Origin of the sequence: Xanthomonas vasicola (assembly GCF_000772705.2) — a bacterium.
In the GTDB taxonomy this organism is placed as follows: Bacteria; Pseudomonadota; Gammaproteobacteria; order Xanthomonadales; family Xanthomonadaceae; genus Xanthomonas; species Xanthomonas vasicola.
In genome coordinates this window covers 1-56,612 of sequence record NZ_JSBW02000096.1, presented here as the reverse complement: position 1 = coordinate 56,612, position 56,612 = coordinate 1, and the positions used below count along the sequence as shown (strand labels likewise).

Here is a 56,612-nt window from a genome sequence, read left to right as displayed (position 1 = left end):
GCCCGGACCTCCGCCGCCGGGCCCGCCCATGGACGGCCCTGGCCCGCGCAGCCAGGGCCCGCGTGACGAAACCCCGATGCCTGAGTGGGACCAACTGACCCAGCAGCAGCGCCAGGTCATGATCGATGCGCTGCGCGAGCGCTGGAACGACGTGCCCGAAGAACGCCCAAAGATGTACCGGCATGCTCGCCGCTGGCTGGACATGACGCCCGAGCAGCGTAAGCAGGCTAAGGCCGGCATGGACCGCTTCCGCAACATGACACCTGATCAACGCCGCGAAGCCAAGGCCTTGTTCGACCGCATGCGCACGCTTAACCCGCAGCAGCGCAACGAACTGCAGCAACGCTGGCAGAAGATGAGCCCGGCCGAGCGCAGCACTTGGTTACGCGAGCATCCGCCGGTTGAGGACTGATGTTTGCCTGGAGCTCTGCAGCGGATACATAGGGCGATTGCGATCGATTAGGCGCCGTGCATTGCGTCTCATCGACCATCGCCATCCATCCGTTGCGGGGCATCCGCGATGTGCAGTGCCACCGCCGCTAACGGCAGCCGTGCGTACACCGTATGTTTCGTCGTACAACCGTGCGGCAAGTGGGACATGTAAGACCAGCTAACAGAGCGACTGCGCAGCCGCCAGGCGGGCGTGGCCGGTGCTCGGAATCGGCATGTAACTCGTACACTGCAGTTCCTGCGCGCCGCCCACGCCCACCCGACAGCTGCTCGCTATGTTTTGTTGCCGCTCTAAGTCGGGTAGCGCACAGCGCTGCAACGTGTGTTTGAGCACAGACGCTGGGCGACATCGACATTGTCGGCCCACGTGCGGCCCTGGCGCGGCTGCATCCACCACCACGACACTGCCCGGAACCACGAACGCGGCTCTGCAGATGATGACCAACGCCCAATTTTGGTTGGCGCAAATAGAGCCGCCACCTCTTTGCTCTAACTCGAACCGCAACAGATCTGCGCGCCACAAGATCAGATGACTTGCAGGTCATCCGCACCCGCCCGACCACTGCTCACGATGCGCTGCGCATCGCGCTTAGCGGATTGCCTGCGATGCGCTGCTGCGCCGCTTAGCTGGTGGCCGTCGCCTGCGCCGACCACCGCGTCTTCGCCAGCAACTCATCATTCCAATCGAAGACCAACGCACCTTCCTTGATCAACAAGGTGGCGAATGCGTACACGTTACGCGCGAACATCTCGCTGGCATGCACGGCGCCCTGGCTGGCCAGATTGAGCGGGCCCGCGATGACTACGCCTTCAAAATCATAGGTCTCGCCCGGGCGGGTGGCCGCACAGTTCCCACCGGTTTCCGCCGCAAGATCCACAATCACGCTGCCGGCGCGCATGCCGCGCGCCATCTCGATGGTCACGATCTTTGGCGCTGGTCGGCCTGGAAGCGCGGCGGTACATACCACTACATCCATGCCTTTGAGATGCTCAGCCAGACGGCGTTGCTGTTCGGCGCGTTCGTCATCGGTGAGCTGGCGCGCGTAACCGCCTTCGCCGGCCGCGCTCACGCCCAGGTCCAGAAACCGCGCGCCCAGCGAGGCGATCTGCTCACGCGTTTCTGGCCGCACATCGAAGCCTTCCACCTGTGCACCAAGTCGTTTTGCGGTAGCAATCGCCTGCAGGCCGGCCACACCTGCGCCGATCACCAGCACCTTGCACGGGCGCATGGTGCCAGCCGCAGTCGTCAGCATCGGGAAAAAGCGCGGCGCCAGTTGCGCGGCAATCAGCACGGCTTTGTAGCCGGCCATGCCAGCCTGCGAACTCAGCACGTCCATCGATTGCGCACGCGTGGTGCGCGGCAGGCGCTCCAGTGGAAATGCGATCAACTCGCGCGCGGCAAAGGCCTGCGCACGCGCCGGATCCGCGTCCGGCGCCAGCATGCCAATCATCACCGCCTGTGGCTTGCACTGAAGCAATATTTCAGTGGAGGGCGCCTGCACGCACAGCACCACATCGGCCTGCGCCACGGCATCGACGCCGGCAGGCTGCGCACCTGCTTGCAGATATGCCGCATCGTCCATGCTGCTGGCACGGCCGGCATCCGGTTCGATCCATACGCCGGCACCAAGCGCGACCAGTTTCTTGACCGTTTCCGGCGTCGCGGCAACGCGGCGTTCGCCATCGGCCCATTCTTTCAGCACCAGCACCTGCACAGCCATGCGTTGCTCCGGTCTTGCGCCCAGTCGCGGCGATGCTAGCAGAGCGCAGCGCCTACGCCGTTGCCAGTGACCACGCTTTCCGGCGCAACACGTGCTTGCCAACCGCAATGCGCAGCGTTCCGGCTGCACATGCGGGTTAGTCGCTCAATGCACCGTGTTGTTGTGCAGCGGGTCCAGCCGGTCGATCACGCCCTGCATCGCGCTGTCGAAGGCGCCGTCGTTGATGTGCTCGCGCAGCCGGCCCAGGCGCACCATCACTGCCAGCTCTTCCGGCGAAGCGACGCAGAAACGCACGCCGCGCCGATTGACGAACAGCAGACGCTGCGAGATCGGGCTCACCCACGACAGCTTGCCCGCCTGCACCTTGCCGTCCTTGTCGACGAAATCCAGCCAGGTGCCGATATCCATCGCACGGAAACGTTCGGAATCGGCGCTGCCGATGCTCTGCGCCACCGCTTCGGCGCCGAGCAACACGCTGACGCTTTCGGCAGCCGGCGGCGGCAGATTGACCTGCGGCAGTTCCGGCAGGGCTTTTTCCAGTTCCGGGCGCGCTTCGGCAATCGCCTGCAAGGTGTCGTGCAGCGCGGTGATGGCCACCACCACCGCATCGCCGTGCAGACCCACGCTGGCGAACACGCGGTGCAATGCCGGCTGCCAGACCTGCAGCCACGGCTTGCCGACGATATGCCGGCGCGCTTCAGCCAGTTCTTCCAGCACGCCATCGGCCACTGCCAGCGCCTCGATGGTGCCCGCACCTTCATCGCCGTCGCGCAGGATCGCCATGGTCAGATGGTGCAGCCACGGCTGGCGCAGGAAATCTTCCACGGCCTTGGGAAGGCCGGCATCTTCGGGCACGCGCTGCTCCAGCTCCGACAGCGCGCGGCTGCGGGCCAGTTCCAGCTTTTCCTGGCCACGTTGGGTTTCGGTGGCGCGACGTTCGGCAATTTCCACACGACGCCGGTGCTGTGACAGGAAGTCGCGGAATTCTTCTTCCAGCGTGAGGAAGATCGCGAGGTTCTCGTTGAACTCGGCGACCAGGCGGTCAACGATTTCTTCGACCTTGCCCATCAGCACGCGCTCGGCAGCGCTGTCGCCGTTGTTGCCTTCGCAGGCTTCCGCCAACGAGTTGAGCAGACGCCGTGCGGGGTGGGTCTTTTGCACGAACATCTTGCGGTCCAGCAGCGCGACCTTGACGAACGGCACCACCAGGCGGCCGATCATTTCGCGCGAACGATTTTCCAGATCGCGCTCGTCCAGCATCACGTCGAACAGCATGCCGACCAGGTCGATGGCATCTTCGTCCATCGGATCGAGTTTTGCCGTGGCCGGGTCCACGCCCAGCCGCGTGGCGCTGGACAGCACCTCGTTCTTCAACCGCTGCGCCAGCGATTCGTCGTCATCGCCGATGGCCGCCTGCAGCGTCGCGCTGGGCGTGGCCTGCAGCAGCGACAGCACCGACATCATTTCGCGCTGGCTCAACGGGCGCTGCTGGCCTACCGCGACCGTGGCAGCAGAAGCGGCGGTGTCGCGCACGCTGCGGGTTTGCTGCAGCAACTCGTGCAACGCTTCCAGCAGCATGCCCTGGCTACCGCCCGGATGATCGGCCTCGCCGTCCATGTCGCCCGCACTGCCGCCATCGGCATGGCCGCGCTGCGTTGCGGCCTGCATACGGCCGCGGCTATGCGCCCAGCGGTCAAGAAACCGGTTGGCCCAGGCCGGTGCGTACTGATCGCCCTGGTCGTCGCCGCCCATCTCAGCATGACCTCCCTGGGCCTGGGCCTGCGCGCGCTCTTCCGGCGTCTCGCCACGTGGCTGCATGCGTGGCGCACGCTTGGCATGCGAAATCTCCGGCATCACGCCGGCCTTGGCCAGGGTCTCGTCCAGGCGCACATACAACTTGCCGATCGGCTCGGCCAGATCGCGCTCGCACAGCTTGATCAGCACCAGCCGCACTTCCGGCGCCAGGTCGCAGGTGGCGAAGGCTTCGTGAATCGCCACGCCCAGATGTTCCGGGCCAATCGGATTGGTGTCGGCCATTAATTCCAGCCCACCGGCGATCCAGCCCAGGCGGCGGTCGACCCGCGCCAGCACCTGCTTGAAATCGCGCAACAGCACGGTAGCCAGATTGCGCACTGCTAGCCGCGATTCCAACACGTGCTCGGGCACCAGACTCAGCGGGCCGGTTCCCATGTCGCCGGCCAGCACCACTTCGGCCGACAACGGCGTGCCCAGCACCAGCGCCTGCCAGCCGTCTTCGAGCTGTTGGCGAAATTGGTTGGCAACTTCCTCGCGCTTGCGGCGCAATTCGCGCATGCCATCGAGAAACAGCAGCTGCGACGCGCCAGCAGATTCGGCACGGTCGAACAGCACATCGTCAAAATGCGCGACTGCAGCAGCAAAAACCTGCGCAAGCGCGGGCACGAACACGTCATGCGCCTTTTCGAGCAAGCGTTGGTCACGGCCCGGGTGTCCCGACGGACTGGGCTGAAAAGTCATGCGCAAAGGCTCCCCGCCTCTGCAGGCGTGAAAATTTTCAAACGAGTAAAAATAGATGCGGCCCCAGATTCCGCCTTCGCATGGTAGGCGGTTAGTTCGCTTATTGAGTGTGACTTATATCTCACTTTACTCGTGACCGCCCTGGGTTTGCGTGTCAGGCAGCCATCCTAGCGCGCTGTGCTGCGGTGCAGCTTGCCCGTGAGCATGATCCGCCTGCGCGGGTTAAGCCTTCCGCGTGGCGAGCTCCTCCGGAACATCCGCACACGTCGCATTACGCCATCGCCACGGACTGTTCGGACCGTGATGCGGCAAGCGTTAGGAAGGGGGCCGTCTATACTTCAATGCCTCGTTGCCCCGACCCGGATTTATGCACCCGCCATATTCACTCCAGGCGCTGGACGCGCGCCGTTCGGTTCCCTCCAAACAACTCGGTGCGCCCGGGCCGGATGAAGACAGCCTGCTGCGCATGCTCACCTCGGCAGTGCGCGTGCCCGACCACGGCAAACTGGTGCCGTTCCGCTTTTTGCGCATCAGTGGCGACGCGCGCGACGCGCTGGGCGATTTCCTCGCCGAGCGCACTCTGGCCGCCGACCCGCTGGCCTCGCCGGCCGCCATTGCCAAGGAACGGGGGCGCTTCGCCGACGCGCCGGTGGTGATCGTGGTGATTGCCTCGCTGCGCCCGGAACACAAGGTGCCCGTGCAGGAGCAACTGCTCACCGCCGGCTGCGTCTGTTTCGCGCTGCTGCAGGCGGCGCAGGCGCATGGCTTCGGCGCGCAGTGGTTGAGCGCGTGGATGGCCTACGACCCGGCGGTCACCGGCTATCTGGGGCTGGAAGACAACGAACGCATCGTCGGCTTCATCCATATCGGTACGCCACGCATGCAGGTACCCGAACGCGAGCGCCCGGACCCACGTGCGTTGCTGCGCGATTGGACACCGTGACCACACCGACCATTCCGCTCGACTCTGCACCCCCGGCGACCCCACGTCCAACTCCGCTGTATCTGGTGGATGCCAGCCTGTACGTGTTCCGTGCCTGGCATTCCATCCCGGACGAATTCCAGGATGCACAAGGCTGGCCGACCAATGCAGTACATGGGTTTGCGCGTTTTCTGCTGGACTTGCTCGAACGCGAAGACCCGCAGCACATCACCATCGCCTTCGACGAAGCGCTGGACAGCTGCTTTCGGCACGCGATCTACCCGGCCTACAAAGGCAACCGCACGCCTGCGCCGGATGCGTTGCGCCGCCAGTTCGCGCACTGCAAGGCGCTGTGCGCAGCGCTGGGGCTGAGCGTGCTGGCCCACCGCGATTACGAGGCCGACGACCTGATCGGCAGCGCACTGCACAGCGTGCGCGCGCATGGCGTGCGTGGGGTGATCGTATCGGCCGACAAGGACTTGTCGCAGCTATTGCTTGAGCACGACGAACAGTGGGATTACGCGCGCAACAAGCGCTGGGACATGCACGGGGTGAAGGCGCGCCATGGCGTGCATGCACACCAGATCGCCGACTACCTGGCGTTGTGCGGCGATGCCATCGACAACATCCCAGGCGTCACCGGCATCGGAGCCAAATCAGCGGCGGTGCTGCTGGCGCATTTCGGTAGCCTGAATGCGCTGCTGGAGCGCATCGACGAGATCCCCTTCCTGCGCCTGCGCGGCGCTGCGCAAATGGCAGTGCGGCTGCGCGAGCAACGCGAACACGCACTGCTGTGGCGGCAGCTCACCACCATTGCGCTCGATGCGCCGCTGGCGCTCACCGACACCGGCTTCACACGTGCGCACGCCGATGCAGACATGCTGACCGGCCTGTGCGAGAGCTTGCGCTTCGGCCCGCTCACCCGGCGCCGTCTGCTGGCTGCAAGCACCGGCGCGCACGCACCGTCCCTTCCCGCTTCCCTTGCACAAGGTCCGCACCCATGAACCGACACGACACACCGGCCACCGTGGTTTACGAAGGCAAGTATCAGCGCATGGTCGTGCGTGGCACCTGGGAGTATTCCGAGCGCGTGCATGCCGGCGGCCTGGCCGCGATCATCGTGGCAGTGACGCCGGAAGATGCGATGTTGTTCGTCGAACAGTTCCGCGTGCCGCTGCAGGCGCGCACCATCGAAATGCCGGCTGGGCTGGTGGGCGATGTACATGCCGATGAGTCAATCGAACTGTCGGCCATTCGCGAACTGGAAGAAGAAACCGGCTGGACTGCCGAACACGCCGAAGTGCTGATGATTGGCCCCACCTCGGCCGGTGCCAGCAGCGAGAAGATCGCCTTCGTGCGTGCTACCGGTCTGCGCAAGGTCGGCGAAGGCGGTGGCGATGCCAGCGAAGACATCACCGTGCACGAAATCCCACTTACGCAGGTCGGTGCCTGGCTGGTGCAGAAGATGGCCGAGGGCTATCAGATGGATCCCAAGCTGTGGGCAGGCCTGTATCTGGTCGATCACGCACTGGATGGCACCCCGCGTGATTGAAGCTGCAATCCAACCGTTGCTCAGCGCCGATGATCCGGTGCCCTTCACCGTGCACAACGCGCAGGCCGCATCACCGTGGTTGTTGATCGCCGACCATGCAGGTCAACGCGTGCCGGCGCGGCTGGCCAAGCTGGGCCTACCGCAGCATGAACTTGATCGCCATATCGGCTGGGATATCGGCATCGCTGACGTCACCCGTTTGTTGGCCGATGCGCTGGATGCCTTCGCCATCGCACAGACCTATTCGCGCCTAGTGATCGATTGCAACCGCCCGCACGAAGCACCCAGCCTGATGCCGACTGTGAGTGATGGCACATCGATTCCAGGCAACCAGCAGCTGACAGCCAGCGGCCGCCAGCAGCGCATCGATGCAATTTTCGCGCCGTATCACGCACGTATCGCTGCCGAACTGGATGCACGTGCACAGCGTAATCAGCCGACACTATTGGTGTCGATGCACAGCTTTACACCGGTCATGGCCGGCAATGCGCGCCCGTGGCACGCCGGCGTGCTGTATCACCGCGACACGCGGCTGGCACATTGCCTATTGCAGGCGTTGCGTGACGAACCCGACCTGGTGGTGGGCGACAACCAGCCTTATGCAGTCAGCGACGCCACCGATTATGCGATCCCGGTGTACGGGGAAGGCCGCGGCCTGCTGCATGTGGAACTGGAAATTCGCCAGGACCTGATTGCCGATGCGGCCGGACAACAGGCGTGGGCAGCGCGCTTGGCGCGCATCCTGCCGCCGCTGGCGGATGCACTGCTGGTGCATTGAATGGCGGCGATTGGCGGCGGCATCGCCAGCGCGTTGCACATCAGCAGTCTGTAGGAGCGCGCTTGCGCGCGATGAAGCGTTGCCGGTAATGCCGCATCGCGCGCAAGCGCGCTTCTACACGTCATGTGTATGTCATCGCGCCTGAGCGCGTCCCGCAGAGTGATCATGCACATCGACCAAAGCGAACTCTGGTCGATGTCAAAGCAATCACTTACGCAAACCCGTCGGTTGCACGCACCAGCGCATCCACATTCTCCGGTTCGAACGCCGAATGCCCGGACGCCGGGCTGATCTGCAACTGCGCCTTCGGCCACACCTTGTGCAGGTCCCAGGCGCTTTGCAGCGGGCAGACCACATCGTAGCGGCCGTGCACGATCACACCGGGAATGTCGGCGATGCGATGCGCGTCGCGCAGCAACTGATCTTCGACCTCGAAAAAACCACCGTTGACGAAGTAATGATTTTCGATGCGTGCGAACGCCAGGGCGAAATGCGCGTCCTCGTGCCCGGTGACAAAATCCTCGTCCACATGCAGAAAGCTGGTGGCGCCTTCCCACACGCTCCAGGCCTTGGCTGCCGCCAGACGGGTAGCTTCGTCATCGCTGGTGAGGCGGCGATGGAATGCGGACATCAGATCGGCACGTTCCACCGGCGGAATCGCGTTGATGTAGTGCTCCCACGCATCCGGAAAGAGACGGCTGGCGCCTTGCTGATAGAACCATTCCAGCTCGAAGCGCCGCAGCAGAAAAATGCCGCGCAGCACCAGCTCGGCAACCTGTTGCGGATGAGTCTGCGCGTAAGCCAGTGCGAGCGTGGAGCCCCAACTGCCGCCGAACACCTGCCAACGGTCGATGCCCAAATGCGTGCGTAGCCGTTCGATATCAGCCACCAGATCCCAGGTGGTGTTGTCGACCAGATCGGCATGCGGCGTGGAGCGGCCGGAACCGCGCTGATCGAACAATACGATGCGGTACTTGGCCGGGTCGTGGAAACGCCGCATCTTGTCGTTGCAGCCGCCGCCCGGGCCGCCATGCAACATCACCACCGGCTTGCCTTGCGGATTACCGCATTGCTCAAAATACAGCGTGTGGCGGTCGTCGACCTTCAGGCTGCCCTGTTCGTAGGGCGTGATCTCGGGATAGAGGGTGCGCATGGTGGCTCCGACTCAAAGACCTGGATTTTACCCAGGTTAGAGCACGCCGACCTGCTTGCGCAGGTTGCAATTACTTGCGGCGTCCGCGGCGCCGAAATGGCTAGACCATTGCCGGCGCGCCTCGGGCGCCGGCGCCATCCTGCTGGCGTTGCTGTGCATCCATCGCCACCTGCTGCTCACGTTGCTGATTGAGCGCCTGCGCTTGCTGCAACGTGGCATGCATCGGTGCTGGCTGCTGCGATAGATCCGTGGCGGCGCGAAAACCCTGGGTGGTGCCGGCCACTCACATGGTGTCGCCGACCATTGCCACGCGGTCAATCTTGCCGGCATCGGTGATGCCATTGCGTTTGGCGTCGAGCATTGCCTGCGCAACATGCGCGTCGCCTACGTTGGTGCGTCCTGACGGATGCGCGCAAACATGGCCTGATCTGACGCCGACAGCGCGGCGATGCCTTGTCCATGGGCTTGAGGCGCGCGATGCGCATCGGACAAAACCGTGGTCGCTCAGCCGCATCGCGAGCAATGCGTTGGGCGGCGCCGACCCGGCCGGCGCATCCAGATACCGGCCGGCACGCAGGCTATGGATATCCTCTTTGCTAGCCAGCGACACCACCTCGCCCAAGTGTGGGCTAGCCGCGCTCACCACGTCGCCGGCCATGCGGTAATTGGTGAGTTGGAAGCCCGGCCGCGGCTGGCCGTCAATCAGCTCGACCGCACCGAAAGCGTTGTACGTAGCACCGCGCAGGCTGTACTTGGCGGCCTCTATTTCCGCGACTGCGCCGCCCAGCGAGTGGCCGGTAGCGAATACCTGGCTCTTTGGAATACCCTGTGCGCCGCCTTGGCGATCATCTCCGCGGTGAATGCATCGGCTGCGGGCTTTTGCGTATTGAGCGTGTCGCGCACCATCTTGGCGTCGACTGCAATGTCCTGCAGCGTAGTAAGCGCATGGCCCGCTCTTTCTGACTTGGTTTCGCCAGAAAATAAACCTGGGTCGGTACCGCGGTAAGCAATTACAACCTCACCCGTTGCTACATTCTGATATGCGGTTGCGTGAAACCCACCCGCAGCATTATTCGCATAACCAAACAGCTGGTATTTCCAACCATCCAAGGAAACGTACTTATTATTTTTTTTTCGACATCACTTTGCAACCGATTAGCATATGAGTCATTGGCGGCATCGGCGAGGACCTGATCGTTTACTTTCATGGCTTAGCTTCCTTGATAGCGATGGTTACTGGAAAGAAATCATCCGGGCTGCTTTCGTACTCTGGTCGAAGAGGAGAATAACTAGGTGCTCCATCGCGAGAAAAAGCCCGGCCTCCGTACACATTCTTCTTGAAGTAACTGGTCTCAGGACTGCCACGTAGAAGCTCGTCTAGCAACCCGTCCCATGCAAACCTCACACCTTGCGCTATCGCGCTAACGCCCACGCTCGTTACATCCCAGTGGCACACGCTGTTCGCCAATTAAGGGAATCATCGGCACGCATTCAGTATTAATGACGTCATACCCGATATATGCACCTTCGAAAGAATCCCACGGCCCAGGAGCGTGAGACGTAGCGATGACCTCGTAGCGCTTCGCCGGATGCGGATTGAGGTGACCGGTTGCGCCATCGTTGCCGACATCGATACCTTTCGAACAGCCGGCGGTGGTCGCAGCAGCCAGGGGCATGATGGCAGCAGCGGCCAAATGGTGCAGTTTCATTCGATCGTCCTCAGGGGGATAAGCCGCAAGTGGTGCGGCAGGGCGTATGAGTGGGAATGGTGAACGAGCGGCCGCGGATGGGCACCACGGGACATCCATGTGCGGCACTGTTACGGGCGAGCTGTAGGCCAGCGCCGCAGACTTAGAGCGGCTGACAAAACGTAGCGAGCAGCTGTCAGGTGGGCGCGGACGGCGCACTCAGAACCGCAGCGTACGAGTGGTAGATGCCGATTCCGAGCACCGGCCACGCCCGTCTGGCGGCTGCGCAGTCCTTTTGCTAGCTGCTCTTAGGCCCGCGGTTTGCGCCCTAGTGTGACCCGGTCACGCGCCTCAAGGTCTCGATAGGTCGCTACCGTGTCGAAACCGGCTGCGGCGAGCAATGCCCGCACCACAGCCCCCTGGTCCCACCCATGTTCCAGCAGCAGCCAGCCGCCAGGCAGCAGATGCGCAGGCGCGTCGGCCACGATCAGGCGGATATCGTCCAGCCCGTCGCTGCCAGAAGCCAGCGCGCTGGCCGGTTCGTAACGCAGATCGCCCTGCTGCAGATGCGGGTCGTGCGCGGCGATATACGGCGGGTTGCTGGCGATCAGGTCGAAGGCCTCGCCAGCCAATGGCCAGAACCAGTGACCTAGGCGGAAATCGACATTGCGCAAGTCGTGCTTGTGGGCATTACGCCGGGCCATCGCCAACGCCGCTGCGCTGGCATCGGTGGCGATCACCTGCGCCTGCGGACGTTCGCTGGAGATGGCCAGCGCAATCGCGCCGCTGCCGGTGCCCAGATCGGCGGCTCGACGGCCGGGGCGAGTGTCGAAGCGCTCCAGTGCCAGCTCTACCAGCAGCTCGGTGTCAGCACGCGGGATCAGCGTGGCCGGCGAGACGGCCAGGTCCAGCGTCCAGAATCCGCGCGAGCCAGTCAGGTAGGCGACCGGCTCGCCCGCCTCGCGGCGCTGCACCGACGCCTCGAAAGCCTGCGCGACCGATAGAGGCACCGCATCGCGCCCGTGCATGAACAACCAGGCGCGATCACGCCCGAGCGCATGCAGCAGCAGCGCTTCGGCATCGCAGCGTTCAATCCGCTCAGCGGCGCGTCGCAGCACCTGATCGGCGGGAATGGCAGCGAAATCGTCGGACATACGGGCTGTTCACTTATGCGCAACATCGGCTGGCCATTATCGACGATGGCGTACGCCACGGTTGCGCTAGATGCCGTCTGAAAAGTTGATAGTCCAATCCTATCTATACAATTCCATTAATCGATTTGAGGAATCTATCGTTCCTCCCTACTATGGCCACTGTTCCATCACCCGCCCCCTTCATCGCTCGAGGAAACTCAATGTCTCTTATCAACACTCAGGTCCAGCCGTTCAAGGCGAATGCGTACCACAACGGCAACTTCATCGAAGTCACCGAGGCCAGCCTGAAGGGCAAGTGGTCCGTGCTGATCTTCATGCCGGCCGCGTTCACCTTTAACTGCCCGACCGAAGTGGAAGACGCCGCCGACAACTATGCTGCCTTCCAGAAGGCTGGCGCTGAGGTATACATCGTCACTACCGACACGCACTTCTCGCACAAGGTGTGGCACGAAACCTCACCGGCCGTGGGCAAGGCGAAGTTCCCGTTGATCGGCGACCCGACCCACAAGCTGACCCGCGCCTTTGGCGTGCACATTGAAGAAGAAGGTCTGGCGCTGCGCGGTACCTTCATCATCAATCCGGAAGGCGTGATCAAGACCCTGGAAATCCACGACAACTCCATCGCCCGCGACGTCACCGAGACGCTGCGCAAGCTGACCGCGGCACAGTTCGTGGCCAACAATCCTGGCCAGGTCTGCCCGGCCAAGTGGAAGGAAGGCGCCAAGACCCTGGCTCCGTCGCTGGACCTGGTCGGCAAGATCTAAGCCGGCTGTCACCTCCGACCTGTCGTCAGGTCGGAGCATCTCCGGCCCCGTACGGGCCGGGGGTGAACCGGAGCCGGTGCCGGGCTGCACGCCAGCCATCGCCAGCACGCATCCCGACCTTGCGCCGGCTGCGGTTCACTCCCTTCCTTCCCGGCGACTTGCCCCACGGCAGCGACGCCACGCTCCCCCCTTGCCCATTCCCAGGAGTTCTCCATGTTGGATGCCAATCTCAAGACCCAGCTGACCGCCTACCTGGAACGGGTAACGCGGCCGATTCAAATCAACGCCTCGATCGACGAAAGCCCCGGCTCGCGCGAAATGCTCGACCTGCTGGAAGAGCTGGTGCTGCTGTCGGATAAGATCAGCCTGGACATCCATCGCGACGACGACCAGCGCAAGCCGTCGTTCGCGCTGACCACACCGGGCCAGGACATCTCGCTGCGCTTTGCCGGGCTGCCGATGGGCCACGAGTTCACCTCGCTGGTGCTGGCGCTGCTACAGGTGGGCGGCCACCCGTCCAAGGCCGCTGCCGAGCTGATCGAGCAGGTGCAGCACCTGGATGGCGACTACCAGTTCGAAACCTATTTCTCGCTGTCGTGCCAGAATTGCCCGGACGTGGTGCAGGCGCTGAACCTGGCTGCCGTGCTCAACCCGCGCATCAAGCACGTGGCCATCGACGGTGCCTGGTTCCAGGACGAAGTGGAAACCCGCCAGATCATGTCGGTGCCCACCGTGTACTTGAATGGTGAGCTGTTCGACCAAGGCCGCATGACGCTGGAGCAGATCGTCGCCAAGCTCGACACCAACGCCGCCAAGCGCGACGCTGCGAAGATTGCCGCGAAAGAGGCGTTCGACGTGCTGGTGGTGGGCGGTGGCCCGGCCGGTTCTGCAGCGGCGGTGTACGCCGCACGCAAAGGCATCCGCACTGGTGTGGCCGCCGAACGTTTTGGTGGGCAGGTACTGGACACCATGTCGATCGAAAACTTCATCTCCGTGCCGGAAACCGAAGGCCCGAAGATGGCCGCCGCGCTCGAGCAGCACGTGCGCCAGTACGACGTGGACATCATGAATCTGCAGCGCGCCGAGCAGCTGATTCCGGCCGGTGCCGATGGTCTGATCGAGATCAAGCTGGCCAATGGCGCTTCGCTCAAGAGCAAGACCGTGATCCTCTCCACCGGTGCGCGCTGGAGGCAGATGAATGTACCCGGCGAAGATCAGTACAAGAACAAGGGCGTGGCGTATTGCCCGCATTGCGACGGCCCACTGTTCAAGGGCAAGCGTGTGGCGGTGATTGGCGGCGGCAACTCCGGCGTGGAAGCGGCGATCGACCTGGCCGGCATCGTGGCGCATGTCACGCTGGTGGAATTCGACGACAAGCTGCGCGCCGACGAGGTGCTGCAACGCAAGCTGCGCAGCCTGCACAACGTGCGCATCATCACCAGCGCGCAGACCACCGAAGTGCTCGGTGACGGGCAGAAGGTGACCGGCCTGGTCTACAAGGACCGCACCGGCGGCGATATCCAGCACATCGATCTGGAAGGTGTATTCGTGCAGATCGGCCTGCTGCCCAACACCGAGTTCCTGCGTGGCACGGTGGCGTTGTCGCCGCGCGGCGAGATCATCGTCGATGACCGTGGCCAGACCGATGTGCCGGGCGTGTTCGCCGCCGGCGATGCCACCACGGTGCCGTACAAGCAGATCGTGATCGCGATGGGTGAAGGTTCCAAAGCGGCCCTCAGCGCATTCGATCACCTGATCCGCTCCAGCGCACCGGCCAGCGCCGACAGCGTGGCGCAGGCCGCATAAGCGAACACGCCTGCTTAGCGTCCGGCCAACCCGGGCGCTAAGCTTGCAGCACGCTCCAGTCGTTCCCCGTCACCGCAATGAAGGCGGCTGCATATGAATCTGCGTGACCTGAAATATCTGGTAGCCCTGGCCGACCACAAGCACTTCGGCCGCGCTGCGACGGCGTGTTTCGTGAGCCAGCCAACGCTGTCCACCCAGATCAAGAAACTCGAAGAGGAGCTCGGCGTTTCGCTGGTGGAGCGCGCGCCGCGCAAGGTCATGCTGACCCCGGCCGGCCGCGAAGCCGCTGTGCGTGCGCGCAGCATCGTGGCCGAAGTGGAACAGATGAAGGAAGCTGCACGTCGCAGCCAGGATCCGGAAGCAGGGACCGTGCGTCTGGGCATCTTCCCCACCTTGGCGCCGTATCTGTTGCCGCATGTGGTGCCGGCCATCCGCCAGCGGTTTCCACGACTGGAACTGCTGCTGATCGAAGAAAAAAGCGACCAGCTCATGCACCAGTTACGCGAAGGCCGCCTGGATGCCGCATTGCTTGCGCTGCCATTGCAGGACGACCAGCTGCATGCCGAATTTCTGTTCGAAGAACCCTTCGTGCTGGCGGTGCCGGAAGGCCACCCGCTGTCGCGTCACGACAGCATGACGCTGGACGATCTGTCCGAGCAGCGCCTGTTGCTGCTGGAAGATGGTCACTGCCTGCGCGAACAGGCGCTGGATGTGTGCCACCTAGCCGGCGCGATGGAAAAATCCGAATTTCAGGCCACCAGTCTGGAGACCTTGCGGCAGATGGTGGCGGCAAATGTTGGCGTCACCTTGTTGCCGCTGCTGGCAGTCAAACCGCCGGTGGCACGTTCGGAAAACATCCGCCTGATTCGCTTCCGCGAAGACAAGCAGCCCAGCCGCCGTATCGCCATGGCCTGGCGGCGTAGCTCGGCGATGACCGCGTTTCTGGAGCAGCTATCGCAACTGTTCAAGGAACTGCCCGAGAGTCTGTTCACGCTGGATCAGGCTGCGACCGGCCCGAAGGCGGTTGCGGCTTAGGGATTCGGGATTCGGGATTCGGGATTCGGGCGCATCACAGCTGCGCTCGCTTGATGCAACACTGCTGGTATTGAACGAAGGCGACGCAAGTGTGTCGCCTTTTGTTTGTCTGGTGTTTACTGGTACGCCATGCACAACCTTTGTGTTGTGGAGCTGGCTTGAAACACTCGACAGCAAGCAAGCGGCGGACGTTGCGCCTGGCATGCATACGTTCTACCGCATCACCGCTCACTTGATCGAAGCGGCATCCTCATCTAGGTCGCCACGGCATCATTGGTTAGCGCGCGATACCTCGGGCTCGCTCGGACGCCGCGGAATTCCACAGCGCGGCCCAGTATTGCGATCCGCCCATGGCGCCCTCATCTCTCGTGTGCCGCTTGCCGTGTTGGCGAGCCGTATTCGTCAGGAGACTGCCATGACTTCGCAACACCACAGCGGCTTGCCGCCATCCATTCTGGTATCCAGCCACGACCTTGCCCGGCTTGAGGCATTGCTCGATTCGCCGAGCTTCAACAAGCATCCCGCCGCTACTGCGCTGAGCGACGAACTGGGCCGCGCCCGCGTGCTGCCGCCCGACCAGATTCCTGGCGATGTTGTCACCATGCACTCACGCATCGAATGCGAAGACCAACTGCATGGCGAACGGCATACGCTCACCCTCGTGTATCCGCATGAGGCCGATGTGCAGCACGGCCGCATCTCGGTGCTTGCGCCGGTCGGTAGTGCGCTGCTCGGCCTGTCGGTTGGCCAGAGCATCGATTGGCGCACCCCTGACGGGCGTGACCTGCGCCTGCGTGTGACTGCCGTGCACGACCAACCTGCAGCCGCGGGCGACTTCCGGCGCTGAGCGCGCTAACGTAGCGCGCTGCGTCCTATCCCCGACCCGTTCCACGATTCGAGAGAACCCGCATGACCGCATCCCCCTCCAAGCTCGCCCAGCTGCGTGAACTGTCCGTCGTCGTTGCCGACACCGGTGACTACGACGCCATCAAGCGCCTGCAGCCGGTCGACTGCACCACCAATCCCACCCTGGTCAAGAAAGCGCTGGATCTGCCTGTCTACTCGGACCTGCTCGAGCGTGAACTGGCCTGGGGTCGCGAACACGGCGGCGACGATCGCACCACCACCGTCAACGAAGTGGCCGACCGCCTCACCATCGGCGTGGGCGTCAAGTTGTCCGCACTGGTGCCCGGCCGCGTCTCCACCGAGGTCGATGCCGACCTGGCATACGACACCCAGGCCACCATCGCCAAGGCACGCAAGTTCGTTGCGATGTACGCCGAGCGCGGCGTGTCCAAAGACAAGATCCTGATCAAGATCGCAGCGACCTGGGAAGGCATCGAAGCTGCGCGTCAGCTGCAGCTGGACGGCATCGACTGCAACCTGACGCTGATCTTCAACCGTTCGCAGGCACTCGCCTGTGCGGAAGCCGGCGTGTTTCTGATCTCGCCGTTCGTGGGCCGCATTCTGGATTACTACGTGGCGCAGGGGCAGACACCGGCCAGCATCGACGAAGACCCGGGTGTGGTGTTCGTGCGTACCGTCTACAACGAGTTCAAGCAGCGCGGTTCGTCCACCGTGGTCATGGGCGCCTCGTTCCGCTCTACCGCGCAGATCGAAGCATTGGCCGGTTGCGACCGCCTGACCATTTCGCCGGACCTGCTGGAAAAGCTCGATGCCGAGCATGGCGAGTTGCCGCGCAAGCTCTCGCCGGCCAAGGCCGGCAACGCCCAGATCACTCCGATCGACAGCCACAGCTTCGCTTCTGGTCTGGCCGCCGACCCGATGGCCACCGAAAAACTGGCCAGCGGCATCGACACCTTCGCCAAGGACTTGCACGCACTGCGCAAGACCATCGCCGACAAGCTCGCCCGCTGATCGCAGCAAAGTGGTTCTGCAACATCGACGCCTGCAGCTTTCTGGCTGTGGGCGTTGTCGTTTGTGGGGTCTGGCGTTGGTGGGATTGACGGCAGAATTCACGTAGTTCGCAGAGATGTTGAAAGATCCTCGGCGGCACCAGCGCGCAATGCCTCGCCCACCCTCATCGGACCGTCTCGATATCGGCATCTGCTAGTGCGTCCATGCCTGCACCTACAGTTGTATCGAAACTTGCAGCTGGCGCCACAGCTGTACATGCCACGCACACAGACGGTCGACCACAAGACCCAGCATGGTGGCGACCGTGCCGAGCACCCGCCCGGACCGACCGCCGTCTGCAGCGATACATCTCTGCACATATCGCTTACACCAGGTGCGCGCGCACTGCCTAGAATCCGGGTTCCCTCAACTGGCGCAACGGACATGGCAAACATTGCAGTGGTGATGGTCGACGGCGTGGCCGATTGGGAAATCGGTGTGGTACTGCCGGCGGCACGCGAATGGTTCGGCGACCAGGTCGCCGTCGCCAGCATCGACGGACAGGCGGTGCAGTCCATCGGCGGCCTGCGCATCACGCCAGAATTTGCCCTTTCCGATCTGGCGCCGCTTGAGTCCGATCTATGGATTCTGCCTGGCAGTGAGCGCTGGCAGGCCGGCGAGATTCCTGGGCTGAGCGGCTTGCTGGTCGAGCGCGTGCAGCAGCAGCGCCCGGTTGCCGCGATCTGCGGCGCCACCCTCGCCTTCGCCTATGCAGGCCTGCTGGATGAGCGCGCGCACACCAGCAATGCATTGGCATTTTTGCAGGAGCATGTGGTGCCCTACGCGGGCGCGGCGCACTATCGCCACGAAAAAGTCGTCAGCGCCGATGGCGTCATCACCGCACCTGGCACCAGCCCGGTGGGCTTTGCGCTGGCTTGCATGCGGCAATTGCATCCCGAGCGCACTGACACGCTTGCGCAATTGCGTGGCATGTTTGCCGGTGAATTCGTGTAATCGAACCGATTCAGGCCAGAATCACCAAGCCGGTCTTTGCACCACGCGCCATCGCGACTCAATCGCACCGTTGATGTCGCACCGAGCAGCTGCGGGTTTGTACTGAACCGGTTTTCTGCATCACTTTCCGTGGCGACGCGTTAATTCTGATCGCTGCACAGCTTCACCGGGGTCGATTCGACTCATAGACGCATGATGACATCGCCCATGCCTGCCAACGCCGCTCAAAAAAAGATGGCCACGCCGTCTCCGACGTAGCCATTCAAGTTGCCTGGCATGCACTCCCATGCGCTGCCTGAGCGTGATAACGCTGCCTGTCACTGTTTGCCATCGGCGCGCTGCCACGCTCATGTGGATGACAGCGCTTCAATCCGGCCCGCCTTTCCGTCAGGCATCCAGCCCGATCGGGCAGCTCACTCCCGTGCCGCCAAGCCCGCAATAACCATTGGGGTGCTTGGCGAGATATTGCTGGTGAGCGTCTTCGGCGTAGTAGAACGTGGGCGCCGGGAAGAGGATCTCCGTGGTGATTGCGCCATATCCGGCTGCGGCCAGCTGTTGCTGATACGCATCGCGGCTGGCAAGCGCGGCGGCGTACTGCGCCTGTGTGGTGCAGTAAATCGCCGAGCGGTATTGCGTACCGACATCGTTCCCCTGCTGCATGCCCTGGGTGGGGTCGTGACTTTCCCAGAAAGTGCGCAGTAAGTGTTCGAACGACACTGCCTGTTCGTCGAACACCACCAGCACTGCTTCGGTGTGGCCGGTCTGGCCTGAACACACTTCCGAATACGTTGCGTTCGGGGTCTGCCCGCCGGCGTAACCCACTGCCGTGGTGTACACCCCTGACACGTTCCAGAACTTGCGTTCTGCGCCCCAGAAGCAGCCAAGCCCGAATTGCACCTGGGCCAGGCCGGTGAACTCACCACGCAGCGGATGACCGTTGATCAGGTGCGTGTTGTGTAGCGGCAGCGCTTGCTCGCGCCCGGGCAGTGCCTCGCCCGGACGTGGCATACGTTGTTTGAAGGCGCCGATTCCCAGCATGGTGCAACTCCGCAATCGTGAGGATTGCCTGCTGGATGGCGCCGGCCGGAGCCGCTTTCAAGCCTACCTGGCCAGCGCCTGTCGCCCACGCCGCATTACTTGGCCTTGGCAACCGCCGCGCGTGTATCCACTTCCGGCATCGCCGAGCTGTGGTGGTTGATGATCAGCCACTTGCCGTCGCGCTTTTCGTACACGAAGGTGTAGCGGGCCTGCACGTTGCTCTTCCTGCCGTCCTTGTCGGTCAGCGTGAAGGTGTACACGCCGGCATCCACGGCGCTGTCGTCATCGAGCAGGCGCACGGTGCGGTAATTGACCACGCCCTGCGGCTTCTTGGTCAGGAACATTTCGAAGTAATTTTCGATCTGCTCGCGCGAGGCGCGCACTTCGTTGGAGACGGTCGGCAGCAATACGCTGTCCGGGGCTTACAGATCGGCCACCTCGTGCGGGTTGCCGGTGGCCAGCGCCGCGTTCCAGGTGTCGAACAGCGCAGCCACTTCGCGCTCTTCGCCGCCGGCCGGCAGCATGGCCTTGTCGGTGTAATGCATCACGCCGCCAGCCAGCGCCGGGGTGGCAGCCAGAGCCAGAACCAGAGAGAAAAGTGTGCGACACATGGGGTGTCTCCGTGTGATTGATGGGGTGCCTCATCGGGCAGGCGCAGTATCGAAATCAAGCGGCCCCAACAATTCTGCCGAATGGCATATGCTCAAATATGCTGATCGGCCTAGAGATAAATCATGGAAACCCCCACTAATGCTGGCGATTGGCGCCTAACCTTACGCCGCGAAGCCTCCGACAGTGCGCGCTGGCAGGCGCTGTGGGAAGCCGCCGTGGCACTGCGCCAGGCACAGAGCCCCGAGCAGGCCTGCGATGCGGTCCTTGGGCGAGTGCTGCTGTTGCTGGGCCTGGAACACGGCGCGGTGCTGGCGCAGCGTGGCCCGCGCGCGCAGGTATTGGCCAGCCGCGGCCGCGCATTACCGCCGGGAGCCAGCGCTGCAGGTGACGGCCATGAAGCAGGCTGGCTGATGCCGCCGCGCCCTGCAGACATCCGCGAAGCCAGGGTGCCGATCCATGCGCTGGGCACCACCCACGGCATGCTCTGCGTGGCCTGGAACGAGAGCCGCCCAGCACCCGGCAACGACGATGTGCAGGCGCTACAGGCATTCGCGCTACTACTGCCGGCGATGGTGGCTGAGCCCGCCAAACCAATCGCCACGCGGCGGCGCAAACCAGTGCAGGACGATCGTCTGGGCGCGCTGAGCAAGCGCGAAAGACAGGTATTGTCGCTGCTCCCGCGCGGACTCACTAACGCAACCCTCGCAGCTGAACTGGGGATTGCTCCGGGCACGGTGAAGGTGCATGTGGAGCGAATCCTGCAGAAACTTGAGGTAAAAGATCGCACCCAGGCTGCGGTGTACGCGGTTCAATCCGGACTTGCGCTATGAATGCAGTGGCAATGCGTTGGAACGATTGGCCGATTACCCGCAAAAGCCTGGCGGTCGTTACCCTGCCATTGCTGTTGCTGGCCGTTGCATTGATGGCGATCTACAGCGTGGAACGGCAAAATATCGCCGCCGAAAACGACGTGCGGCAGACCCTGAAAGTGCTGAGCGATCTGTACGAAGCGCACGCACTATTAGCCGAAACTGCGGCTGGCGTGCGCGGGTATCGGCTGGTGCGGCGCGATGAATTCCTGACCCCGTATCGCGATGCCGAGCCGCGCCTGCAACGCGTAGTCGACCGTCTGTCGCAACGCATCACCGACCCCACCCAAGCGCAACGCTTTGCGCACATCAAGCCACTTTTTGCCGAAAAAATGCAAGGTTGGCGCCGTTTGCTGGCCCCGGATCTAAGCCGCGAGGAAGAAATTCGGCAGCTGTGGGACGGCAAGTACAAGCTCGACATCCTGCGTGCGGAATTGCGCGAGCTACGCAATTAAGAAACCGCACAATTGCAGGCACGTACTGCCAAGGCGCAAGGGCTGCGGCAGCGCAATCTCATCATCACCTTAAGCGCAGCGATGCTGGGCGGCCTGGGTGCCGTGTTTGCGGTGGCATGGTTCGCTTCCGCCTTGTCCGGGCGCTTGCGCACACTGGCCGCCAACGCCGACCGCTTAGGCGAAGGCCTGCCGCTGGCACCGCAACCGCGTGCCGACGATGAATTAGGCCAGGTCGGCCAACGTTTGGCGCAGGCCAGCGAACTGCTGGCCGCACGCGCAGCCGAAGCGCAGCTGGCGCGACGCGAGGCCGAGACCGCCAACCGGGCAAAAACCGAATTTCTCTCGCGCAGCAGCCATGAATTGCGTACTCCGCTCAACGCGATTCTGGGCTATGCGCAGGTGCTGGAAATGGACCTGCCCGAGCCCGGTCATCGCCGGCATCTGCAGCATATTCTCGGTGCCGGCAGGCATTTGCTCGGATTGATTACCGAGCTGCTGGACATCGCACGTATCGAAGCCGATCAGCTGGATCTGAATCCGGAACCCATCTCTGTCCGTGCCGCTGTGCACGAGGCGCTGGGCTTGATTGCACCGGATGCGGACAAGTACGGCATCACACTGCGACCGTCGTCCATCGACGGGCCATGGACGGTGCGCGCCGATGCGCAGCGGCTGCGTCAGGTGCTACTCAATCTGTTGTCGAATGCGGTCAAGTTCAATCGCACTGGCGGGCAGGTGCAGGTGAGTGCGCAGGCCGATGGCGAGCAGGTGCGCATCACGGTCGCCGACCAGGGCGCAGGACTGACGCCGGCGCAGATCGAGCGACTGTTCACACCGTTCGAGCGGTTGGGCGCCGAGCGCTCGGCCGTGGAAGGTACCGGTCTGGGTCTTGCGCTGAGCAAGCGCTTGATCGAGGCGATGGGCGGGCAGATCGGCGTGGACAGCAGCAGCGATGGCGCGCGGTTCTGGATTTCGCTGCCGCAGGGCGAGCATCAGCACAGCGAACCGACGCGTCCCCTGTTGCCACCAAGCAATGCCGGCAGCGGCATGTGCCGGCTGCTGAGCATCGAAGACAACCCATCCAACCAAGCCTTGATCCGCACGCTCACCGAGCGTCGCCCGCAATGGCAGCTGCTCGAAGCCGCCAGCCTGGCGCAGGCACGTGAGCTGTTGCAGCACGGCGCGCCGGTTCTGATTCTGCTGGACCTGCACTTGAGCGATGGCAACGGCGAAGAGCTGTTGCGCGAGTTGCAGGCGCAACCAGCAACGGCAGCCATCCCGGTGGTGGTGATCAGTGCCGACGCCACGACTGCCACGCTGGCACGCGTCGGCAATCAAGACGTGCGCGCCTATCTGACCAAGCCGCTCGATGTGGCGGAATTTTTCACTGTAATCGACAGGTTGCTGGCATGACACGCGACGAAATTCTCGGTTCCCGCATCCTCATCGTCGACGACGAACCAGCCAACGTGCGGCTGCTCGAAGACCTGCTGCAACGCGAAGGCTTCCAGCAAGTGATCGCCACCACCGATCCGCTGCGGGTGATGGGGCTGGTCTCGGCGTTTGCGCCGGACCTGATCCTGTTAGACCTGAAAATGCCCGAACTGGATGGCTACGCGCTGCTGGAACAGCTGGCGCGGCTTTCCGACCCTGGCCAGTTTTTGCCGGTGATCGTGCTCACCGCCGACCCCAGCCGCAGCGCACGTCACCATGCCCTGGGCCTGGGAGCCAAGGACTTTTTGACCAAACCGCTGGACACCTTCGAGGTCGCTTTGCGGGTCTGGAACGTGGCCGAAACCACCGTGTTGTTCAAGCGCCTGCGTGCCTTGGCTGCACCGGATGCAGCGCCGCCGGGGTGGCGTCAGCAGAGTTGAGTTGGAGAGCGGACGAGCTGCGGCTTCGTTGCAGAGCCCTTGCCCGCCCACCATCGCGGGACACGCTTCAAGTACGTCATTGTAAGCTCCGTGGCGGCATCCGTGCCGCCAAGGGTCCCGCGACGGTGGGCGGGCAAGGACCAGTCAGGCTGGTCGGTGCGCAGAGTTTCAACAAAGCAATCAGCAAGCTGGTCAGCGCGGTTTCGTGCTCCCCAGAACCACCAACCCACTGTCTGGCGCGGTGCCCTCACCGATTGCCGGCCAGATGGACGGGCCTACGGCGTGTCCCGCCAGCGGTGAGGGCACCGCGCACTCGGCCAACTCAGCACAAGCCAGCTACCCGTGGCGCGCTCGGCCAACAAGGCTTCGATTTAGAGCAGCTACGTGCGCCTGCATGACCACGCGGTAAGTCGAAATCTCACACCGCCCGCGTGACCTGACCGCACAAGCCGATCTCAGCCAGCACTGCCTGGGCTTGGCTCAAATGCACATCGGCAACGCAGACCTGCAGCACGCCAAAGGCAGGTAGCTCGCCGGCGCCGCCCAGCAGCGATTCGCCAAAGACAAACGCGGTGATGCCGGCATCTTCCAGCGCGTGCTTGGCCAGATGCGCATCAATGATGTGACTGGCGCGGTAGGCGATCTGCATTTTCAGCCACGCTCCGCACTTTCACGCTCTGCGCCGTTGCGCCAATCGCGCAGTGCCGGCAACGCATCCAGTGCCGCCAGATAATCGCCGGCCGCTTCGAACAGTGGTACACCATAGCTGGAAAAACGTAGCGCCACCGGCGCAAACATCGCATCGACGATGCCGAACTGCCCACACAGAAACGGCCCGGCATGGCCGTGTTCGGCGCGCAGACTGGCCCACAACGCCTGGATGCGCGTGATCTCGCGCTCGGCGGCCGCATCCCACTGCGCGGGTCCCGGCGGGCGGGCCAGATTCATCGGCAGCTGGCTACGCAAGGCCGCAAAGCCCGAATGCATTTCTGCAGAGGCAGCGCGTGCTTGCGCACGGGCGGCCAGGTCGGCCGGCCAGCCGCGACCGTCCAGCCAACGCTCGTTGATGTACTCGCAGATCGCCAGCGAATCCCACACGTGCAAGGTGTCGTCCCACAGCACTGGCACCTGGCGTGTGGGCGAATAGCCGGCAATGCGCGCCTGATATTCGGGTGTCGCCAGCGGTAGGGCGATTTCTTCGAACGGCACCTGGAAGTGCCGCAACAGCAGCCACGGCCGCAATGACCAGGAGGACAGAGTCTTGTCGCCGATCACCAGACGAGGCAGTGGCATGGGCAGTGCGCTCCAATAGGGTCGGCGCAGCGTACGCGTCGCGACCGGTAGCCGCCAGCCATGCCCGGCTGCGCGCGACAGGCCCCGCCCAGGAGCCGCCATCGATAGGGCTATGCGCAGCCTCGGGCCGGCGCAGGCGGCATCTTTGCGGCATGGTCAGGGCAAGGCATTACGGGAACTGCGCAGTCTGCAGCCACCGAAACGGCTGGCCGCGCGCGCGTATCGCTCTTGGTCGGCGGTCGCGGCGCTAATGCAGCAGCGCGAGCCACAACCGCGCAGAGCATTGCCAGCCGTGGTGGTCCGTCAAGGTGACCGCGCAGGCCAACCGCAGTGCGACCAGCAGCGGCACCGGCAGCACCCACCTGAGCCGCGGGGGACCCAGCCCGCTGCACCCGCTCAAGACGCTGCCAAACGCAGGCCCGCAGCCCGGCCGCCTACCCCTAACCGGTGCCACCGCCTAAACTTGCGGTTTACCTATTGCTGATGCGCGCATGTCCGAGACCCTAGCCACCGACGCCACCGCCCCGGCGGAGAAGAAAGACTTCATCCGCCAGATCGTCCGCGAGGATCTGGCCAGCGGCAAGCACACGACCATCCGCACCCGCTTCCCGCCCGAGCCCAACGGCTACCTGCACATTGGCCATGCCAAGGCGATCTGCCTGGATTTCGGGTTGGCTGCCGAGTTCGGCGGGCTGTGCAACCTGCGCCTGGACGACACTAACCCGGCCAAGGAAGACCCCGAGTTCGCCGCTGCCATCCAGGACGACGTGCGCTGGCTGGGCTATGAGTGGGCGCAGCTGCGCCACGCCTCGGACTATTTCGAGGTGTATTACCTGGCCGCGCAGAAGCTGATCCGCGATGGCCACGCCTTCGTGTGCGACCTCTCCGCAGAACAGGTGCGCGAATACCGCGGCACGCTGACCGAGCCCGGCCGCAATTCGCCATTCCGCGAGCGTAGCGTCGAAGAAAACCTGGACCTGTTCCAGCGCATGCGTGCTGGCGAATTCCCCGATGGTGCGCGCACGCTGCGCGCCAAGATCGACATGGCCAGCGGCAACATCAACCTGCGCGACCCGGCGCTGTACCGCATCAAGCATGTGGAACATCAGAACACCGGCAACGCCTGGCCGATCTACCCGATGTACGACTTCGCGCATTCGCTCGGCGATGCAGTGGAAGGCATTACCCACTCGCTGTGCACGCTGGAATTCGAAGACCATCGCCCGCTGTACGATTGGTGCGTGGACAAGGTAGACCTGGTCGGTCATCCGGATTTGCTGCAGCCACTGCTGGACAAGGGCCTGCCGCGCGAAGCCGCCAAACCGCGTCAGATCGAGTTTTCGCGCCTCAACATCAACTACACGGTGATGAGCAAGCGCAAGCTCACCGCGCTGGTAGAAGAACAGCTGGTGGATGGTTGGGACGACCCGCGCATGTATACCCTGCAAGGCCTGCGTCGCCGCGGCTATACGCCGGCAGCGATGCGCCTGTTTGTGGACCGCGTGGGCATCAGCAAGCAGAACTCGCTGATCGATTTCTCGGTGCTGGAAGGTTGCCTGCGCGAAGATCTGGACGCAGCAGCGGCGCGCCGCATGGCCGTGATCGACCCGCTCAAACTGGTGCTGACCAATCTGCCGGAAGGCCATACCGAGACGCTGCAGTTTTCCAATCACCCCAAGGACGAAAGCTTCGGCACGCGTGAGGTGCCGTTCGCGCGCGAGCTATGGATCGAGCGCGAGGATTTTGCCGAGGTTCCGCCCAAGGGCTGGAAGCGTCTGGTACCGGGCGGCGAAATCCGTCTGCGCGGCGCGGGCATTGCACGCGTGGATGAGGTGATCAAGAACGCAGCGGGCGAGATCATCGAACTGCGCGGCTGGCTGGATCCGGAGTCGCGTCCGGGCATGATCGGTTCCAACCGCAAGGTCAAGGGCACCATCCATTGGGTCAGCGCGGCGCATGCGGTGGAAGCGGAAATTCGCCTGTATGACCGCTTGTTTTCGGTGGAAAAGCCCGACGACGAATCCGAAGGCAAGACCTACCGCGACCATCTCAACCCAGAATCCAAGCGCAGCGTGCGCGGCTATGTGGAGCCGAGCGCGGCGCAGGCGGCGCCCGAGCAAGCGTTTCAGTTCGAGCGTACCGGCTACTTCGTGGCCGACCGCCGCGACCATAGCGCGGCCACGCCGGTGTTCAATCGCAGCGTGACGCTGCGCGATACCTGGGCCAAGTAACCAAGTCCGAAATACAGCGACGTCCGCTCGAAGCGGGCGTTGCTGCTATCAGGAGCAGGCGGTGATCGCGCCGCTGCGGATGCAGTATCTGCGTCTAATGACGCGCTTTCCCCGGCCTCAGCGCCGACGCGGAGCAATGACTCACAACACATCTGATCCAGCCACGCCAGCAAGTTCGCGGTGGTCACTCATGTACTGGGATGGCATCAGGCGATCAATCAACGCAGTCGATGACCCGAAGCATTCGGCCTGCAGATCACGGCAGCGCAGCGGACTGCAGTAACTTCGTCGATACGACGGTGGCGTCCAAATTTCTACAGCGCGCGCCTTGATCAACCACCTGCCGCACGGCACGCTGCGATGCACGCCCTGAGGAACAGCACGATGCGTGAACGCTTGATGGTCGGTGTCGCCTTCGGAATCGGTGCAGGCGCGCTGTGGGGGCTGGTATTTCTGGCGCCACAATTGCTATCAGCATTTACCCCACTGCAATTGGCAGTGGCGCGCTATCTCTCGTATGGCGCGGTGGCGGCGTTGGTGCTGGCGCCACGCGCGCGACAGACCGCTGCCCGGCTGGGTCGTGCCGAATGGTGGGCGCTGGTGCGCCTGAGCCTGATGGGCAATCTGATTTATTACGTGCTGCTGGGCAGCGCCGTGCAGTGGGCGGGCAGTGCGGCGACCGCATTGATCATCGGGCTATTGCCGGTCGTGGTCACTGTGATCGGCACGCGTGCCGCAGGCGCGGTGCAATTGCGGCGTCTGGCGGCGCCCTGCGTGCTGTGCGTGATCGGCGTGGCATTGGTGGCACTGGATACCGTGAAGGACGACTCCGGCCAGCAAGCGAGCGACCGCCTCACCCGCATCGCCGGCCTGCTGTGCGCGGTGGGCGCGCTGGCGTCGTGGTCGGCCTATTCGATCGCCAATGCACGCTGGCTGCGGCGGCGCCCGGATCTGTCCGTCGGCGACTGGTCGCTGCTCACCGGCGTGGTCACCGGCGCACTGGCGTTGCTGCTGGCGCCCGCCGCCTTGATCGGTAGCGCAGCGCATGCACCGCTCGCATGGGCCAGTTTCTGGGGCGTGTCGCTGATGCTGGGCATCCTGGCCTCGGTGATCGGCAACGCGCTGTGGAATCACTCCAGCCGCGTACTGCCGCTGACCCTGGTCGGGCAGATGATCGTGTTCGAGACAGTATTCGCGTTGCTGTACGGCTTTGCCTGGGAAATGCGCCTGCCCACACTGCTGGAGCAGGCCGCGATCGCCTGCTTGCTGGTCGGCGTGCTGTGGTGCGCGGCACTGCATGCGCCAGCGCGTGATGCGGGCCGCTGAGGCGCATGCGTGACCACGATGCAGCTGTGTCCCGCGGGAACACGCCAGGCACTTTCCTCTGCAATTCACCACCCGCATAGAGCAGCTACGTTTAAGGCAGTGGCGGACTTGATCCCTCAGCGCTCATCGCTGATAGCGAGGCATTGAGCGCCGATCGGACACCGTACGAGCACTGGCGCGTCGCCGCCGTACAAACGCTCGCCTATCCGCCGCTTTCTGCTTGCCGGCACAGATCCCGCCGGCTGCTACCACCGGGCACGCGGCCTGGGCTTACCATGGCCCCTCATATGGTCCGATCGGAGCAGCCGCATGTCCCGTCTTCTGTCCTGGTGTCTGAGCAGCCTGCTGTTGCTGGCCTGTCTTGTCGCGATTGGCTGTGCGGCAACGCCACCGACCGATGCGGCCACGCCGTCATCGACCAGCAGCTCCCGGCCTGCCGGCACCCCGGCGCCGGCCAAACCGATCACCGTCACCACCACCTGCCGCACCGATGCCGATTGCACGGTGAAGAACGTCGGCAACTGTTGTGGCGCGTTTCCGGCCTGCGTCAACGTCAACAGCGCCACCGACCCGAAGGGCGTGCTCGCGCAGTGCCAGGCCAGCGGCATGATGAGCGTGTGCGGCTTCCGCCAGATCAGCGCCTGCCAGTGCGTGGCCGGGCAATGTGCCGCAAAGGACGCGCAGGCCGATACACTGCGCCCCGCCACTCCCCCTACAGAAATGGTCCACTGATGCTTTACGCGCAAGTCCACCTCACCCTGCCCGACTGGATCCACGCGCATGTCGACGACAGCCGCGCCTATCCCAGCGATGAAGACAAGGTGGCGCTGGCGATCGAGCTGTCGCGGATGAATGTGCAGGAGCGCAGCGGCGGCCCCTTTGGCGCGGTCGTGTTCGGCCCGGACCACCGCATCATTGCTGCAGCGGTGAACCGTGTGGTGCCGCAGACCACCTCGCTGGCGCATGCCGAAAACATGGCTTACATGCTCGCCCAACAGCGCCTGCAGACACCGCGTTTGAACGATGTGCTGGCGCCGGTAACGCTGGCCACCTCGGCGCAGCCGTGCTGCCAATGCTATGGCGCCACCGTGTGGGCCGGCATCGACCGCCTGCTGATCGGCGCGCGCGCCGACGACGTGATGGCGCTGACGCAATTCGACGAAGGCCCGTTGCCGGCCGACTGGGTGGGCGAACTGAGCCGCCGCGGCATTGAAGTGGTGCGCGACGTGCTGCGCGACCAGGCCTGCGCGGTGCTGCGCAACTACGGCGAGGGCGGCGGTGACCATTATTGATTTCGCGTGCGCTGCTGGCGCAATGCAGGTGCGGCGATGAGCGGTCTGCTGTGTTACTGCCGCCAGGGCTTCGAACCTGAACTGGCCGCCGAACTGAGCGCACGCGCTGCATTCATCGGCATCGCCGGTTATGCACGTACCCAGCGCAACGACGGCTATGTGCTGTTCGTCTGCGACGAGGCCGCGCAACTTGCTGCCAGGCTGCAATGGCGCGAATTGATCTTCGCGCGGCAGAAGCTGCTGGTGATTGCCGAGCTGAAAGGCATCGACCCCAAGGACCGCATCACCCCGATCCTGGCCGCGTTGGACGGGCAGCAGCGTTTCGGCGATCTGTGGGTAGAACACCCGGATTCGGATGCGGGCAAGCCACTGGCGGGCCTAGCGCGCAGCTTCGGCAATGCGCTGCGCCCCGCCCTGCGCAAAGCTGGCCTGCTCACCGACAAGCCGCAGCCGCGCCAACCGCGGTTGCATATCTGTTTTCTCGACGGCGACCACGCCTTGCTTGCGGTGGCCGACAGCGCCGATAGCGCGCCGTGGCCATTGGGCATTCCACGCCTGAAATTGCTACCGGAAGCGCCGTCGCGCTCTGCGCTCAAGCTCGACGAAGCCTTGCTGACGCTGCTCACTCCCGAAGAACGCGAGGCACTGGTCAAACCCGGCATGCGCGCGGCCGATCTGGGTGCTGCACCCGGCGGCTGGACCTGGGTGCTGACGCGGCAGCACGTGCACGTCACCAGCGTGGACAACGGCCCGCTGCGCGAGCATGTGCTGGAGACCGGGCTGGTGGAGCATCTGCGTGCCGACGGCTTTCACTGGAAGCCTGCGCAGCCGTTGGACTGGATGGTCTGCGACATGGTCGAGCAACCACGCCGCGTCGCCGAACGCATGGCCACCTGGGTACGCGAAGGCTGGTGCCGCAACACCATCTTCAACCTCAAGCTGCCGATGAAAAAGCGTTGGGACGAGACCCGTCTATGCCTGGATCTGTTCGAGCAACAGGCAGAAAAATCATTGATCGTGCGCGCCAAGCAGCTGTATCACGACCGGGAAGAGATCACGGTGCTGGCGATGCGAGATTGAGCTGGGAATCGCGAATCGGGATCGGGATCGGGATCGGGATCGGGGAATCGTAAAAGCGAGTGGCTGCTGGCTGAGTTGCTGCGAGTGCCGATGGGATCAGGAAGGCCCTGATCGAAAGCAGTTGCAATCCGCCATGCATAGTTCAGCTGCCAACTAATGCGCCTTCCATGGCATTGCACACACGCGCAATTGGCAGTCGGCGTCCGCCACAGTCGCCTGGCAGTACTCGCCAAGTGACATACAACGCCTCCGCAGGACCGCTTTGCAAAACCGAGCTGAGCACGCCTGCTTGCTCAGCTCACTGAGTCACCCGCTCCGCGAATGGACAGAGCAGGCCACCCTCACAGCACGATACGCTTGCTGCCCTCGCGCGCCGAGCGATAGATCGCATCGACGATGCGGATGTCGCGCAGGCCCTCTTCGCCCGGCGCACGCAGCGGCGTGCCGTTCATGATCGCCAGCGCGTCTTCGTCCATCTGCAATGCCTGCTGATGCTGCACCTTGGCGTCGAACACGCGTCCATCGCTGGCCTTGCCGGTCACGCCCTGATAGCTCTGGAACGGCGACAACGCGTACCAGCCGCGCTCGCATTCGGCGCGCAGCACATTCATGTTCTTGCCGAAGCTGGTCTTGCACTCGGCACGCACCGCATTCGGAAATTCCAGCGTGAAGTCCATGTGCTCGTCGACTTCATCGAAGAGATCAGGGCGGTCGGTCCAGCGCTTGGCCGTCACTGCCAGCGGCTCAGCACCCACTGTGTAACGTGCAGCATTGAGCGGGTACACGCCCATGTCGTACATCGCACCGCCGCCGAACTGTGACCGCAACCGCCACGGGCGGTCGGCCTTGGCAGTGCCTTGATAGCCGCTGTACCCGGCCTCGGCACGCACGCGCTGCATCGCGCCGAACGGCTTTTCGCTAGCCATCGCAATCAGGCGACGTGTGTTGGGTTCGTGCTGCATGCGGTAGCCGATGGTCAGCGCCACCTTGTTGCGCTTGCAGGCCGCAATCATCGCCTCGCATTCGCCGGCATGCATCGCCATCGGCTTTTCGCACCACACGTGCTTGCCTGCGGCAGCGGCGCGCAAGGTCAGCGGCGCATGCAAGTGCGTAGGCGTGACGATGTACACCACATCGATCTCGCCGTTGTCGGCGATACGATCGAAATTTTCATAGTTGTAGACATTACGATCGGCAATGCCGTACTTGGCCTGCCACTGCGGAATCTTCGACGGGGTGCCGGTGACGATGCCCGCCAGCTTGCAATGCTTGGTCAATGCCAGGCCGGGTGCGAGCTGTTCGCTGGCATAACTGCCCAGCCCGACCAACGCCACATTCAAAGGTTTTCCAGGCTTTTTCTTCGGCACTGCCCACGTCGGTGCAGCGAGCAGAATGCCTGCTCCGCCAAAGGCGGCAAGCAAGCGGCGACGTGTGATCGATTCCACGGACATGCAAACCTCCTTCGCAAGTGATAACAGCCAACCAAACGTCTGCGCAGTCTTCAGACCGATCGCGACGCTTTGTTAGCCGCTCTAGGGCGTACTGCTCGCGCACCTTACTTGATCGCATGTGATCACCGCCATGGTCGCGCAGCAGGTTCTGGCACACTGCTGGCGATCACATCCGGAGTAGCGCACATGACCCTTGTTGGACGTCTTCGTTTTTTGCCGCTGGCACTACTGTTGTCCAGTTCGTTCGTTATCGCCGCCAACAAACCCTTCGTTGCGCGCGATTTGATCGGCGATGGTGCATTCACCCACAATGCCGAAGGGCCCGCCGCTGGTCCGGATGGCGCGTTTTACGCAGTGAATCTGGGCAAAGACGGGACCATCGCACGCATTGCGCTGCAGGCAGACGGCAGCGCGAAGGCCGAGGTATTCGTCACCCTGCCCGACGGCAGCACCGGCAATGGCATCCGCTTTCGCGACGGCACCATGTATGTCGCCGATTACACAGGCCACAACATTCTGCAGGTGAACATGCAAACGCGCGCAGTGAGTACGTTCGCGGAGTTGCCCGATGCCGATGGCCCCAACGATCTGGCGCTGGCGCCCGATGGCAGCTTCTACGCCAGCGACCCGAACTGGAAGGACAACAGCGGGCGCCTGTGGCACATCAGCCGCGACGGCGTGGTGCGGCTGCTGGAAGCAGGCATGACCACACCAAACGGGCTGGATGTCAGCCCCGACGGCAAGCACGTGTATGTCAACGAAAGCATGTCGCGCAAGGTGTGGGTCTATGACCGGACCAGTGACGGCAGCCTGCGCAACAAACGCCTGCTGATCAGCTTTGCCGATTTCGGCATGGACGGCATGCGCTGCGATGCCGACGGCAATCTGTATATCGCGCGCTACGATGCCGGGCAGATTGCGGTGGTGTCGCCACAGGGCAAACTGCTGCGCACGGTTGCGCTGAAAGGCCGCAAGGTCAGCAACGTGGCATTCGGCGGTAGCGATGGCCGGCAGGTGTTCGTCACATTGCAGGACCGCGGCGCAGTTGAAACGTTCAGGTCCGATCACCGCGGGCGCGAAACCGGTCGCTGAAACTGGCGTCTGCGTCGCATTGGTTCTCAGGCCGCGCAACAGTGTCCTGGCATCCTGCAGGTCACCTGTGGAGGACTCCCCATGCAACCGATCGAATTGAAGGACGCGGCCGCCTTTGGCAACGAATTCCTGCGCCTGACCCTGTTGCAGGGGTTTCAGTCGCTGACCAAGCGTGACCTGGAATTGTTGATCTTCGTACTGCTCGAGCGCGACGGCGCCATCTCGCGCAACAGCTCCAACGCCATGGTCGCGTTGCAGTTGCGGGTGACCTCGGCCAAGGTCAAGGCATTGCGGCGCGATGGCTATGCGCGTTGGCGCTCGCTGGTACCCGAAGAAGGCGACGCCGCCATGCAGCGCATCGTTGCCAACGTGCTTACCGAAGACAATCTGCGCTCCGGCGCAAAGCACGTCAGCGAACGCAGCCGCAAGGAAGGCTTTCTGGCGGTGCGCATCGAACATCCCGACGATGCGCAGCAGTTCGAACAAGCCATTCTCGATGTCGGCGCGTTGCCAGTGTACGAACGCAACCGCGAGGTGGTCGCGGTGCGGTTCGACACGCTGCTGAAAATCGCCGAGCGTTGGGGCTATCTGCAACCGGATCCGCAAGCCACCGTGCGCGAATTGCAGAAGCTCACGCCCACCGCAGAAGAGGTCGCGGATCTGCTCAAGAAGGACATCGCGCAGCTGCGCTGGGAAGACGTGCGCCGCGCGCTCAACAGCCTGGGTGCCAAGGCGGTGGCAAGCACTGCGGAGGGCGGCCTGAAGGGCCTGTTGAAGATCGTGTTTCCGTTTATCCCGGGCTGAGCGCAGGCTCAGGGTAAGTCCTGCGCGCTATGCAATGCGCAGGACTCGCCTGTGCCCAACTGCGCAGCGCCGAGACGAACCATATTTGCTCCGATAACCCGATTGAACAAAGCATCACCCGCCACTCTCCGCCACGCACGGTTCCGCACGCACGCAAATCGCCCGCCACGTTCTATGCTTGCAAGCTGTTCTACATCAGGGGGATCTGATGACTACTCGCCGCACCGCCACACGCATTTCCACGCTCGCTCTCTCGCTGTTGCTCTGCACCGCCGCGCACGCACAACAGACGCCCACCCCGGCCAGCAGCTCGCCGCTGATCGATGTCCCCAGCCCCATCCGCACCCAGTCGCTAGCCAGCGGCGAGGTCACCCACCAAACCGAGCTGGCGCGCCCGCGCGGCGAATCCAGCGTAATCGTGCGTTCGATCCAGCCAAGCAGCGTGGTCGGCAGCTATCACATCGATTTTCAGGCGATGGACACCGATGGCGACGGCCGCATCAGCCGCGCCGAGGCGCAGGCCAACCCTGCCCTGGCCGATGAATTCGACGCGCTCGACACCCATCACAGCGGCTATCTGACCCGCGAACAGCTCGCCGGCTGGCTGATGCAATAATCGTCGCTTCTGCAAGCGCGGCTGTACTACGCAGCCGCGCACAGTGCTTCGCGTAGCGCCATCGCCGCCTCTTGCAGCGCCCGTTTCGGTCGGCTACATTGTATTTAACGGATACAATCTGGACCAGAAAATGACCGCTCGCCTTTCACTTGCTGCCGACCTTGGCTATCAGCTGCAATTGGCTGCGCTAGCCTCTAGCCATGCCGCGCGCCAGGAACTGGCAGAGCTGCAGCTCACTCCGGCGCGCGTGACCGCATTGATCCATATTCGCGATCAACCCGGCTGCGACCAGACCGAGCTGGGTAACCGCCTGCTGGTCAATCGCGCGGCTGGCATGAAAATCGCCAATGCGCTGGCCGAGCAAGGCCTGATCGAACGCCTGGCCGGCCGCGACCGTCGCAGCAAGGGCTTGTATCTGACTGACCTGGGCAAGCGCACGCTGCTGGTTGCGCAAGGCTGCCTGGCGCGCGCGGGCGAACGCACCTGCACGGGCCTGCAGGCCAGCGAGCAACAGACCTTGCTGCGCCTGCTCTGCAAATTGAACGCCAGCGCTGCACTGGAACGCGCCGCCGCATCAGACACCGCGCTGGCCGAAGCACTCTGAGCACATCAACACACCAGCACTCTCACGACTTGAAGGAGACGCTTCTTGAACGAGCATGACGTGGTATCGGTTCGCATCGAAAACCGCATTGCCTGGGTGAAGTTCGCACGCCCCGACAAGCGCAACGCGATGAGCCCGGCGCTCAACCGCCGCATGATGGACGTGCTGGACGAGCTGGAATTCGACGACAACGTCGGCGTGTTGGTGCTCGGTGGCGAAGGTACCGCCTGGTCGGCCGGCATGGATCTGAAGGAATATTTTCGCGAAACCGAAGCGCAGGGTCTGCGCGGCGTGCGTCGCTCGCAGCGTGAATCGTATGGCTGGTTCCGCCGCCTGCGCTGGTATCAGAAGCCCACCATCGCCATGGTCAACGGCTGGTGCTTCGGTGGCGGCTTCGGCCCGCTGTTCGCCTGCGATCTGGCGATTGCCGCCGACGAGGCACAGTTCGGCCTGTCGGAAATCAACTGGGGCATCCTGCCCGGCGGTGGCGTGACCAAGGTGGCGGTGGAATTGCTTTCCATGCGCGATGCGATGTGGATGACGCTGACCGGCGAAATGGTGGATGGCAAGAAGGCGGCCGAATGGCGCCTGGTCAACGAAAGCGTGCCGCTGGAACGTCTCGAAGCGCGCACCCGCGAAGTGGCCGAGCTGCTGCTGCGCAAGAACCCGGTCGCACTCAAGTACGCCAAGGATGCAGTGCGCCGCGTTGGCACCATGACCTACGACGAAGCCGAGGATTATCTGGTGCGCATGCAGGAAGCGGCCAACTCGTTCGACAACAACGCCCGCAAGGAAGGCATCCGCCAGTTCATCGACGAGAAGAGCTACAAGCCCGGTCTGGGCGAGTACGACCTCAGCAAACGCAAAGCGTAAGCGCGTCCTACGGCGTCCGAAGTGGTGCGCGTTAGGCGCGCATCGCTGGCGCTGCCAGTGGTTTTCTGCACCGAGGAGGGAGTATGGAAGCCTTATCCCAAACGCTGCGCGGGATCGCCGCGCGCAGCCCGCTGGGCTTGTTCATCGATGGACAATGGCGCGCAAGCACGGGCGATCGCCAGGTCGATGTGATCGCGCCGCATACCGAAGAACGGCTGCTGCGCTACACCGAACCCTCGCATGCAGATATCGAAGCGGCCGTTGCCGCTGCACGCAGCGCATTCGACAATGGCCCCTGGCCGCAGCTCTTCCCGCAAGAGCGTAGCGTGGTACTCAAGCGGGTGGCCGACCACTTGCGTGCACGCATGCCGGAGCTGGCCGAAGCATGGACGGGCCAGGTGGGTGCGGCCCTTGGCTTCAGCAAGCGCGCATCGCAGCAGGCGCCGGATTTATTCGACTACTACGCCGATCTGATTGCCACCCACGCATTCGTCGAACCGCGTGTGTGCCCCAATGGTGGGCGCGTGCATGTGGTGCAGGAACTGGTCGGCGTGGTTGCGGCAATCACGCCCTGGAACGCGCCGCTGGTACTGCTTTGCTACAAGGTCGCCGCCGCGCTGGCGGCTGGCTGCACAGTCGTGGCAAAGCCCTCGCCGGAAACGCCGATCGATGCCTACGTCCTGGCCGAGCGCATCAGCGCTGTCGGCGTGCCGGAAGGCGTGTTCAATCTGCTTCCCGCCGGCCGCGGGGTGGGCGAGCGACTGATCCGCCATCGGCATGTGGACAAGGTCAGCTTTACTGGCTCTACCCAGGCGGGGCGCTTGATCGGCATCGCCTGCGCCGAGCGCCTGGCGCGGGTTGGTCTGGAGCTGGGCGGCAAATCGGCGGCGATCATGCTGGAAGATGCCGACATCGCCAAGGTGCTGCCCACCTTGGTGCCCTATTCCATGCCGATCGCCGGGCAGGTGTGCTTTTCGTTGACGCGTGCTGGTGCCGGCGCAGCGCCGCGAGGAGATGCTGCAGGCGCATTGCGCGGCATTGAGCGCAGTGAAACTCGGCGACCCATTTGCTGCCGACACCAGCATGGGTCCATCGGCGTTGGGCCGCCAGCTCGAACGCGTGCAGTCCATCGCAAAAGGCAGTGCCGAAGGCGCGCGCCTGGTCAGGGGCGGTGGCCGCCCGGCGCACTTGCCGCGCAGCTTCTTTGTCGAACCGACGGTGTTCTCCGAATTCAAACCGGACATGACCATTGCGCGCGAGGAAATCTTCGGACCGGTGGTGAGCTTCATCGACTACCAAGACGAAGCCGATCTTATCGCCAAAGCCAATGCCAGCGACTACGGTTTGCACGGCAGCATCTACAGCGAAGATGCCGAACGCGCCTATCGCATCGCACGTCGCGTGCGCAGTGGCAGTCATGCGATCAATGGCATGTGGGTAGACATCAGCATGCCATTCGGTGGCTTCAAACAGTCGGGCATCGGTCGCGAAGGCGGTATCGAAGGTCTGCATACTTTCCTCGAAACCAAAACCGTATATCTGAGCTAGCGCACGTCCCAACAAGCGTGCGCGCTTGATGGGCTGCAATTTCGCCGAGTGAGTGCTCACCGCTTGCATGCTGTGTGCCGGCGTGTTGGATGCCTGCAGGCGAAATTTGCACACCAACTCTCCGATGCGTTTAAACCTTCCACACGCAGCAGTCGCACGCACACCAGTCACTTCCTAATTTTCCAGAAGACAGCGCCATGGCCATGCCGACCGACTCGATCGCTTTCCACGCCCGTCTCTCGCCGCAACAGCTCGCCGCACGCGATCTCTTGCTGGGCATCGAATGGACCTACGCCGAACTCGACGCGTTGGTCGGCCGCCTGGCTGCCATGCTGCGCAGGCGTGGTTGCGTCGATGGGCAGCGACTCGCGGTACTGGCACGCAATTCGGTGTGGCAAGTGGCATTGCATTACGCCTGCGGGCGGGTTGGTGCGATTTATGTGCCGCTCAATTGGCGGTTGAGTACCACCGAACTGGATGCGTTGCTGCAACGCGCCGAGCCACGCCTGCTGCTGGGCGGCGATGTTGCCGCCGGTCGCATGGACGTGGAAGCCTTGGTGGATTTCATCGCAAGCGCCGATGCCCTGGAGCCCGCCGACACACCATCGATTCCGCCCGAACGCGTCAGCCTGATTTTGTTCACCTCCGGCACTTCCGGTAAGCCCAAGGGCGTGATGCTGAGCGAGCAAAATCTGCAACACGCCGCGCATAACTTCGGCGTCACCACGCGCGTGGACGCACGCAGCAGTTTTCTGTGCGAAGCGCCGATGTTTCACATCATCGGCCTGGTCACCAATGTGCGCCCGGTGCTGGCAGTGGGTGGCTCGATCCAGGTGTCCAATGGCTTCGAGCCCAAACGCACGTTGGGCTGGTTCGCCGACCGTTCGTTGGGTATCACCCACTACGTCGGCGTGCCGCAGATGATGCAGGCATTTCGCAATCAGCCCGGCTTCGATGCAGCAGCGCTGCGTCATCTCACCGCATTGGTCAGCGGCGGTGCGCCGCACGCCAGCGACGATCTGCTCGGCTGGCTGGACGATGGCGTCCCGATGGTCTGCGGCTTCGGCATGAGCGAAGCGGGCACGGTGTTCGGCATGTCGGTGAACTCCGATGTGATCCGCAGCAAGCTGGGCGCGGCTGGCATTGCAGCACCATCGGTGCAGACGCGCGTGGTCGATGACAACGGCAACGACTGCCCAGCACGCGTTCCCGGTGAACTGCTCTTGCGCGGCCCCAACCTCAGCCCTGGTTACTGGCGCGACCCGCAGGCCAGCGCCGACGTGCTCGATAGTGACGGATGGTTCCGTACCGGCGATATCGTGCAACGCGATGCCGACGGCTTCTTCTGGATCGTCGACCGCAAGAAGGACATGTTCATTTCCGGCGGCGAGAACGTGTATCCGGCAGAGATCGAAGCGGTGCTCGCCGATCACCCGAGCATCCGCGAGTGCGCCGTCGTCGGCATGGCCGATCAGCAATGGGGCGAAGTGGGCTATCTGGCGATCGTGCCGGCCGATGAGGTACCGGATCTGGAAGAAATCCGTAGCTATCTGATCGCACGGCTGGCCAAGTACAAGGTGCCCAAGCACCTGCGAGTGGTGGACGCATTGCCGCGCACCGCAACCGGCAAGTTGCAGAAGGCCCATTTGAAGGATGCCTTGGCCAATGAGAACTGATATGCCATCGCGCACCGCGAACGGCACAACGGGCAGCCTGGGGCTGCCCGTTGCTTGCCTACCGCATATTGTCCAACGCACTAAACCGCTACGTGCTCGACACCCGTTGAGTGTTCACGCAGATCGGCGTGAGTGACCAAGCGGCGCTCGCTGCCCAAGCCTTCTGCGATCACGCAGACTCGTCCAGCAACACGTCGTCTTCGCCGATACGATCATCTACCCAGACCGCACCCTGTTCGGCCATGAGGGCGAGCTGGTTTTCCAGCTCACGCATGAGCAAGCGCACGCCGGGCTTGTGGATTGCCGCGCCATCGCGATAGATCACCCCGCCTGCGCGCGCCTGTGAGGGCTGTTGCAGCTGGAAGGCACGCAACTCGCCGCGTGCGATGTCGCCGGCCACCATCATGCTCGGCATCACCGCAATGCTGTCGGTGCCCAGCAGAATTTCGCGAGTGAAACTGGCCGAGCTGGAACGCAGTTGGTCGCGCGTTGCCAGGCCATGCTCGCGCATGACCTGTGCCACGTCGCGTTCGACGTGTTGGCTCAGCGTCGGCAGTACCTGCCGGTACGCCGCCGCTTCGGCAATACGCATCGGGCCATTGGCAAACAGCGGGTGGTCGCTACGTGCCACCAGCGCAATCGGATCCTGGTACAGCACCTTGCGAATCAGCGCATCGTAGCGGGCCAGCGGATACAAGCGCCCGACCACCAGATCGATTTCGTTACCGGCCAGCTTGGGCAACAGCTCATCGGTGCGGCCGTGCAGCAAGCGCACCCGCAGCGTGGGTTCGGTGCGATACAACGCGGCCAGCACCGCCGGCAGCAAACCGCTGGCCGCCACCGGCAAGGCGCCGACGGTAATCGTGAGCGCATCGTCCTGCAGCAGCCCTTCGAAGGTGTCCTGCGCGCGCCGTAGCTGGCCCAGCACCACATGCGCAGTCTGTACCAGCACCTCGCCCATGGCGTTGGGGCGCACGCCACGCGAGTGCCGCTCGAACAAGGGCGCGCCGACGATCTCTTCGATCTCCTGCAAGGCACGCGTGAGCGCGGGCTGGGTGACATTCAAGACGCGTGAGGCGCGCAACAGGCTTTTCTGCCGGTCCAGCGCCTCGATGACACGTAGATGCCGGACCTTGATGCGGTGTTCGAAGAACACGGAAGACATGGTCATGGGGTGGGCCTTACGTTAGGAAGTCGGGTAACGCGGCGATGCGGCGCACAGCCGAGACGCGTAGCTCAGCGCGCATGGGGCACACGCCGCGTCTGCATGAAGTCTTCGAATGATTCACCGCGCATGATGGCGTAGACCTGCAGATTGGTCATGCGCACCACACGCGCGAATTTTTCGATGACGAAAAAGTTGGCGCCGTACTGCACCAGACCGAGCCAGTCGCGCGCACGGATCAGCGCCTTCTCCTGCTCGGTGAGTTCGGCTTCCTGCATCAGCACCTGCGCGTCCTGCAAAAAACGATCGCGCCACGGGGCGCGGATCATGTGCCAGAAGAACCGGTTGAGGTGCAGCGCGCGATTGTGGGTGCGCAGATCGAACAGGTACGTACCGTCGATCTGCTCCATGGTCTTCCGGATACGATTCGATCGCGCGGCGCACCGCCTGGCCAAGCCGATAGCAGCGACGCGCGGTCGGCAGCGGGTACTGCAGCGCGTTGATGGCGATCGGCACCACCGTACCAGGCCAGTCCGGCCCATGCCGCCACAGCAGCGGCAGCGGCGCCGCGCAGCCGTGGTCGATGGGTTTGTCCTGGAATACGGTCAGATCGAATTCGTCATTGACCAGGCATTCGGCGATATGCGTCTGCAACTGCACGTCGCCGCGAATCGGCGGCAAGTTGCGCAGCCCTGCGCCTTCGTCGGCAACCGGGAAGCGCTCGCCCACGCCCAACGCGAAGGTGGGGTACAGATAGAAGAAGAACGTCGTGCAATGGTCGTTGTAGAAGAACACCAGCACGTCGGCCTGTTGCTCGACCAGCCACGCGGCCACCGGCGTGTAGCCGTCGAACAGCGGCTTGCACACCGGATCCTGCTGCTTGCCCTTGTCGTAGGCCACCCCGATGGTGCGAACGTGCGAGGCCCCGATACCGCCGATGATGCTTGCCATGCTGCGCTCCTGCGACGCGGGCCGGCCGCTGATTGGGGCGGACGCGCATCAGTGTGTGAATCGGGTTCTGCAACGCAATGGATCTCAAAAAGGAGGATCAACGACTGCGGATCGTCAACACGGTATCTTTGTGATCCAAATTGCCATCAAGCGATCTCATCCGCAAGGTTTTTATACACGGTTAAGTGCGAGTTTTCTCTTTCGAAGGAACGTGCGCTGCGGTATGGCGCGAGAGAATGGAGCCAATGGCGAACAACCACCGATTGCAAGCAATCCAGCAGCTACGCAAATTGCTCCTGTGCGGCACCTTCGCCCCCGGCGAGCGCGTTACCGAAGCGGCATTGGCCGAGCGCCTGGGGATTTCGCGCACGCCGATCCGTCAGGCCCTACCGGCGTTATGCCAGGAAGGCTTGCTGGTGCAGGCCGGCAACCATGGTTACGCGGCGCGGCGTTTTAGCCAGCAGGAAAGCCTGGATGCGCTGGCCGTGCGCGCGCTGATAAAAGGCATGGCCGCGCGCACGGTTGCCGAACAGGGCGCCCCTGCAGCGTTGCTCGCGACGTTGCGCGCCTGTCTGGGCGAAGGCGACCGTATCCTGTCCAGCCGCGACCTCTGCACTGACGATGAGCGGCCCATGGCGCAATGAATGCCCGTTTTCATCGCGCCATTGTGGAGGCGGCGAACAAGCCGATCCTCACCGAAACCGTGGAAGGGTGCACGTTGGTGCCGTTCGTCAGCCCGATCAACGTGGTGTTCGGCCAACGCTCTGCCACGCTCAACTATGCCGATCTGTATGACGGACACAGGCAACATGGTGCGATCGTCTCGGCCATCGAACAACGCGATGGCGCACGCGCGGAATTGCTGTTTCGCGAACATGCCAACACGCAGCGGCACAGCATGGGACTGTGAGACACGCATGTCGCAGTGCTGCATTCGATCGCAGGGACAGCACCACCAGAGTGAGCGATAACGCCAGACGTACAACGCACGTCAATCCGCTCGGCGCATCGCATCCGCTCCATCCCATACGCCTGCACCAGTGCGCCGGCAAGATGGAACGCGTTAACGCCGCGCGTTACAGCGAATGCACAAACATCAGGTTGTAAGTGTTGCCCGCCACCGAGTTTTCGACATTGATGGGGAGATAGACATGAAATTGAGCAGGTTCTTTTCATTGAAGCCCCAGGACATCCCGGGCCCCGCATAGAACTGCCTGCGCTTGCTGTCCGGCACGCGCTCGCCATTGGTGCGGTTGTCCTTTAGCTGCTGCAGATAAAACCCGTTAATGCCGACGCGCAGTTGTTCGGTGACCTTGACCGAACTGGCGAAGTTGGCCCAGAGCGCATCACCGGCTTTGCCATTGCGAAACTGGAACCCGCGAATAGGCGGCACACCGCCAGCGCGGTTGCTACGGAAATTGTAGAGGTAATTCACCCGCCCGCTGATTTCCCAGCTGTCGGTGGGTTGCATGGTAAAGGCCCACTGCGGTGCGACCGACCAGAAACCGGTGCTCTGGTTGATGGCGATATCACGATCGAATTTGCCCACGGGCGCGAATGCGTCGATGGCAAATCGCTGGAAGAAGAACACCCACCCAACACGCATCACCGGCGGCATCTGCAGCGCAGGCCCGAACGAAATGTCCCCCATGCCGAAGCCATTGCTGCTCACTCGCACCGGGCTATCGGCAGCGAAGAAGGTGTCGTAATTGACCAGCGGCACGATGGCGTTGAAGCTCAAGGCACCGCCTTTCCATGTGTACGGTGTCACGTAGATGAGCTGGGTCAACACCACGCTGGTGCCAATCTTGGGATCGCGGAAGGCGGGCGAATTGTCGCCGTTCGCATTCTTGATCGCATCGAAACCGGCGTGCCGCAGGTATTCGATGACTGTCCATCCAGGTTTCATGGAGCTAAAGCCATCGAGGAAGCTGGTACCACCCAGGTTGATGCCCTGGGGGACCGCCGCAGTTTCCGGCACGGACTGCGCCCATGCCGCTGGCGATGCCGCGGCCAGCAAGGCGGCGATGATCAATGCAGGTTGACGACGCGACAGCGCACGCGGCAACACGGAACCACAACGAACAGACGAACGGACGCGCTCCACTAGGCGAATCTCCGTTACAAATGGATAGATGACTGCGATGCGACGCGAGGAGGGAGAAAGCGGTATTGCAAGACAGCGGCACGCGGCCTGCAGCCAGTCGCGCAGCGCGTCGTTGACGGCGGCAGGCGCTTCGACCGGCGTCATGTGCCCGCAGTCTTCGAAAATTGCCAGCTGCGCCTGCGAAATCTGCCGCGCCATGTCCTGATGCCGCGCCAACGGACTACACGCATCCTGTCGCCCGGCCTCCAGCAACGTGGGGCACGCAATCTGCGCGAGCACCGGCGTTGCATCGGGGCGCTCCAATAATGCGTTGCTCTGCCCGGCGCAGCTCTGCGCGCTCTGCCGCTGCACCATGGCCATCAAGCCATCCATCAGCACGGCATCGGCGGTGTGATCGGGATGTAGCATCGGCGGCAACCAGCGCTGCGCCAGCGCGTACATGCCCTGGGCGTGCGCCAGTCGTACCAGCGCCAGTCGCTCTTCGCGTTCGCCATCGCGGCGCGGCGCGATGCCTGTGTCGAGCAATGCCAGCCGCAGCACGCGTGTGGGCGCCTGCCGCATGATTTCCAGCGCGACCCGTCCGCCCATCGAATGCCCGGCCAGCGCAAATTGCGGCGGCGCGACGGCCAGCACATGCGTGGCCGTGTGCGTAATGCTGTCGAACCCGGCGAAATCCACCACCTGCACATCGGCCAGATCGCGCAGTGCGGCACGCTGCGGTTGCCCGATGGCGGCATCGCACAGCAAGCCGCACAACAGCAGCAATGCCGGCTTGGGCGAAGGGTGAGCGGACGAGATCATGGCGCGACTGTAGCCACGCCTGCCTCGTCCGTCGTATGGAATCTGCTGCCTTCGTTATAGCGCTAGATGCATATCAACACTTCGCTAACAGCTGCCGATGTGTTTACGGCATCTGGCGTGGTGCGATCACGCGCCGCCGGAGGCGCGCTTCCACAGCACATCGACCAGCGGCGGCAACTTGCCGGCCAGGCCAAGCACCGATCCGCGCAACAAGGTCAGGTGCATCTCGTCATTGGAAAACACCGTGTTGATCGCATCGAAGCCGTAGGCGGCAACGGTGTTCTCGCTACGCCGGATGCGCGCCCAGCGCTGCAGGCGATGCGGCGCAGCCCACTCCGCACGCTTGGCGATCGCCTCGCGCACGACCTGGCGCAGCGCGGCCACATCGCGCAGGCCGAGGTTGACGCCCTGCCCGGCCAGCGGATGCACCACGTGCGCCGCATCGCCCAAGGTCAGCACGCGGCCGCTCACATACTGCTGCACCAACTGCCGCTGCAGCGGGAAGGCGGTGCGCGCCGACACCACGCGCACCTCGCCCAGGCGCGCGGCGAAGGCCTGGGTCAACTCGCGCGAGAAATCCGCATCGTCCAGCGAAAGCACACGCTCGGCGTCGGCATCCGGCAAGGTCCAGACGATCGAACTGCGCCCATCGGCGAACGGCAGGAACGCCAGCGGCCCGGTCGTCAAGAAGCGCTGCCAGGCGGTGGCCTGATGCGGCTGTTCGGTTTCCACGAAGGCAACCACGCCGCGTTGCGCGTAGGGATGCCGCGAAACCGGCAGCCCGGCGAGTTCACGCAGGGTAGAGGCCGCGCCGTCAGCGGCAATGGCCATTGCCGCTTCCAGCCGGCTGCCATCGTCCAGGCGCAGGCGCACGCTATTGGCGTCCTGCTCCAGTTCGATCACGCGTGCTGGGCAATGCACCTCAATGCCGGCGGCATGCACGGCTGCCCACAAGCGGTCGACCAGCACGTCGTTTTCAATGATCCATCCCAGTTGCTCGCGCCCCAGCGTGTCGGCGTCGAAGCCCAGCTCGCCACCACCAGCGGCGTCCCAGACCCGCATGCGCCGGTACGGTTGCACGCGCGCGGTGCGCACCGCGTTCCATACGCCCAGGCTGTCGAGCAACGCAGCGTTATCGGCGGCGAAGGCATAGACGCGCAAATCGGGGCGATCTGCGCGCCAGCGCGCGGGTTCGCGCCCTTCGACCAGGGCAACACTCAAGCCGGCATCGGTCAGCGCCAGCGCGCAGGCGGCGCCGACCACCCCACCGCCAACAATCACAGCATCACGCGTACTGCGTCGGCTCATGCGACGCCCCGGCAGAGCTGCGGCACATCGCCACGGAAGCCCATCGCGCCGCCGACCAGCATCGATTGCAGCGGCGCCGCCTGTGAAGCCGCGAACAAACCGAGGCTGCGCAACGGTCGCAGCAAGGGTGCCGGGTTGCCGGTGAGCCGGGCCAGACCGCTGGAGAACCCGATGATGTGCTCGCGGTCCACGCGTCGCCGCGCCACATAGTCGGCCAGCAACGCGCCGGAACCGGCATCGCTGCGATCGTGTTCAATCAATTCGGCCAGCGTCAGCGCATCGCGCAGGCCGAGGTTGAAGCCTTGCGCGCCGATCGGATGCAACGTCTGCGCGGCATTGCCCAGCAGCACCACGCGCTCGGCGATGAGGTTGTTGGCCAGCACCTGCACCAGCGGGTAGGCACTGCGTTCGCCGGTGGCGATGAAACGCCCGGCGCGCCAGCCGGCGGCACGCTGCAGGCGGGCCAGCCAACCGGCATCATCGAGCGCGGCCACGGCTTCGGCCTCGGCGCGGGCCACGCAATGGATCCCACCGTAATGGCGGTCGCCACGGGGCAACAGGGCGGTTGGTCCATGTTCGCCAAACCGCTCCCAGGCCGTGCCATCGGGCGGTCGCGACGCACGTATGCGCGCCACGAACAGGGTTTGCAGGAAGTCGTGCGCGTCGGTGTCGATATGCAGCAGCTCGCGCACCGCGCTATTGCTGCCATCGGCCCCGACCACCAGTTTGGCGTGCACACGCTGCTCGCCAGACTCGGTAGCCAGGCGCACCGCGCGCAGGCCGTCCTGCACCGGTTCCACGCCGATGCATCGCGCAGGGCGATAGCGGTGCAGATGGGTCAATTCGTCCAGACGCGCCTGCAAGGCATCGCCGAAGTCGCGCGCCACCACCACCTGGCCGAAGGCGGTGCGGCCGTAATCGGCAGCGTCCAGTTGCACGCGGCCGAAGTCGCCGGCACGGCTGACATGGACGCGCCGGATCGGGCCGGGCGGGCTGCGCAGCTTGGCCATCACCCCGAGCACGCCGAGTGCATTCACGGTGGCCGCAGCAAAACTGAGGTTGCGTTGGTCGAACACCGCCGGCGGGGAGCCGGCCGGGGTGGCCTCCACCAGCCCGACATCCAGGCCGAGGCGGTCCAGCGCAATCGCAAGGCTGGAGCCGACCAGGCCGCCGCCAACGATCAGAACGTCATGGGGATGTGTCATTCCCACATGATAAGCCTTCGCCTCCTGCGCGTTGCCGCCGCAAGCAGGGACATCTTGCCGCGCCCGCTGTCGGCTGCGCCTTGCGCTGCTCACCGCATATCGCAGCGATCCATGCACTCCTTGCAAGCTCTAGAGCGTCTGACAAACCGTGGCGAGCAGCCGTCGGGGGCCCTGGATTGGCACGCGGGAAGCGCACTGTTACGAATGATAGATGCCGATTCAGAGCGCCGGCCGCGCGGTCTTAGAACTGCGCAGTCCTTTTGGTAGCTGCTGTTACCCAAGCCGCGGGCAACGCTGCTTCCACGCTACACTTCCAGACCTGTGATCCGGCCTCTTTCCGTATGACTCCTCGCTCGCACGACACCCTGATTTTGAGTCTGCTCGCCGTGCTGATGGCGGCAACGCGGATCAATCACTTCGTGCCGGTCCCGGATGCGTCCTGGGCGGTGTTCTTCATCGGCGGATTTCATCTGGCCGCGCGCACCAAGCTGGCGTTTCCGCTACTGATGCTGCTGGCCGTAGCAGTGGACTGGCTGGTGATCACCCGGCAAGGCATGAGCTTCTGGCAGCACTACTGCGTGTCGCCGGCGTATTGGTGCCTGATCCCGGCGTACTTCGCACTGTGGGCTGGCGGCGTGTGGCTGCGCCGGCGCTATCACGGCGCGCAGTGGAACACGCTGGCCCGGCTGGTGCCCGCACTGCTGATCGCAGTAGCGCTGTGCCAGCTGATCGCCCAGGGCAGCTTCTACTGGATCAGCGCCAGCGTGGCCGAACCGACCGTGGCCGGCTGGTTCAAGAACTACACCGACTGGCTGGGCCCGTACCTGCGCAGCGCCGCGCTCTACGTGGCTGCCGCTGCGGTGATCCAGGTGGCTGCCGAGCGACTGGCCGCACCGCATTGCCAGCCCCGCGCCGGCTAAGCCATGGGCAACCGACTCTCACGTATCTATACGCGGACCGGCGACGACGGCAGCACCGGCCTGGGCGACGGAAGCCGGACCGGCAAGGATGCATTGCGGGTCAATGCCTACGGCACCGTGGACGAGGCCAATTCGGCCATCGGCGTACTGCTGGCCGCTCCCGGCGTGCCGGAGCCGATCGCCGCACTGCTGACCACCGTGCAGCACCAGTTGTTCGACCTGGGCGGCGAGTTGTGCATCCCTGGACATGCGGCCATTGATGCTTCGGACATCGAGGCGCTGGAGCGCCAGTTGGATGCTTTCAATGACACCCTGCCCGCACTGAAGGAATTCATCCTGCCGGCCGGTGGCGAAGCCGCCGCGCGCTGCCATCTGGCTCGCACCATCGTGCGCCGGGCCGAGCGCGAGACCGTTGCGCTCTCGCGCCAGGAAGCGGTGCGCAGCGAGGCGATCGGTTACCTCAACCGCCTGTCGGACCTGCTGTTCGTACTGGCGCGTGTGCTGGCGCGTGCCGATGGTCAGCAGGAAGTCATGTGGCGGCACGACCGCCGACGCGGTTGAGCATGTGCCCGAGTCGGCGCAGAGGCTAAAGTTGCCCCATGTTGGTCTTTACCCACCCCGCCTGCCTCGGTCACGACGCCGGCCCTGAGCACCCGGAAAGCCCCGCCCGCCTGGAAGCGGTGGTCGGCGCCCTGCGCGCCGCATTCCCGGATCTGGGCTGGCGCGAAGCGCCGCTGGCCAAGCTGGGCGACCTGTGCCGCGTGCACGAGCGCGAGCAGGTGGATTCGGTGCTGGAAACCGCCTTCGATGGCTATCGCCAGCTGGACGTGGACACGCGCATGGTGCCGGCCTCGCGCGCAGCCGCCTTGCGCGCCGCAGGTGCCGGCATCGCCGCGGTGGATGCGGTGATGCAGGACCAGACCCGTACCGCCTTCTGCGCAGTGCGCCCGCCCGGTCACCACGCCACCGCGCAGGTGTCGATGGGATTCTGTCTGTTCAACAACATCGCGGTGGCCGCCGCCCATGCGCGCGACCTGCATGGGCTGGAGCGCATCACCATCGTGGATTTCGATGTCCATCACGGTAACGGCACCCAGGCAATCTTCGAGCGCGACCCCGCCGTGCAGTACCTGAGCACCCATCAGTCCGGGCTGTATCCGCATTCGGGCAGCGTATACGAGCGCGGCGTCGGCAATATCCACAACCTGCTGCTGCCCCCGGGCAGCGACGGGCTGCGCTTCCGCAATGTCTGGGAAGACGAAATGCTGCCGCTGGTCGATGCCTTCCGCCCGCAGCTGATCCTCATCTCCGCCGGCTTCGATGCGCATTTGCGCGATCCGCTGGCCGACCTGATGCTCGACGACGACGATTTCGCCTGGCTCACCGGGGCACTGCGCACCCTGGCCGACCGCCATGCGCGCGGCCGCGTGGTGTCGATGCTGGAAGGCGGCTACGACCTGCAGGCGCTGCGCGAAAGTAGCGTGGCGCACGTGGCAGCGCTGCGCTGAATCCCTGCTGGGGCGCCCGTCGCGCCACCGATTGCGATGAACCTCGCCCTCCCGACGCCGGCACTCTTCATTGCCCCTATGCGGGCTATGCGGCAAGCTAGTCGCCATTTTATTGGTTGAACCCCCGCGTGCGCCGAGCTCTCCGCCTGCTGCCCCTGCCTCTGAGCATCGCCATCTGCATCCCGGCCATGGCTGCCGACAAGCCGTTGAACTGGGGATTGTGCCCGGCTGTAGACCCGCTACCCGGCTTCGACGGCGCCCCCGCCGCGGACCCCAAGGCGGCCGAAATGCGTCAACAGTTGCCGACCGACATCGAAGGCGACCAGCTCTCCGGCACCAGCACCACTCCGCAATACCAGGGCAACGTGGCGCTCAAGCGCGGCGACCAGTTCCTGGGTGCGGACAACCTGCGCATGGACACCGAAACCGGCAATTACATTGCCGAAGGCAACGTCCGTTACCAGGACACCTCCTTCCGCATGGTTGCCGACCGCGCCGAAGGCAATCAGGACACCGACACCCACAAGGTCACCAACATCCAGTACCAGTTGGTGGAGCGCCGTGGCAATGGCGACGCCGAATCGGTGGACCTGCAGGGCCAGGTCGGGCAGATGCATCGATCCACGTACACCACTTGCGACCCCTCGCAGCCGATCTGGCGCGTTCGCGCGCCGGAGATCGACGTCGACAACGAAGAGGGCTTCGGCACCGCGCGTAACGCGGTATTGCAGATCGGCAAGGTGCCGGTGCTGTATTTCCCGTGGTTCAAGTTCCCGATCGACGACCGCCGCCAGACCGGCCTGCTGTTTCCACAGTTCGGTTTATCCGGCCGCAACGGCTTCGATTACCTACAGCCGATTTATCTGAACTTGGCCCCGAATTACGACGCCACGTTGCTACCGCGCTACATGAGCAAGCGTGGTTTCATGTTCGGCACCGAATTCCGTTACTTGTACGACGGCGGGCGCGGCGAAATTACCGGCAATTACCTGCCCAATGACAAGTTGCGCGACAAGGACCGTGGCAGCGTTTTCTACAGCGGCTACCACAACGTCAACACCTACTGGCAGGCGCGCAGCAGCATCTCCTGGGTTAGCGACACCCGCTACGTTGAAGACTTCACCAGCCGGATCAACGGCATGGGCTCGGCTTCCAGCCTGCAAAGCACCGTAGGCATCTACGGCACCGGCGAGACCTGGACCGCAGGCCTGATGGCCGACCGTTGGCAGCTCACCGACTACACGCTCGACGAGCAGGCCCTGCCCTATAACCGGCAGCCGCGCGCCTACTTCACCTGGGAAAAGCCGCTGGGCATTTTCGAGGCAGGTTTGTACGCGGAGGCGGTGCACTTCACCCACGACGATTCGTACCAGGTGAATTTCATTCAGAACGCCGACAACAATAATAGAAACGGCGACGAGTACGTCCGTACCAACATCCGCAACAAGCAATACGGAAGCGGCTCGCGCCTGGACGTCAAACCGTATATTTCGATGCCGCTGTCTGGTGCAGCTTGGTTTGTGACACCGACTGTGGCATGGCGCTATACCGCGTACCAGCTGGATTCCACGCTGGCCAAAACCGCGCCGTTGACCGGTGATCGTTCGCCCACGCGCAGCCTGCCGATCGCCTCGCTGGACGCCGGCTTGTATTTCGATCGCGAAACCTCGCTGTTCGGCACCAACTATCTCAATACGTTGGAGCCGCGCATGTACTACCTGTACGTGCCGTACCGCGACCAGGACGATCTGCCGGTGTTCGACACCCGCCCGTTCACCTTCAGCTACGGGCAGCTGTTCCGCGACACCCGCTACACCGGCGCCGATCGCCAGAACGATGCCAACCAGCTGACCCTGGCGGTGACCTCGCGCTGGCTGCGCCAGGACGATGGCCGCGAAAAGCTCTCGCTCAGTGCGGGCCAAATCCTGTACTTCAGCGATTCGCTGGTCACCATCAACAACAGCAATAACTCGGCAGCCGGCAGCGAGCAGACCGTCGACCAGGGCAAGTCCGCCTGGGTGGCTGACGCCAACTACATGGTCAACGACCGCTGGTCGATGGGCGCCACCTACCAGTGGAACCCGAACTCGCGCAAGGAAGATCTGGCCAGCCTGCGCACGCGCTACCTGCTGAACAACGACGGCATCATCAACCTGGCGTATCGCTATCGTCGCAACCTCATCGACAACAGCGACCAGCTAAAGCAGGCCGACTTCTCCTTCCTGTACCCGATCAGCCCCAGCTGGAGCGCGGTCGGTCGTTACTACTACTCGTTACTGGACCGCAAGCCGCTGGAAATCATTGGTGGCGTGCAGTGGGACAGTTGCTGCCTGGCGGTACGCGGGCTGGTGCGCCGGTTTGTGCGTAACCGCGATGGCGAGATGGACAACTCCATCCAGTTAGAGTTCGTGCTGAAGGGCTTGAGCTCGTTCGGGCAGAACACGGACCGCACTTTGCGCCGTGCTATTCTCGGCTATTACCGCGACGACCTGTACCTGGTCCCGCCCAGCAACACCACGACTAATCCGGACGATTACGATCCGAACTTGATTCCATGACCAAGCCTTTCTCTGTTGTTCTTGCCTCGCTGCTGGCTATTACCAGCACGGTTTCGCCGTTGGCCTCGGCACAGCAATCCCAGCCGCTGGATCGCATTGCTGCCATTGTCGACGAAGACGTTGTGCTGCAGAGCGAGCTTGATCGCGCGGTGCGCAACGTCAAGTCGCAGTACGCCGGTCGCGAAAACCAGCTGCCGCCAGACGATGTCTTGCAACGTCAGGTGCTTGAGCGCCTAGTACTGGTCAAGTTGCAGGTTGGCCGTGCCGATGGCAGCGGCATCCGCGTCAGCGACGAGGAGCTCAATCGCGCAATCGCCAGCATCGCCCAGCAGAATGGCACGACCGTGGATGGCTTGCGCCAGAAGCTGGCCGCCGACGGCATGGGCTACGCGGATTTCCGCGCTTCGGTGCGCGACGAAATCATCGTGCAGCGCCTGCGCCAGAGCTTTGCGCAGAGCCGTATCAGCGTGAGCGAAGGCGAAGTGGATACCGCGTTGGCCCAACAGGCCGCCACCGGTAGCCAGTACCACCTGGCACACATTCTGATCGGCTTGCCGGAAGGCGCGACCGCCGAGCAGATCGCCACGGGCCAGAAGAAGGTCGATGGTGTCAAAGCCTTGATCGACAAGGGCGAGCTGGACTTCCCGGCGGCTGCGGTGCGTTATTCGGACAGCCCGAATGCGCTGGAAGGCGGCGATCTGGGTTGGCGCAGCCTGGATGAAATTCCCAATGCATTCGCCCAACTGATTCGCGACATGAAGCCAGGCCAGGTGGCCGGACCGCTGCGCGGCCCGAGCGGCTTCCAGTTGCTCAAGCTGGTGGAAATGCGCGACGCCAATGCCGGCGGCGAAAAGAAGATGGTCACCGAGTACAACGCACGCCACATCCTGGTGCGGGTCGGCGACAACCAGACCGAGGCGCAGGCCAAGGCCAAGATCGATACGATCCGTGCGCGCATCGTCGGCGGCGCCGATTTCCAGGCAACGGCCAAAGAATCCTCCGAGGACACCAATAGCCGCGGCCAGGGTGGCGATCTGGGCTGGTTCCCGGCAGACGCATTCGGCCCGGACTTTGGCAAGCAGGTCGAAGGCTTGGCAGATGGCGCGGTATCTGAGCCGTTCCGTACTCAGGCGGGCTGGCACATCGTGCAGCGCGTTGGCAGCCGCCAGACCGACGTCAGTGCAGAAAACCAGCGTGCGCAGGTCCGTGAAACGATCGGTCGCCGCAAGCTGGAAGAAGAGTACAACCGCTATCTGCAGGAGCTGCGTGGCGAAGCGTATGTGAGCTACCGCACCGGCGACCGCGCCGATGACAATGCCACTGCCGCTCCGGCCAAGTCGGCAGATCCTGCAGCGCCCACGCCGCCGGCAAAGCCGACGCGCTGAGGCCGGGCGCGGCAGATAGCATGATGGTCCCGTCGCTCGCGCTGGTGCCAGGCGAGCCGGCCGGAATCGGGCCGGAGCTCTGCGTCCGGCTCGCCCAGCGGCCGCGCTCGGATGCGCATCTGATTGCCTACGCCGACCCAGATACCCTGCACAGCGCCGCAAAGGCGCTGTCATTGTCTATACGCCTGCTCGATCCCGACCAACCGGCGCGGGCGCCTGGCGACCTGCCACTGCATCCCATTCGCCAAGCCGTGGCGACACGGCTTGGCACCCCAAACCCGGCCAACGCGGCGGCAGTGATTGCCGGCCTGCGCGGGGCTGCGGGCGACTGCCTCGCCGGCCGCCTGCACGGCATCGTGACCGGCCCGGTGCACAAGGCAGTGATCAACGCGGGCGGCATTCCCTACACCGGCACCACCGAACTGCTGGCCGAACAAGCCGGCTGCCCGGTGGTGATGATGCTGGCCAACAGCATCGTGCGCGTCGCACTGGTCACGACCCATCTGCCACTACGTGCCGTCGCCGATGCAATCACCTCCGAAGCCCTGTTGCAGTGCCTGCGCATCACCCATGCAGCGATGCAGCGTGACTTCGGTCTGGAGCATCCGCGTATCGCCGTGCTCGGCCTCAACCCGCATGCCGGCGAAGACGGCCATCTGGGCCGCGAGGAGCTGGATATCGTGATTCCGGTACTCGAGCAGCTGCGCGGCGACGGCATGCAGTTGATCGGCCCGCTACCGGCCGACACCGCGTTTTTGCCGCAAAAGCTCAGCAGGTGCGATGCAGTGGTGGCGATGTATCACGATCAGGGTCTGCCGGTGCTCAAGTACAGTGGCTTCGAGCAGGCAGTGAACATCACCCTGGGCCTGCCCTACCCGCGCGTGTCGGTGGATCATGGCACCGCACTGGAACTGGCCGGCCGCGGAATCGCAAACCCCTCCAGCCTGATGGCGGCCACCGAGCTATGCGCGCGATTGGCTGCACGCCGCTAGGCCAGGTCCGCTTGCATGCCTGCTGCGGGCATGCTGCATCGTGCATGCCGCCTGTCCGCCAGCCCTGGAGCGACGAACAAAGCGACTGCACGACCGCCAGTTGGCCGCGGCCGCTGCTCAGCGCGGCATGTAGCACGCCTACTTTGCGGTTCTGAGCGCGCCGCCCTTACCCGCCTGACGACTGCTCGCTACGTTCTGGTAGCCGCTCTTAGTCCGCGCAAACACGCCGCGTGCAGGCGCCGCCTCCGTTAAACTGCGCAGATGAATTCTTCTTTCAGCGCACCGGCCAAGAAGTCGCTTGGCCAGCACTTTCTTGCCGACCGGTATTACATCGACCGCATCGTGCAGGCGGTGGACCCGCGCGCCGGCCAGCATCTGGTCGAGATCGGCCCGGGCCAGGGCGCCATCACCTTTCCGCTGCTGCGCAAGCATGGCGCATTGACCGTCATCGAATTCGATCGCGACCTGATCGCACCGTTGACCGAAGCCGCCGCACCAATCGGTGCATTGAGCATCATCCACCGCGATGTGCTCAGCGTGGATTTCACCGCGTTGGCCGACGGCACGCCGATCCGCCTGGTCGGCAACCTGCCCTACAACATCTCCTCGCCAATCCTGTTCCATGCGCTGGACCATGCCGCCGCCGTGGCCGACATGCATTTCATGCTGCAAAAGGAAGTCGTCGACCGCATGGCCGCCGGTCCCGGCAGCAAGGTGTATGGGCGGCTGAGCGTGATGCTGCAGGCGTATTGCGAGGTGACTGCGTTGTTTGTGGTGCCGCCAGGTGCATTCCGGCCGCCGCCGAAAGTGGATTCAGCAGTGGTGCGGCTGGTGCCACGCGACCCGGCCACGGTGCAGATCAACGACCGTCGCCGCTTCGCCGATGTGGTGCGCGCCGGGTTCGGGCAGCGTCGCAAAACCTTGCGCAACGCCTTGTCCACCGTCTGCGAGCCGGCCCACTTTGAAGCGGCACAGGTGCGCCCGGACGCACGCGCCGAACAACTCGAGGTCGCCGATTTCATCCGGCTGGCCAATGTCGAGCTGGCTTGAGCGCCGCTCCCACACTGTTTTATTTAGACTTTCGCCATGCACGATGATCCGCGCTACCGGGTCGAGGTCGAGGTATCGCCCCGCTTCCTCGCCCATCAATCCACCCCGGACGAGGGCCGCTATGCCTTCGCCTACAGCATCCGCATCCAGAATGCGGGCGCGGTGCCTGCGCGGCTGATCGCGCGCCATTGGCAGATTACCGATGGCAATGGACGCACTCAGCAGGTGGATGGCGAAGGCGTGGTCGGCGAACAGCCCTGGCTGCGCCCGGGCGAAGCCTTCCATTACACCTCCGGCGTGCTGCTGGAGACCGAGCAGGGACAGATGCAAGGCCACTACGACATGGTGGCCGACGATGGCACCGAATTTATCGCCCCGATCGCCGCCTTTGTGCTGAGCGTACCCAGGACGCTGCACTGATGGATGCTGGACTGAGGGAGCGCGCGCAATGAGCGTCTGGGCAATCGGCGACCTGCAAGGGTGCTACGACATCACCCAGCGTTTGCTGGAAAAAATCAATTTCGACCCCGCGCAGGACACGCTGTGGTTCTGCGGCGACCTGGTCAACCGCGGCGGGCAATCGCTGGAGACGCTGCGCCTGGTGCATTCGTTGCGCGCACATAGCGTGGTGGTGCTGGGCAATCACGATCTGTCGCTGCTGGCGATCGGCGCGCGTTCGGAAGAAGAGCAGCGCAAGGTCAACCCGGATCTGCTGCGCATCGTGCTTGCCGAGGATCGCGACGCACTGCTCGATTGGCTACGCATGCAGAAGCTGGCGCACGTAGACCGCGAACTGGGCTGGATGATGATCCATGCCGGGCTGGCGCCGAAGTGGACCACGCAACTTGCCGAGAAATACGCACGCGAGGTCGAACAGCAACTGCAGGGCGGCGGCTATCGCAAGCTGCTGCGCAATATGTACGGCGATCAGCCGGGCTGGTCACCGGGCCTCAGCGGTTACGACCGCAGCCGCGCGATCATCAATCTGTTCACGCGCATGCGCTACTGCACCCCGCGTGGGCGCATCGCCACCGACGACAAAGGCACGCCGGGAACACAGGCCCAGGGCCTGTATCCGTGGTTCGAGGTGCCGGGGCGGGTCGAGCGCGATCTGAAGATCGTCTGCGGGCATTGGTCTGCGCTGGGCCTGACGATCACTCAGGGTGTGCATGCGATCGATACCGGTGCGGTCTGGGGCGGCAAGCTCACTGCCTTGCAGCTGGATACCGAGCAATTGCGCGTGGTGCAGGTACCCGGACGTGAAGTGACCGGGCCGGCACCGGTCGCACGCGCACCGCGGCGTCCACGTGAGCGCCAGGGGCGTCAGCGTTCGCGCGGTAACCGGGGCGGAAATGCCCCGAACGCTGCGACGGCCCCCAAGCCGCCAGTCGATACGCCGCAGGAATAATTGGTCGCCCCTGAAAAACCCCAACCACCCAACGACCGCAAGGCCTTGATGTCTGCACCGGCGTGCTAAAACTACCAGTGTTCGCTACGCTGAAGGCTGGTTTCTTGCAATTTCCGCCCATGCGTACACG

49 protein-coding genes, 3 other RNA genes and 8 pseudogenes (1 of these 60 running past the window's edge) are annotated in these 56,612 nt (G+C 63.8%); 38 read left to right on the top strand and 22 right to left on the bottom strand.

Annotated elements, in window-relative coordinates; translation table 11 throughout:
• Together NX05_RS20460 and NX05_RS23360 are read left to right on the top strand one after the other, a co-directional pair.
• A protein-coding gene (locus tag NX05_RS20460) for a DUF3106 domain-containing protein (RefSeq protein ID WP_010367367.1) crosses the window boundary here: on the top strand, window positions 1-412 show its 3' portion. The gene continues 80 nt to the left of window position 1, outside the view; only the last 412 of its 492 coding nucleotides appear in the window; the start codon falls outside the window, past its left edge; it ends in the stop codon at window positions 410-412.
• Between the two features lie 253 nt (window positions 413-665).
• Window positions 666-738, top strand: a non-coding RNA gene (locus tag NX05_RS23360) — sX9 sRNA.
• A gap of 45 nt (window positions 739-783) precedes the next feature.
• Here the strand turns inward: NX05_RS23360 and NX05_RS25410 are convergent.
• The 3 genes and pseudogenes from NX05_RS25410 to NX05_RS20450 all read right to left on the bottom strand — a co-directional run.
• Window positions 784-907: pseudogene (locus NX05_RS25410) on the bottom strand (DUF4105 domain-containing protein); the annotation flags it as partial.
• A gap of 166 nt (window positions 908-1,073) precedes the next feature.
• On the bottom strand, window positions 1,074-2,171 hold the full coding sequence (locus NX05_RS20455; protein WP_039435884.1) for an NAD(P) transhydrogenase subunit alpha: 1,098 nt from the start codon (window positions 2,169-2,171) through the stop codon (window positions 1,074-1,076).
• 144 nt (window positions 2,172-2,315) lie between these two features.
• The gene (locus NX05_RS20450; RefSeq protein WP_039435881.1) at window positions 2,316-4,667 is read right to left on the bottom strand and encodes a DUF1631 domain-containing protein; all 2,352 of its coding nucleotides are present in this window, start codon (window positions 4,665-4,667) and stop codon (window positions 2,316-2,318) included.
• A 367-nt stretch (window positions 4,668-5,034) separates the two neighbouring features.
• Here NX05_RS20450 and NX05_RS20445 point away from each other — a divergent pair, with 367 nt between their 5' ends.
• From NX05_RS20445 to NX05_RS20430, 4 genes are read left to right on the top strand one after another with little or no spacing between them, the layout of a single operon-like run.
• On the top strand, window positions 5,035-5,610 hold the full coding sequence (locus tag NX05_RS20445; protein ID WP_010367372.1) for a nitroreductase family protein: 576 nt from the start codon (window positions 5,035-5,037) through the stop codon (window positions 5,608-5,610).
• Complete coding sequence (locus NX05_RS20440; RefSeq protein WP_039435966.1) at window positions 5,607-6,593, top strand: 5'-3' exonuclease; 987 nt, start codon at window positions 5,607-5,609, stop codon at window positions 6,591-6,593. The genes NX05_RS20445 and NX05_RS20440 overlap by 4 nt, the downstream gene beginning before the upstream one ends.
• Window positions 6,590-7,141, top strand: coding sequence for an NUDIX hydrolase (locus tag NX05_RS20435; protein WP_039435879.1), 552 nt, complete (start codon window positions 6,590-6,592; stop codon window positions 7,139-7,141). Before NX05_RS20440 ends, NX05_RS20435 begins: the two co-directional genes overlap by 4 nt.
• Window positions 7,122-7,919: an N-formylglutamate amidohydrolase gene (locus NX05_RS20430; protein WP_039435875.1), complete on the top strand. Its 798-nt coding sequence runs from the start codon at window positions 7,122-7,124 to the stop codon at window positions 7,917-7,919. Before NX05_RS20435 ends, NX05_RS20430 begins: the two co-directional genes overlap by 20 nt.
• A 211-nt stretch (window positions 7,920-8,130) precedes the next feature.
• Here NX05_RS20430 and pip read toward each other — a convergent pair whose 3' ends face one another.
• The 7 genes from pip to prmC all read right to left on the bottom strand — a co-directional run bounded on the left by pip (window position 8,131) and on the right by prmC (window position 11,914).
• Window positions 8,131-9,072, bottom strand: coding sequence for a prolyl aminopeptidase (pip, locus tag NX05_RS20425; protein ID WP_039435872.1), 942 nt, complete (start codon window positions 9,070-9,072; stop codon window positions 8,131-8,133).
• A gap of 100 nt (window positions 9,073-9,172) precedes the next feature.
• On the bottom strand, window positions 9,173-9,355 hold the full coding sequence (locus NX05_RS20420; protein ID WP_230596050.1) for a hypothetical protein: 183 nt from the start codon (window positions 9,353-9,355) through the stop codon (window positions 9,173-9,175).
• Entirely contained in the window at window positions 9,356-9,730 is a 375-nt protein-coding gene (locus tag NX05_RS25125; RefSeq protein WP_230597887.1) for a hypothetical protein, read from the bottom strand.
• A 104-nt stretch (window positions 9,731-9,834) separates the two neighbouring features.
• Window positions 9,835-10,182, bottom strand: coding sequence for a hypothetical protein (locus tag NX05_RS25120; protein ID WP_039435869.1), 348 nt, complete (start codon window positions 10,180-10,182; stop codon window positions 9,835-9,837).
• A gap of 311 nt (window positions 10,183-10,493) precedes the next feature.
• Window positions 10,494-10,781 (bottom strand): hypothetical protein, encoded by a 288-nt coding sequence (locus NX05_RS25115; RefSeq protein ID WP_155282154.1) that lies wholly within the window; start codon window positions 10,779-10,781, stop codon window positions 10,494-10,496.
• A 149-nt stretch (window positions 10,782-10,930) separates the two neighbouring features.
• Window positions 10,931-11,007: non-coding RNA, sX9 sRNA (locus NX05_RS23355), on the bottom strand.
• A gap of 61 nt (window positions 11,008-11,068) precedes the next feature.
• A complete protein-coding gene (gene prmC, locus NX05_RS20400) occupies window positions 11,069-11,914 on the bottom strand; it encodes a peptide chain release factor N(5)-glutamine methyltransferase (RefSeq protein ID WP_039435866.1) in 846 nt (281 codons plus the stop codon).
• A 200-nt stretch (window positions 11,915-12,114) separates the two neighbouring features.
• Between prmC and ahpC the strand changes: the two genes are divergently transcribed.
• From ahpC to NX05_RS20370, 6 genes are all read left to right on the top strand, one after another.
• Window positions 12,115-12,678: an alkyl hydroperoxide reductase subunit C gene (gene ahpC, locus NX05_RS20395; RefSeq protein ID WP_010367393.1), complete on the top strand. Its 564-nt coding sequence runs from the start codon at window positions 12,115-12,117 to the stop codon at window positions 12,676-12,678.
• Between the two features lie 213 nt (window positions 12,679-12,891).
• Window positions 12,892-14,484 (top strand): alkyl hydroperoxide reductase subunit F, encoded by a 1,593-nt coding sequence (gene ahpF, locus NX05_RS20390; protein ID WP_039435863.1) that lies wholly within the window; start codon window positions 12,892-12,894, stop codon window positions 14,482-14,484.
• 93 nt (window positions 14,485-14,577) lie between these two features.
• The gene (locus NX05_RS20385) at window positions 14,578-15,519 is read left to right on the top strand and encodes a LysR substrate-binding domain-containing protein (protein ID WP_010367395.1); all 942 of its coding nucleotides are present in this window, start codon (window positions 14,578-14,580) and stop codon (window positions 15,517-15,519) included.
• 415 nt (window positions 15,520-15,934) lie between these two features.
• Window positions 15,935-16,366, top strand: a complete 432-nt coding sequence (gene rnk, locus NX05_RS20380; RefSeq protein ID WP_010367396.1) for a nucleoside diphosphate kinase regulator — start codon at window positions 15,935-15,937, stop codon at window positions 16,364-16,366.
• A 62-nt stretch (window positions 16,367-16,428) separates the two neighbouring features.
• Entirely contained in the window at window positions 16,429-17,397 is a 969-nt protein-coding gene (locus tag NX05_RS20375) for a transaldolase (RefSeq protein ID WP_039435860.1), read from the top strand.
• A gap of 423 nt (window positions 17,398-17,820) precedes the next feature.
• The gene (locus NX05_RS20370) at window positions 17,821-18,390 is read left to right on the top strand and encodes a type 1 glutamine amidotransferase family protein (RefSeq protein ID WP_010367401.1); all 570 of its coding nucleotides are present in this window, start codon (window positions 17,821-17,823) and stop codon (window positions 18,388-18,390) included.
• 387 nt (window positions 18,391-18,777) lie between these two features.
• Here the strand turns inward: NX05_RS20370 and msrA are convergent, their stop codons facing one another.
• Both msrA and NX05_RS20360 read right to left on the bottom strand, forming a co-directional pair.
• Entirely contained in the window at window positions 18,778-19,428 is a 651-nt protein-coding gene (gene msrA, locus NX05_RS20365) for a peptide-methionine (S)-S-oxide reductase MsrA (protein ID WP_010367403.1), read from the bottom strand.
• Between the two features lie 95 nt (window positions 19,429-19,523).
• Window positions 19,524-20,039 (bottom strand): annotated as a pseudogene (locus tag NX05_RS20360) (SgcJ/EcaC family oxidoreductase).
• Between the two features lie 123 nt (window positions 20,040-20,162).
• Between NX05_RS20360 and NX05_RS20355 the strand changes: the two are divergent.
• The 3 genes and pseudogenes from NX05_RS20355 to NX05_RS20345 all read left to right on the top strand — a co-directional run bounded on the left by NX05_RS20355 (window position 20,163) and on the right by NX05_RS20345 (window position 23,238).
• A complete protein-coding gene (locus NX05_RS20355) occupies window positions 20,163-20,870 on the top strand; it encodes a helix-turn-helix transcriptional regulator (protein ID WP_010381586.1) in 708 nt (235 codons plus the stop codon).
• A pseudogene (locus NX05_RS20350) lies at window positions 20,867-22,777 on the top strand (ATP-binding protein). The gene NX05_RS20355 and the pseudogene NX05_RS20350 overlap by 4 nt, the downstream one beginning before the upstream one ends.
• Complete coding sequence (locus NX05_RS20345) at window positions 22,774-23,238, top strand: response regulator (RefSeq protein WP_010381588.1); 465 nt, start codon at window positions 22,774-22,776, stop codon at window positions 23,236-23,238. The pseudogene NX05_RS20350 and the gene NX05_RS20345 overlap by 4 nt, the downstream one beginning before the upstream one ends.
• 418 nt (window positions 23,239-23,656) lie before the next feature.
• On the opposite strand, the gene NX05_RS20340 is transcribed toward NX05_RS20345, so the two are convergent.
• Both NX05_RS20340 and NX05_RS20335 read right to left on the bottom strand, forming a co-directional pair.
• Window positions 23,657-23,887: a putative signal transducing protein gene (locus NX05_RS20340; protein WP_010367414.1), complete on the bottom strand. Its 231-nt coding sequence runs from the start codon at window positions 23,885-23,887 to the stop codon at window positions 23,657-23,659.
• A 2-nt stretch (window positions 23,888-23,889) separates the two neighbouring features.
• Window positions 23,890-24,531: a glutathione S-transferase family protein gene (locus NX05_RS20335; protein WP_039435855.1), complete on the bottom strand. Its 642-nt coding sequence runs from the start codon at window positions 24,529-24,531 to the stop codon at window positions 23,890-23,892.
• A 491-nt stretch (window positions 24,532-25,022) separates the two neighbouring features.
• On the opposite strand from NX05_RS20335, the gene NX05_RS20330 reads away from it, so the two are divergent.
• The 5 genes from NX05_RS20330 to rlmM all read left to right on the top strand — a co-directional run bounded on the left by NX05_RS20330 (window position 25,023) and on the right by rlmM (window position 30,460).
• Window positions 25,023-26,762 carry a glutamine--tRNA ligase/YqeY domain fusion protein gene (locus NX05_RS20330; protein WP_039435851.1) on the top strand — a complete coding sequence of 580 codons (1,740 nt, stop codon included), beginning with the start codon at window positions 25,023-25,025 and terminating at the stop codon, window positions 26,760-26,762.
• A gap of 384 nt (window positions 26,763-27,146) precedes the next feature.
• A complete protein-coding gene (locus tag NX05_RS20325) occupies window positions 27,147-28,088 on the top strand; it encodes a DMT family transporter (RefSeq protein WP_039435849.1) in 942 nt (313 codons plus the stop codon).
• A gap of 309 nt (window positions 28,089-28,397) precedes the next feature.
• Window positions 28,398-28,820, top strand: coding sequence for a hypothetical protein (locus NX05_RS20320; protein ID WP_039435847.1), 423 nt, complete (start codon window positions 28,398-28,400; stop codon window positions 28,818-28,820).
• Window positions 28,820-29,380 carry a nucleoside deaminase gene (locus NX05_RS20315; RefSeq protein ID WP_010367427.1) on the top strand — a complete coding sequence of 187 codons (561 nt, stop codon included), beginning with the start codon at window positions 28,820-28,822 and terminating at the stop codon, window positions 29,378-29,380. The genes NX05_RS20320 and NX05_RS20315 overlap by 1 nt, the downstream gene beginning before the upstream one ends.
• Before the next feature lie 36 nt (window positions 29,381-29,416).
• The gene (gene rlmM / locus NX05_RS20310; RefSeq protein WP_010367428.1) at window positions 29,417-30,460 is read left to right on the top strand and encodes a 23S rRNA (cytidine(2498)-2'-O)-methyltransferase RlmM; all 1,044 of its coding nucleotides are present in this window, start codon (window positions 29,417-29,419) and stop codon (window positions 30,458-30,460) included.
• Window positions 30,461-30,801: 341 nt separating this feature from the next.
• Here rlmM and NX05_RS20305 read toward each other — a convergent pair whose 3' ends face one another.
• Window positions 30,802-31,911, bottom strand: a complete 1,110-nt coding sequence (locus NX05_RS20305) for a Gfo/Idh/MocA family protein (RefSeq protein WP_017121538.1) — start codon at window positions 31,909-31,911, stop codon at window positions 30,802-30,804.
• Window positions 31,912-32,097: 186 nt separating this feature from the next.
• Between NX05_RS20305 and NX05_RS20300 the strand changes: the two genes are divergently transcribed.
• From NX05_RS20300 to NX05_RS20270, 7 genes and pseudogenes are all read left to right on the top strand, one after another.
• A complete protein-coding gene (locus NX05_RS20300; protein ID WP_039435845.1) occupies window positions 32,098-33,003 on the top strand; it encodes an SMP-30/gluconolactonase/LRE family protein in 906 nt (301 codons plus the stop codon).
• An 81-nt stretch (window positions 33,004-33,084) separates the two neighbouring features.
• The gene (locus NX05_RS20295; protein ID WP_017121540.1) at window positions 33,085-33,807 is read left to right on the top strand and encodes a hypothetical protein; all 723 of its coding nucleotides are present in this window, start codon (window positions 33,085-33,087) and stop codon (window positions 33,805-33,807) included.
• Between the two features lie 208 nt (window positions 33,808-34,015).
• A complete protein-coding gene (locus NX05_RS20290) occupies window positions 34,016-34,423 on the top strand; it encodes an EF-hand domain-containing protein (protein WP_017118488.1) in 408 nt (135 codons plus the stop codon).
• 130 nt (window positions 34,424-34,553) lie between these two features.
• Window positions 34,554-35,027, top strand: a complete 474-nt coding sequence (locus NX05_RS20285) for a MarR family winged helix-turn-helix transcriptional regulator (protein ID WP_010367437.1) — start codon at window positions 34,554-34,556, stop codon at window positions 35,025-35,027.
• 45 nt (window positions 35,028-35,072) lie between these two features.
• A complete protein-coding gene (locus NX05_RS20280) occupies window positions 35,073-35,900 on the top strand; it encodes a p-hydroxycinnamoyl CoA hydratase/lyase (protein ID WP_019300564.1) in 828 nt (275 codons plus the stop codon).
• 83 nt (window positions 35,901-35,983) lie between these two features.
• Window positions 35,984-37,448 (top strand): annotated as a pseudogene (locus tag NX05_RS20275) (aldehyde dehydrogenase).
• A gap of 197 nt (window positions 37,449-37,645) precedes the next feature.
• The gene (locus NX05_RS20270) at window positions 37,646-39,124 is read left to right on the top strand and encodes an AMP-binding protein (RefSeq protein WP_039435841.1); all 1,479 of its coding nucleotides are present in this window, start codon (window positions 37,646-37,648) and stop codon (window positions 39,122-39,124) included.
• 169 nt (window positions 39,125-39,293) lie between these two features.
• Here the strand turns inward: NX05_RS20270 and NX05_RS20265 are convergent, their stop codons facing one another.
• From NX05_RS20265 to NX05_RS23340, 3 genes and pseudogenes are all read right to left on the bottom strand, one after another.
• A complete protein-coding gene (locus tag NX05_RS20265; RefSeq protein ID WP_039435839.1) occupies window positions 39,294-40,295 on the bottom strand; it encodes a LysR substrate-binding domain-containing protein in 1,002 nt (333 codons plus the stop codon).
• Window positions 40,296-40,360: 65 nt separating this feature from the next.
• Window positions 40,361-40,699, bottom strand: a complete 339-nt coding sequence (locus tag NX05_RS20260; RefSeq protein ID WP_039435836.1) for a protocatechuate 3,4-dioxygenase — start codon at window positions 40,697-40,699, stop codon at window positions 40,361-40,363.
• A gap of 1 nt (window position 40,700) precedes the next feature.
• Window positions 40,701-41,240, bottom strand: a pseudogene (locus tag NX05_RS23340) (class III extradiol dioxygenase family protein); the annotation flags it as partial.
• 236 nt (window positions 41,241-41,476) lie between these two features.
• On the opposite strand from NX05_RS23340, the pseudogene NX05_RS20255 reads away from it, so the two are divergent.
• Window positions 41,477-42,150, top strand: a pseudogene (locus NX05_RS20255) (GntR family transcriptional regulator).
• 166 nt (window positions 42,151-42,316) lie between these two features.
• Here the strand turns inward: NX05_RS20255 and NX05_RS25110 are convergent.
• The 4 genes and pseudogenes from NX05_RS25110 to ubiH form a co-directional block, all read right to left on the bottom strand.
• Window positions 42,317-43,347: pseudogene (locus NX05_RS25110) on the bottom strand (SphA family protein).
• Window positions 43,348-43,428: 81 nt separating this feature from the next.
• Window positions 43,429-44,148, bottom strand: a pseudogene (locus NX05_RS25105) (alpha/beta fold hydrolase); the annotation flags it as partial.
• A gap of 126 nt (window positions 44,149-44,274) precedes the next feature.
• Window positions 44,275-45,456, bottom strand: coding sequence for a UbiH/UbiF family hydroxylase (locus NX05_RS20245; RefSeq protein ID WP_039435833.1), 1,182 nt, complete (start codon window positions 45,454-45,456; stop codon window positions 44,275-44,277).
• A complete protein-coding gene (ubiH, locus tag NX05_RS20240; RefSeq protein ID WP_010367455.1) occupies window positions 45,453-46,661 on the bottom strand; it encodes a 2-octaprenyl-6-methoxyphenyl hydroxylase in 1,209 nt (402 codons plus the stop codon). The genes NX05_RS20245 and ubiH overlap by 4 nt, the downstream gene beginning before the upstream one ends.
• Window positions 46,662-47,002: 341 nt before the next feature.
• Between ubiH and NX05_RS20235 the strand changes: the two genes are divergently transcribed.
• From NX05_RS20235 to NX05_RS20195, 10 genes are all read left to right on the top strand, one after another.
• Window positions 47,003-47,581, top strand: a complete 579-nt coding sequence (locus tag NX05_RS20235; RefSeq protein ID WP_039435830.1) for a hypothetical protein — start codon at window positions 47,003-47,005, stop codon at window positions 47,579-47,581.
• Between the two features lie 3 nt (window positions 47,582-47,584).
• Window positions 47,585-48,142: a cob(I)yrinic acid a,c-diamide adenosyltransferase gene (locus NX05_RS20230; protein WP_010367459.1), complete on the top strand. Its 558-nt coding sequence runs from the start codon at window positions 47,585-47,587 to the stop codon at window positions 48,140-48,142.
• Between the two features lie 38 nt (window positions 48,143-48,180).
• Window positions 48,181-49,089 carry a histone deacetylase family protein gene (locus NX05_RS20225; protein WP_039435826.1) on the top strand — a complete coding sequence of 303 codons (909 nt, stop codon included), beginning with the start codon at window positions 48,181-48,183 and terminating at the stop codon, window positions 49,087-49,089.
• Window positions 49,090-49,217: 128 nt separating this feature from the next.
• Window positions 49,218-51,647: an LPS-assembly protein LptD gene (gene lptD / locus NX05_RS20220; protein ID WP_104607661.1), complete on the top strand. Its 2,430-nt coding sequence runs from the start codon at window positions 49,218-49,220 to the stop codon at window positions 51,645-51,647.
• Window positions 51,644-53,032, top strand: a complete 1,389-nt coding sequence (locus tag NX05_RS20215; protein WP_039435821.1) for a peptidylprolyl isomerase — start codon at window positions 51,644-51,646, stop codon at window positions 53,030-53,032. The genes lptD and NX05_RS20215 overlap by 4 nt, the downstream gene beginning before the upstream one ends.
• Window positions 53,033-53,052: 20 nt before the next feature.
• On the top strand, window positions 53,053-54,024 hold the full coding sequence (pdxA, locus tag NX05_RS20210; RefSeq protein WP_039435818.1) for a 4-hydroxythreonine-4-phosphate dehydrogenase PdxA: 972 nt from the start codon (window positions 53,053-53,055) through the stop codon (window positions 54,022-54,024).
• 127 nt (window positions 54,025-54,151) lie between these two features.
• Window positions 54,152-54,228, top strand: a non-coding RNA gene (locus NX05_RS23330) — sX9 sRNA.
• A 57-nt stretch (window positions 54,229-54,285) separates the two neighbouring features.
• Window positions 54,286-55,074 carry a 16S rRNA (adenine(1518)-N(6)/adenine(1519)-N(6))-dimethyltransferase RsmA gene (gene rsmA / locus NX05_RS20205; protein WP_010367469.1) on the top strand — a complete coding sequence of 263 codons (789 nt, stop codon included), beginning with the start codon at window positions 54,286-54,288 and terminating at the stop codon, window positions 55,072-55,074.
• 36 nt (window positions 55,075-55,110) lie between these two features.
• Window positions 55,111-55,494, top strand: a complete 384-nt coding sequence (apaG, locus tag NX05_RS20200) for a Co2+/Mg2+ efflux protein ApaG (protein ID WP_010367470.1) — start codon at window positions 55,111-55,113, stop codon at window positions 55,492-55,494.
• Window positions 55,495-55,522: 28 nt separating this feature from the next.
• A complete protein-coding gene (locus NX05_RS20195; RefSeq protein ID WP_039435815.1) occupies window positions 55,523-56,482 on the top strand; it encodes a symmetrical bis(5'-nucleosyl)-tetraphosphatase in 960 nt (319 codons plus the stop codon).
• Window positions 56,483-56,612: the final 130 nt, after the last annotated feature.

What these genes read in the sequence shown, in the direction of transcription:
- NX05_RS20455 (WP_039435884.1), bottom strand. Translation starts at nt 2,171, where the DNA reads ATGGCTGTGCAGGTGCTGGTGCTGAAAGAATGGGCCGATGGCGAACGC.
- NX05_RS20450 (WP_039435881.1), bottom strand. Translation starts at nt 4,667, where the DNA reads ATGACTTTTCAGCCCAGTCCGTCGGGACACCCGGGCCGTGACCAACGC.
- NX05_RS20445 (WP_010367372.1), top strand. Translation starts at nt 5,035, where the DNA reads ATGCACCCGCCATATTCACTCCAGGCGCTGGACGCGCGCCGTTCGGTT.
- NX05_RS20435 (WP_039435879.1), top strand. Translation starts at nt 6,590, where the DNA reads ATGAACCGACACGACACACCGGCCACCGTGGTTTACGAAGGCAAGTAT.
- NX05_RS20430 (WP_039435875.1), top strand. Translation starts at nt 7,122, where the DNA reads ATGGCACCCCGCGTGATTGAAGCTGCAATCCAACCGTTGCTCAGCGCC.
- pip (WP_039435872.1), bottom strand. Translation starts at nt 9,072, where the DNA reads ATGCGCACCCTCTATCCCGAGATCACGCCCTACGAACAGGGCAGCCTG.
- NX05_RS25125 (WP_230597887.1), bottom strand. Translation starts at nt 9,730, where the DNA reads ATGGCCGGCGACGTGGTGAGCGCGGCTAGCCCACACTTGGGCGAGGTG.
- NX05_RS25115 (WP_155282154.1), bottom strand. Translation starts at nt 10,781, where the DNA reads ATGAAACTGCACCATTTGGCCGCTGCTGCCATCATGCCCCTGGCTGCT.
- prmC (WP_039435866.1), bottom strand. Translation starts at nt 11,914, where the DNA reads ATGTCCGACGATTTCGCTGCCATTCCCGCCGATCAGGTGCTGCGACGC.
- ahpC (WP_010367393.1), top strand. Translation starts at nt 12,115, where the DNA reads ATGTCTCTTATCAACACTCAGGTCCAGCCGTTCAAGGCGAATGCGTAC.
- ahpF (WP_039435863.1), top strand. Translation starts at nt 12,892, where the DNA reads ATGTTGGATGCCAATCTCAAGACCCAGCTGACCGCCTACCTGGAACGG.
- NX05_RS20385 (WP_010367395.1), top strand. Translation starts at nt 14,578, where the DNA reads ATGAATCTGCGTGACCTGAAATATCTGGTAGCCCTGGCCGACCACAAG.
- rnk (WP_010367396.1), top strand. Translation starts at nt 15,935, where the DNA reads ATGACTTCGCAACACCACAGCGGCTTGCCGCCATCCATTCTGGTATCC.
- NX05_RS20375 (WP_039435860.1), top strand. Translation starts at nt 16,429, where the DNA reads ATGACCGCATCCCCCTCCAAGCTCGCCCAGCTGCGTGAACTGTCCGTC.
- NX05_RS20370 (WP_010367401.1), top strand. Translation starts at nt 17,821, where the DNA reads ATGGCAAACATTGCAGTGGTGATGGTCGACGGCGTGGCCGATTGGGAA.
- msrA (WP_010367403.1), bottom strand. Translation starts at nt 19,428, where the DNA reads ATGCTGGGAATCGGCGCCTTCAAACAACGTATGCCACGTCCGGGCGAG.
- NX05_RS20355 (WP_010381586.1), top strand. Translation starts at nt 20,163, where the DNA reads ATGGAAACCCCCACTAATGCTGGCGATTGGCGCCTAACCTTACGCCGC.
- NX05_RS20345 (WP_010381588.1), top strand. Translation starts at nt 22,774, where the DNA reads ATGACACGCGACGAAATTCTCGGTTCCCGCATCCTCATCGTCGACGAC.
- NX05_RS20340 (WP_010367414.1), bottom strand. Translation starts at nt 23,887, where the DNA reads ATGCAGATCGCCTACCGCGCCAGTCACATCATTGATGCGCATCTGGCC.
- NX05_RS20335 (WP_039435855.1), bottom strand. Translation starts at nt 24,531, where the DNA reads ATGCCACTGCCTCGTCTGGTGATCGGCGACAAGACTCTGTCCTCCTGG.
- NX05_RS20330 (WP_039435851.1), top strand. Translation starts at nt 25,023, where the DNA reads ATGTCCGAGACCCTAGCCACCGACGCCACCGCCCCGGCGGAGAAGAAA.
- NX05_RS20325 (WP_039435849.1), top strand. Translation starts at nt 27,147, where the DNA reads ATGCGTGAACGCTTGATGGTCGGTGTCGCCTTCGGAATCGGTGCAGGC.
- NX05_RS20320 (WP_039435847.1), top strand. Translation starts at nt 28,398, where the DNA reads ATGTCCCGTCTTCTGTCCTGGTGTCTGAGCAGCCTGCTGTTGCTGGCC.
- NX05_RS20315 (WP_010367427.1), top strand. Translation starts at nt 28,820, where the DNA reads ATGCTTTACGCGCAAGTCCACCTCACCCTGCCCGACTGGATCCACGCG.
- rlmM (WP_010367428.1), top strand. Translation starts at nt 29,417, where the DNA reads ATGAGCGGTCTGCTGTGTTACTGCCGCCAGGGCTTCGAACCTGAACTG.
- NX05_RS20305 (WP_017121538.1), bottom strand. Translation starts at nt 31,911, where the DNA reads ATGTCCGTGGAATCGATCACACGTCGCCGCTTGCTTGCCGCCTTTGGC.
- NX05_RS20300 (WP_039435845.1), top strand. Translation starts at nt 32,098, where the DNA reads ATGACCCTTGTTGGACGTCTTCGTTTTTTGCCGCTGGCACTACTGTTG.
- NX05_RS20295 (WP_017121540.1), top strand. Translation starts at nt 33,085, where the DNA reads ATGCAACCGATCGAATTGAAGGACGCGGCCGCCTTTGGCAACGAATTC.
- NX05_RS20290 (WP_017118488.1), top strand. Translation starts at nt 34,016, where the DNA reads ATGACTACTCGCCGCACCGCCACACGCATTTCCACGCTCGCTCTCTCG.
- NX05_RS20285 (WP_010367437.1), top strand. Translation starts at nt 34,554, where the DNA reads ATGACCGCTCGCCTTTCACTTGCTGCCGACCTTGGCTATCAGCTGCAA.
- NX05_RS20270 (WP_039435841.1), top strand. Translation starts at nt 37,646, where the DNA reads ATGGCCATGCCGACCGACTCGATCGCTTTCCACGCCCGTCTCTCGCCG.
- NX05_RS20265 (WP_039435839.1), bottom strand. Translation starts at nt 40,295, where the DNA reads ATGACCATGTCTTCCGTGTTCTTCGAACACCGCATCAAGGTCCGGCAT.
- NX05_RS20260 (WP_039435836.1), bottom strand. Translation starts at nt 40,699, where the DNA reads ATGGAGCAGATCGACGGTACGTACCTGTTCGATCTGCGCACCCACAAT.
- NX05_RS20245 (WP_039435833.1), bottom strand. Translation starts at nt 45,456, where the DNA reads ATGAGCCGACGCAGTACGCGTGATGCTGTGATTGTTGGCGGTGGGGTG.
- ubiH (WP_010367455.1), bottom strand. Translation starts at nt 46,661, where the DNA reads ATGACACATCCCCATGACGTTCTGATCGTTGGCGGCGGCCTGGTCGGC.
- NX05_RS20235 (WP_039435830.1), top strand. Translation starts at nt 47,003, where the DNA reads ATGACTCCTCGCTCGCACGACACCCTGATTTTGAGTCTGCTCGCCGTG.
- NX05_RS20230 (WP_010367459.1), top strand. Translation starts at nt 47,585, where the DNA reads ATGGGCAACCGACTCTCACGTATCTATACGCGGACCGGCGACGACGGC.
- NX05_RS20225 (WP_039435826.1), top strand. Translation starts at nt 48,181, where the DNA reads ATGTTGGTCTTTACCCACCCCGCCTGCCTCGGTCACGACGCCGGCCCT.
- NX05_RS20215 (WP_039435821.1), top strand. Translation starts at nt 51,644, where the DNA reads ATGACCAAGCCTTTCTCTGTTGTTCTTGCCTCGCTGCTGGCTATTACC.
- pdxA (WP_039435818.1), top strand. Translation starts at nt 53,053, where the DNA reads ATGATGGTCCCGTCGCTCGCGCTGGTGCCAGGCGAGCCGGCCGGAATC.
- rsmA (WP_010367469.1), top strand. Translation starts at nt 54,286, where the DNA reads ATGAATTCTTCTTTCAGCGCACCGGCCAAGAAGTCGCTTGGCCAGCAC.
- apaG (WP_010367470.1), top strand. Translation starts at nt 55,111, where the DNA reads ATGCACGATGATCCGCGCTACCGGGTCGAGGTCGAGGTATCGCCCCGC.
- NX05_RS20195 (WP_039435815.1), top strand. Translation starts at nt 55,523, where the DNA reads ATGAGCGTCTGGGCAATCGGCGACCTGCAAGGGTGCTACGACATCACC.